Consider the following 56,799-nt stretch of genomic DNA (forward strand, 5'->3'; position numbering starts at 1 on the left):
GCTGCTCGGCACGAACGCCAAAAGCGCCGCTTACGCGGCCGAATACGGGACAGGCTACGTATTCGGCCGGTTCATGAGCGACAACGACGGCGCCGCCGTGCTCGGAGAGTACCGCAGCGCTTTCCGGCCTTCCCGCCTGCTGGCGGAGCCGAAGGCCATCGTCGCCGTCGGCGCGGTCTGCGCCGAGACGGAGGAGCGGGCCCGCGAGCTGGCTGCCGAGGGAGCGGGCTGGCTTCGCTCCGGGCTTCCGGCCGCGGAGGAGGCTGCCGGGAGCGAAGCCGCGCAGACGCAGGGCCGGCATCGGCCGCAGGGCGCGCCTTCGGCGGCGGACGAGGCGGCCGAAGGCAGGCAGCCGGAGAAAGCGGACGCGCCCGACAGGCGCACGCTGATCGGCACGGCCGGCCAGATCAAGGAGCAGCTGCACGAGCTGCAGAACCTATACGGCGCGGACGAGTTCCTCCTCGTGACCCAGGTGGCGGATTACGCGCAGCGTCTGAAATCTTACGAGCTGCTCGCATCCTGCATCATCGGTCCAGGGCGTCAGTAACGATGGGACACCGCTCCCGGCTAAATTTCGAACCCGGCGCGGGAGACATTTTTCACGCTATAATCGCAGGAAACCTCCGCTCTATCCCGCGGACGATTCTTCCTGTACAATATAAACCAGCGCATGCCGACAAGCCATTTTAAAACGAAATCTAATTAAAGCAGGTGACATAATGGGTGAAATGGACGGACAAACGATTCAGGTACTGAACGCGAGCATGATTCACGATGCGGAGAACGGATATATCGGCAAGGTGGAATTTAAACTGGCGGAAGGCAAGACCGCTTACGAGGTGGCCCTTTTCAGCAAAAAGGGGAAAGAATGGATGTACAGCTTAAATTTCACCGCCGAATCCGGCACGGAAGAAGAGATTGTCGCCATTGAGCAGCAGTTGGAGGAAGATGACGATCTGTTTGATTTTCTCGTGAACACGGCGCTCAGCCGTATGGAACAGGATTCTTCCGGGGGCGTGGAGGGGGAGTAGTCTCCTTCATGCAGGCCGAGTTTCCGCCGCATTTCCAAGCGATGCCCGCAATTTCGGTTGCGGGTATTTATGCTGGGCGAATCCGTCGCGAAACTTGCCATGGCGGCGGGAGCCGTGCTATTTTAAGGCCATGCGGCACGCGTTTTTAACCTGGACGTTTAGACGGGGAGGATGACATATATGACAGAGACCGAAAAACAGGCGGCCGTTGAAGAGCTGGCTACCTTTGCGGGAGGCTGCTTCTGGTGCATGGTGACTCCGTTTGAGGAATTGCCGGGCATTCACGGCATCGTATCGGGGTATACGGGCGGCAGCGAGGTGAATCCGACCTACGAGCAGGTGAAAGCGGGAGAGACCGGACATGCGGAAGCGGTGCAAATCCGGTTCGACCCTGACGTTTTTCCTTATGAAAAGCTGCTGGAGCTGTTCTGGCAGCAGGTCGACCCGACAGATGCTTTCGGGCAGTTTCAGGACCGGGGGCTTTCGTACCGGGCGGCTATTTTTACTCACACGGAAAAGCAGAGGGAGCTTGCGGAGCAGTCCAAGCGGGAATTGGCGCAAAGCGGCCGTTTCGACAAGCCGATCGTGACGGAGATTGTTCCGGCGGGGCCGTTTTACGAGGCGGAGGAGTATCATCAGAATTACCACCGCAAAAATCCGAAGCATTATAAAGAAGACCGCGCCCAATCCGGGCGGGACGAATTTATCGGCAGCCACTGGAAATAAAATCGGCGGCATGCCGTGAAAACGAGGCCGGAAGCCGGCGGACATGCCCGGTTCCGGCCGGATAATAAACAAATGCGGAAATTTTGAGAGGAGCTTATTAATCATGAGTGTACATATCGGAGCGAAGGAAAACGAAATCGCGGAACGTATTTTGCTGCCGGGAGATCCGCTGCGGGCGAAGTTTATCGCCGAGAATTTCCTGGAAGATGCCGTCTGCTATAACGAAGTGCGCGGGATGTACGGATTTACCGGAACCTATAAAGGCGAGCGCGTCTCGGTTCAAGGGACGGGCATGGGCGTGCCGACCATTTCGATCTACGTGCACGAGCTGCTGGAAAGCTACGGCGTGAAGACGCTGGTGCGCGTCGGTACGTGCGGAGCCTTCCATGAAGACGTGAAGGTGCGCGATCTTGTGCTCGCGATGACTTCCCACACGGACTCCGCGGTTAACCGCATCCGCTTCAACGGGCTGGATTTCGCCCCGGCCGCCGATTTCGGGCTGCTGAAGAGCGCTTACGAAGCCGCCGAATCCGCAGGAATGCCCGTACACGTGGGCAGCGTCTTCACAAGCGACACGTTCTACCGCGACGACGAGGGGGCGACAGCGGCCCTGTTGACGAAGTACGGCACTTTGGCGGTAGAAATGGAGACCGCCGCGCTGTATACGCTGGCCGCCAAGCGCAAAGCCCGCGCCCTGTCCATTCTGACCGTCAGCGATCACCTCGTGACCGGTGAGGAAACGACGGCGGAAGAGCGCCAGACGACGTTCCGCCAAATGATCGAGGTCGCGCTCGATACGGTGATCCAGTATTAAGGTTATGAGCGGGGGCCGGGTACAAAAGGACCTGCCTCATTCGATGCTTGTGCGCAAAGTCTTTGTGAAAGCTAAGATCCCTGACCTAAGATGGTCAGGGATCTTTTTCTCGAGGCAAGAGCAGGAAAGCAGCCTGTATGCTGCCGCATGTCTGAGCAAGGCATGTCTTCTAGATAGGAGCACTTGTGCTTAAAGATGCTTAACGAGATAGAAATATCTTTTATAAAGGCTTCTCGTTCAACCGAGTAAGATCGTCCAGAAACCTTACGATGACGGAAAGCTCTTCACCCGAATAAGTGCTGTACAGCTTGAAATGCTTCTCTTCCAGCAGTCCGTGAAGTTTATCGTGCACACGTGCGATTTGGGTAACGTTCGCGTTCTCCCCGCTTGCTATCTCGTGGGGCATGTGCATCTGCGTCAAGGTGAGCTGACTAAGATCCGCATTCCGCCCCGCCCCGTCTTTTTGCAGGCCTCCGATCATGTCATACGCTTTCTGTTTTTTAAGTTCCGCCGCTTTGTCTCTGGAATGCAGGTATTGGCCGCTTGTAGACGCAGACCCGGGTATCCGCTAGAATACGGGGATACGAGTCAAACCGCAGCAAGGAAGGGATTTCGATGAATTCATCCGCAAACGGCCGTCCTGTGCCGTCTTATGTATACAGTTTTGCCTGCCACGAGGACGAAAAGGAGCTCTGCATGCTGGAGCTGCGCACCCTGCTGGGCGTCCGGCCGCAGGACGGCTGGGCCGAGAGCCCGCTGGAGCTGGACCCGAGCCGGAGCCCGTTTATCCGGCACCGGCTGGAGGTTCGGCTCCAGGCAGCCAGCTTGGACGAGCTGGCCGAAAGGGCCGAAACGCTCGATTTGAACGGGGACACGTTCAAGCTGCTCTACGTGGAGGCCGAAGGGAAGGCCTCCTACGACGAGCGGCGCGCCATCGAGCGCCGGATCGGCCAACATGTCCGGGGCAAAGCGGACATGAAGCAGCCCCGGCACTTGCTCGGAGCGGCTTACGCCGGCGGCCGCTGGGTGCTGGGCCCGTGCCGCCGGAGCGAAGCCGTCTGGCTGGCGCACAACAGCAAGCCGCGGCAGTACTCCACGGCGCTGAGCACGCGCGTGGCCCGCGCCGCGGTCAACATCGCGGTGCCGGACCCGGCCGGCATCCGCGCGGTCGACCCGTGCTGCGGCATCGGCACGGTGCTGGTGGAGGCCTTGTCGATGGGCATCGACATCGTCGGCCGCGACCTCAACCCGCTTGCCGTTCGCGGCGCGCGGGAAAATCTCGCCCACTTCGGGTATCCCGATGTGGTGAAGATCAGCGACATCCGTGATCTGGATGGCGCTTATGATGCGCTGCTTCTCGACATGCCGTACAATCTGTGCTCGGTCATCAGCACAGAGGAGCAGCTCGAGATGCTGCGCAGCGCCCGCAGGCTGTCTCCGCGGGCGGTCGTCATCTCGGCGGAGCCGGTCGACGCCGCTCTGGAGCGGGCGGGCTTCGCCGTGAAGGACCGCTGCGTCGTCCGCAAAGGGAGCTTCGAGCGGCAGATTATCGTGTGCGAGCGGCGGGAGGATGGGGCGGAATAGGACGGTCTGGTTCGTACGAATTTCAACCTAAACAAAAGACCCCAAAAGAAGGGGTCTTTTAGTATCCAGGAGCACGGAACTACTCCAGCTTAAACCCCTGTTTCTCCAGAAACGGCTTCAAATGAGCGCGTACCGGCTGGCGGTACTTGTCCGCCATACTCCGGGACCAGGTGATGCTCTGCTTGCCTCCGGTCCGTTCCTCGTAATATTTCCGCGTCGTCTCATCGTACTGGCGGACGCCTTCGTCCGAGCGTTCGCTCTGATAGCCGTTCTCGTGCAGAACGGCCGTTTGGGGGAGCCGGGGACGGAGGGAAGGCTCCTGGTCCGGCACGCCTACGCACATTCCGAACACCGGGTAGACGAGCTCCGGAAGCTTCAGCGCTTCGGCGACGCCGTCCGGGTTGTTGCGGATGCCTCCGATGTAGCAGATGCCCAGGCCGAGGGATTCGGCCGCAATTGCGGCATTCTGCGCGGCCAGCGCTGCGTCCATCGAGGCGACGAGGAAGCTTTCGGTGTTCTGGTGGAACACTTCGCCGGACTGCTCGGTTGCTTTGCGGAGCCGGTTCAGGTCGGCGCAGAACACGAGAAAGAGTCCGCACTGCTCGACGTAGGCTTGATTGCCGGCGAGCCGGGCCAGTTCTTTTTTCAGCGCGGGATCGGTGGCGGCAATGATGGTGTAGGCCTGTACGCTGCTTGAAGTCGAGGCCATTTGTGCGGAAGCGATAATCGCTTGAAGCTGGTCGCCGGGAATCGGGTCGGGTTTGAACTTGCGGATAGAGCGGTGCCGGGTCAGCAGATCGATAACGGAATTCATGGGCGCAATCTCCTTTTTTTTCAGAGCATAAGATAAATGTTGATCGGGTTGTTACAGTTAGTTCTATTATAGGCGAAAACTTGGTAAGATCGTACTTATAGCAGGAAATATAAGGAATCTTCAAGAACCGGGAAGGACGGGCCGCAAAGCAGCGGTGAGTGCCGGAGCGCCAAGTGTGGCGGAACCTTAAGTTAAAAGACGCAGGAGGCCGAATATGGACGAACGGATAGAACGGACCGAACGGGATGTTGTCCCGCCGATTCCCGGGAAAAATTCGCTGAAAAAGCGGGCTTTTATAAAACGGAGCGTTTTTGTGCTGCCGCTTGTCGCGGCGCTGTCCGCATGCAGTGTGACCCACAGCGTGGAAACGGATACCATCCGGGCTGCCGCCAAGTCCATGAAGAAGAACCTGAAAGGGTATAAAGGGCTCTACTGTACGTTTACCCGGCCTGATGTAACCTGCAGAGTGGACTGGAAAGGGGAGCCGGACCCGGAAACGCATGCTGCCGTGATGGCCGCCGTGAAGGCGTTCGTCACGCCCGGGCATATGCGGGAAATTGCCCGCAGTGTGAACTGGAAACTGGAAATTTCCACATTCCATTTACTTCTCAATACGGATGACAATAAGGCGGACGCGGAGCATGCCTATTCAGCCCGTTATTACAAAACGTCGGATGCGAGCGACGATTCCGAAGCCAACATAGACGCTTACAGAACCTGGACGGAAGACGGAACGCAGGCCGTTCCTCTTGAAAACGGATCTGACTGAAAGGGGTGCCTTCCGGCGGCTTTTTTTGCGGTTCGGCGGATAGGGACGGTCAAGCTGTATAGGGGTGACCATCGTTACGCAACGTCACACCGGGCACTATAAAGCTGCGCGGGTCCGAACGATCAGGTCTTTTTCAAAAAAACTTTCCGGAGCGGGAACGGTTCCGCCGTTTCTGTTGTCTAATGGGTGGGGGTGAAGGCGTTGGGGGCTCAGCAGGGAAATGAAGAGGGAAAACCGGCAAAAGAACACTTTCGAACGTTGATGCTGGATTACGGACAGGACGTGTGGAACTACGCCTTCTTTCTGACCGGACGCAGGGAAATGGCGGATGATATTTCGCAGGATGTTTTTTTGAGTGTCTTCCGCCACCTGAATACGTTCGAAGGGAAAGCTTCCGTCAAAACGTGGTTGTTCGCGATAACCCGGAATACGGCGCGCAATCATATGCGGACGGCTTTCATGCGCAGGGTGATTCTGGTCGGCCGCGCGCGGCCCGGGAGCAGCCATCCATCGGCGGAGAGCGAAGTGATGGAGGCGGCTTTCACGGACGAGATCTGGGAAATAGTGATGAAGCTTCCCGCCAAATTCAGGGAAGTGCTCGTGCTGGATGCCAAATACGAGATGACGATGGGGGAAATCGCCCTGGTGCTTGGCGTGTCGGAGGGAACCGTGAAATCACGGCTGTCGCGGGCCCGCAAAAAAATGTCGGAAGCATGGAAGGAGGAGTCTGCTTATGAACGGGCCTAAGCCGGAATGGTACGACAAGCTGAAATCGGGACCTTTTACAAGAAAAACCTTCACAATGGACGATATCTACAGCATCGAGCAAAAGACGGCGGAATCCGCACCGGGCGGCCGTGTGAGGAAGCTGGCTATCCGCAAAAGAAGGAGAACGCTGCCCGTACTGGCGGCTGTGCTCTTGTGCCTGGCGGCAGCCGCGTTCCTGTTCCGCGGAGAGTTGGTCCCCGCCGTAACCAAGGCATGGCCCGGAATCGTGAAGCCGACGGAGCCGCCGCAGGCGACAATTCCTCCTTTGCAGCAGGAAACGGGGCCGTTCTATCTCAAAGGAGACGCGACAGCCGTGTCCGAGCCGGAGGCTTTCGGCGATGAGGAAACGGATACGACGGTAAATTCCGAGAACCCCATTACGGTTCTGGAGAAGCGGAACGGGTTCGTAAAAATCGGCGAGAAGCGCTGGATTCCGGAATGGTATTTGAACAAAGACGCGGACAAGCGGCTTAAGGAAGTGCGGCTGAGCCAATTTTTGAGGGAAAGGCCCGTCGTGACGATGACGGCGCCCTATTACGGCGTTATTGTGCAGGGTGTCAACTTTTCGCTGTATCCCGGAGAACCGAAGCCTTCCGGTGGCGTTTTGAAGTACGGCAGAGTGGTTCAAGTCATAAGAGACTACAGGGATTGGGTTTGCGTAAATGTGTTCTCCTATGACGGGCGCAAATATGCGGGGGATAAGTGGGTGCCCAAAGAGAACGTGGGAGTCTATGATTCTTCCGTTGCACAAGAAGGATTACTCAAAAAAAGGGTTGAGGTTTTGTCCCCCTCCGGTACGCCGGCCTACCTGCACCCGGGCGCAAGAATTGTGATCGAAGAGGAAGCGGACGGACTTTACATGATCCGTTCTCAAAGCACTTATACGGCAAAAATCAATAAATCGGATTTTCTCCCGAATCCGTTCCTGGGGCTGGACCGCAAGGAAGACACAGACCCTCAGTGGTACTTCACCCAGGAAGAAATGGTGGACCGCTACGGAAACTTCACCAAAACCCGAACCGACGACCAGCTCAAAGGTCTGGAGCCGATTGATATTTTCCGCTATTACGTGATGGCTTCGGAAAAAGGGGATTGGGAAACGGTCTATGCCCTTCTGATAAAGGGCAGCGATTATGCGACGCCGAGCCGGGAAGAATACATGACCGATATCGGTAGGCAACCGGATGCGGATAAACAGGCGAAACAGAAATGGGACGCCTTGCGGAAGGACTATACGCTGTACCAGGAAATCAGCGGAGATTCTGCCAATATTGTCATGACGAAGCGGGGCTCCGGTTCACCGGAGGACAAACAAGCGTTCAGCTTGACCCGCAACAAAGCAGGCATTTGGAAAGTGAGCTGGCTGCCCATGCAGTAAAGCCGGATATAAAGGAAAGAGCCAACTTTGCGTGGTCGGGGCAAAGTTGGCTTTTTAGCGTGCGGGGACCTGTGTAGGTGATGCCCTGTATGATGAAAGCTCGATCAGTTCGTGAAGACGTGGTTCCCGATCACGGCCGTTTTCGGACGCGACTTGCTCCAGGACGAAGTGGCGACGTCCGGATTGTAGTAAAACAGCGCGCCTCCGGTCGGATCGGAGCCGTTCAGGGCGGCGCGTGCCGCTTTGTAAGCCGTTTCGTTAGGCTTCAGCCCGTACTGGCCGTCCCGGACGGCGGAAAACTGTCCCGGCTGGTGAATGACGCCCGGAATGGAATCCGGGAACTGGTTGGACTGCACGCGGTTGATGACGACGGCGCCGATCGCAACCTGTCCCTGGTAGGACTCGCCGCGGGCCTCGGAATAAATGATGCGCGCCATCTGCTCCAGAGCGTTCTGCTTAGGCACGGCCGCTTTTTCCAGCTTGCCGAGGGTCTTCGAGTCGGCTTCGCCGTCGACTGGAAGGCCGTAAGCGCGCTGGAATTTTTTCACGGACTCCGCGGTTTTCATTCCGTAGTAGCCGGTGACGCCCGCGTCAAAGTAACCGAGCGCGTCAAGCCGCTCTTGCAGGTCCAGAACGTGCTCGCTCTGGGTTCCCTTGCTCAGGGACATGGCCGAGGCCGAAGGGGCCGCGCTGACAAGGCCGATGGCGCATGCGGCGGCAGATAATAATATAGGCATTTTTTTCATGGTTGAAGGAATACCTCCTCTTGTTTTTATGACCACGTTTTGTGTACGTGCGATAGGGACTTAAGGGCCTACGATGGTCATCAAAAGCTTCCGCCCACGCTTATCGGCGGCTGCAGGGGAGTGACAGGGGCCGGCTCGATTCCGGCTTGTCCTTTATACTGTTCGGGGAGTATGACCGAATTGTTTCCGTAGGAACGAAAAAAATGGATAGGCGATCCAGTTTTAAAAAGAAAGAGACCCACAGCAACGGGCTGCGGGTCTTAAGATTTATTTATTAAAAGGGGGTCGAGTTTTAGTATAGGGCTTTTATATTAAAGGAAGATGAAAACTGGATTGCAGTTCTGTTACAAATTGTTATCGGAGTGTATTCTCATCGCCCGCGGAATGGTATAGTTCTAGAAGAGCTTTACAACAACGCTTGCACAGAGCAGCTTAGAGGACAAAAAAGACAGAATTTGAAGGTGAACGGTTTTGAGTCAGGCCCCTTTTTACACCGTGCCTCCGGGTACGAGTCACACGAACATTCCGCAAGCCGTCATGGCTTCCGCACATACAAGCAGGGAACTGGTCCCCGACGGAGACCGGGACGCTTTTTACTTCCGCCGCCTGGAGGCGCAGGGCATAGCCCTGAACGAGCCGCAGATCCGGGCGGTGAGACATTTCGAAGGACCGCTTCTGACGCTGGCGGGCGCCGGCTCGGGTAAAACGTCCGTGCTCGTCTGCCGGACGGGGTATTTGCTCGCGGTGCGCCAAATCCGGGCGGCGAGCATTCTACTGGTCACCTTTTCCAGCAAAGCCGCCGCCGAAATGAGAGAACGCATCGCCGCACTGCCAGGAATAACGTCCCATGAAGCTTCACGGCTTCAAGCCCGGACGTTTCACTCTTTTTTTCTGCGGGTCATAAGGAGCCAGGGCGTCCAAGAAGAGATTTTTAACGAAACGCGCAGACAGCACATCTTGCTCAAGCAGATTATGCGGGAGCTGGGCATCCCCGATACGTATCAGCCCGAAACGCTTCTGACGCTGCTTTCCTCCTATAAAATGAACCGGACGGAGCTTCAGGATCTGCCGCAGCAAACGAAGGAAGAAAAAGAAATCCGGAGCATTCTGATCCGCTATGAAGAGTGGAAGCGGGCCAACGCCAAAATCGACTTCGACGACGTGCTTCTCCGGGCGTACCGGATGCTGAAGGAGAACGAGAGCCTGCTGCGCTCGCTGCAAAATCGTTTCCAGTACGTCATGGTGGACGAGTTTCAGGACACGAACGGCATCCAGTACGAGCTTATCCGCATGATTGCGTCGCCGCAGAATCATTTGATGGTGGTGGGGGATGACGATCAGACGATTTATTCGTTTAACGGGGCGCGGAGCGAATTTATTCTTCATTTTGAAAAAGAGTTCCCGTCCGCCAAGGTGATCACGCTCGCGATTAATTACCGCTCGGGGGCATCCATCGTCGGGCTCGGGAACGAAATCATCCGGCACAACAAGATGCGGCGGGTGAAGACGCTGAAAGCCGCGAACGCAGGCAGTGCCCGGCCCCAGTACATCCGCCCGCTGACGACCGACGAGGAGGCGGAAATCGTCCTCTCCCGTATCCGGCAGGATGTGGAGCAGGGAAGACGGAGTTACGGGGATTTCGCCGTGCTCTACCGCTCCGCAAGCAACAACCGCGCTCTGCTGGAGCAGCTCGTTCTGCGGGAAATCCCCTATATCGATTACGGGGACGGGCAGCTGCTGTACGAGCATTGGCTGATCAAGCCCGTCCTGGATCATATGCGCCTGTCTCTGAACCGCCGCGACTTCGAGGCGATGGAGGGGGTACTGCCATCCCTGTACATCAACCGCGAGCACGGGATGGCGTATATCCGCCGGCAGGAGGCCCGGCAGCCGAAGAAAGGGCCGCTGGTCCATTTGCTGTCGATGCCGGACAAAAAGGACTTCCAAATAGAGAAGATCCAGACAAGGCTGGAACTGATCCGGGAGCTGAAAAAGCTGAAGCCTTTGGATGCGATCCGCAAAATGCGCGTGCATTTCTACGACGCTTACGTCGAGACGGACGGGCGGAAGCAGCCGACCCAGCACAAGGAGATGCTCAAAGAGATGCTGGACGAGCTGGAAACGTCGGCGGAACGGTTCCGCACCACGGCCGAGTTCGTCCTGTTCGTGGACGATGTGCTGTCCCGGAGCAGGCAGAGCGGCCGCCATCTCTCCGAGGAGCAGGGCAACCGGGTTGCGTTGATGACCATTCACCGTTCCAAAGGATTGGAGTTTCCGGTGGTCGTCCTGATCGGAGCGTGCGAGGGCAGTCTGCCTCACAGCTCCGTACTGGACCCGAAAGCGGCGGACAGCACCGCCGATCTCGAAGAGGAACGGCGCCTCGCCTACGTGGCCGTGACCCGGGCCCGCGAGGAGCTCATCGTAAGCTCGCCTTCCCTGTACAGGGGAAGAAAGGCGGGCGTCTCGCGGTTCGTCGTGTCCGCTTTTACGGGGCGGAGCGGCGATTCGCCGGCTTCCGGCCGCCGCGCGCTGCCGTCCTCCGGCAAGCGGACGGTGACGGCGGTGAGCCGCACCGCACCGGCGTCCGGCAGGGCACCGGAGCGAAGCGCACCGGCCGGGCCGGTGCGCACGGAGACGGTGCCCGCGTGGCTCTGCACCGGGCCCGGCTGCAACGCCTGGGTACGGATCGCCGCCGGCGAACCCGCCGCGGGCAAGGCATCCGGTGCGCCGGCCAAGGCCTGCCCGCTGTGCGGGGCGCCGATGACGGCGGGCCGCCGGGAAGCGGCCGTGCGCACGGCCGGCCGTTGAGGGCGCTGGCGCGTGGCCCGCTGCCTGGCCGAGCGGTCGGCGAAGGCTTGCCCGCTGACTGGCGGGGCCGCCGGTGGGCTGGCCCCGATGCGCGTGCCGAGCCTACCCGCTCTGCGGTCACCGTCCAGGCCGCTCGTGCTCCGGCGTGAATAGCTGCCGGAGTACCGTCGGCGCGTCGCTAACGGCGTCTGCGACACTCCCGCAATCCAGCCGGAACCGCACATGCGCATACAGCCCCAAAAAAGAACGGACCGGGCATCTCCATGCCCGGTCCGTTCTTTTTATGTCCACAAGCGGAGGAGCGGCCCCTCCTCACCGAAAACCGGATCGGTGTTCGGCACGGGAACGCTGCCGATCTTTTCCCGGATGGCGGCGGTTACGCTCTCGCTCTCTTTGTGAAGGTCGGGCTCCATGCCGCCCGGATAAGCCCCTACGATCTTGAAGTCGGGGCTGCCGGACAGTTTTTTGTGCCCGGTGCCGGCAGGCAGCACGACCACATCGCCGGTCCTCAGCTCTACCAGCTCTCCATGCTCGCCGCCGAGCCGGACTACCGCGCTTCCGCTAATGACGCCGAGCACCTCGTGCGCGTTGCTGTGGTAATGATGGTAATCGAACACGCCGTTGGTCCAGCTGTTCAGCCAGTCATGCCGGTTAAACAGCCTCTCCGTCTGCTCCGCATTTTCCGAGAAAACCCCACTGTACAGAAGCACGGGCAACCGGGGATGGTTCGGAATCGCGCCGTCTTCTTTGAAAAAGAATGTTTTCACGTCTACGTCCGCTGCACTCATTTAAAGCTCCCTCCCTAAATCGACCGTCAAAATAAACTCTTGAAATTTTTTGGGCTAAATTGTTGACCCTATATATAGTTAACCTTCCCGCTATTTTTTTAATACGAGAAAATAAACCAAAAAACCTCCTCCGTTTTGGAACGGAAGAGGTTTTGTTACGGATTCCGCTTTTGGGGACTGCCCGGTCGAACTTCCGGAAAAGCCTTAAAACCGGCCGTTACTGAGGATTGGTTGTCCAGATTCCGGCAGTCTTGATGAATACGCGCGGAGGAAGCTTAAGCGTGGCGATAATCAGCTCCGCTACGTCTTCCGGCTGCATCATCCGGTCTTCGTCGCCGATTTTAAGGCCTGCATTGCTCGCCAAATCGGTATTGACGGTACTTGGCGTAAGCGCCGTTACGCGGATGTTGGATTTGCGGACTTCCTGCATAAGCGCCTCGGTCAGACCGAGAACCCCGAATTTGGAGGCACAGTAAGCCGATCCGGTTGCAAAACCGCGTTCTCCGGCCGTAGAGGCCACATTAATGATCGTTCCGCTGTTTTGCTGGATCATGCCCGGCAGGACGGCACGCGTCACATAGTAGGTTCCCATGAGGTTGACCTGGATAATGCGCTCCCACTGCTCGGGGTCCATATCTGCCACCGTGCCGAATTGGGCGATTCCCGCATTGTTGATCAAAATATCGACATGACCGAGCTCTCCGGCTAGAGAGGAGATAGCCTGCTGCACTTCGGACGGTTTCGAAATATCGGCGGAAGCATAGAAAACGTTGACTCCGTAAGTACCGGAAAGCTCTTTCTGAAGGGCTGCCAGGTCCGCTGTGCTTCTGGCCAGAAGACCGAGGTTAACGCCTTCTTTGGCAAGCGCGGCCGCGGCCGCTTTGCCGATTCCTTTGCCGGCCCCGGTAATGATGGCCGTTTTGTTCTTAAGCTCCATGAGTGTCTCTCCTTTATTCCCTTGAGGGATCTTTGGTCTCTTAGCTAAGTTACCATAGTAGTTACAGTTTATCAAAACCGGACGAAACTATTTTCGGGTTAAAAGAGGGCTTCTTTTCGGAAGCTTTTTTTGTACGGATGTTTGTTTTTTTCAAGACCCAAACTGTCTCTTATCCACGCACATATTCTAGCAGGAATCCGAAAAAGGAGTGAGAGAATGGGAGCTTTAACTTCGATTATTATATTGACCCGGAACGGGCTGAAGCATACCCGGGCTTGTGTGGAAAGCGTGCAAAAGTACACGTCTTTGCCGTACGAATTTATTTTTGTGGACAACGGATCGACCGACGGGACTTTGGCTTATTTATCAACGGTCCGGAATGCTACCGTGCTTGCCAACTCTGTGAATAAAGGCTTTGCCGGGGGCTGCAACCAGGGAATCCGGGCGGCCAAGGGAGACTACCTGCTGCTCCTGAACAACGACGTCGTCGTTACGGAAAATTGGCTGAAAGGGCTGCGTGGCTGGCTCGATTGGGACCGGACCATCGGCATCGTCGGACCTGTTTCCTGCAATGTGGCGCCGATTCAGCGGATTCAGCCGGACCCTTATCAGACCATGGACGAGATGCAGCAGTTTGCGCGCAAGTGGAGAGAGCAAAACATAGGCATGGGATTTTATCCTCACCGGCTGATCGGTTTTTGCATGCTTTTTCATAAAAAACTGATTGAAACCATTGGAGGATTCGATGAGCGATTTTACCCCGGCGGTTATGAAGATGACGATTTTTGCCTTCGTGCCCGGCTTAGCGGAAAAATTTTGTGGGCTGCCTGCGACGTTTACGTGCATCATCACGGTCACGCGACTTTTACGGCTAACGGAATCGCCTGGAACGAACAAGGCCTCTACAATGCGGAAATATTCAGGAATAAATGGAATTTGGAAGTTTCTGCGATCAAACTGGAAAAAACGGGCTACAATCCGAGCCTCATCGTCGAGAAGGTTAAAACCTTTTGTCCCGAAAAGCATTTCGTGCCGTTAGGTGAAGAAGACGGCTTGGCGTGAGCCCGAATTTTTTTACACAGGATAACTCTACAAACCAACTACGTTCGCAGTTCATAGATTAATAGAGGAGGTGAGGTTATGACCGTTTTATTTAACAATTTGATTCAAAACGGCGGCTTCGAGCTGGGAAACATGGATGCCTGGGGAGTCTATAATGCCGTTGCGGTGAGTACAAATCCCAAGGTCGGCGCAAATGCTTGCCTATTGACCGGTGGAAATGTCGGAGCAGGGATCGTTCAGGCGGTCTTTGCTTTGCCGGGAGAAAGCTATGCGGTGTCCGCTTCTTTTGCCAAAACCGGCACCGGTACGAGTCCGCAAGTTAACGTAACGCTGGCTTACTACGATTCCTCGTATTTGTTCATTTCGAACGGAGTAGCCGCCACGATCCAGCAGGGAACCCTTCCCGATGTGGCAACCGGATCCTGGAAAATGCTATATGAGGTAACCGGTGCGGTGCCTGCGAATGCGGCCTATGCCTCTTTTTTGGCGACTCTTTCGCCTTTGCAAAATTCATCGAACGTGCTGCTGGACGAAGTGGTTGTCATGAATGCAAGCGCATTGGGCGTCACGGGTGCGACAGGGGCAACAGGCCCCGCAGGTCCGACCGGCCCGATTGGCCCGGCTGGAAGTACGGGCGCCACGGGAGCTGTAGGGGCGACAGGAGCAACCGGAGCTGATGGAGCCACGGGTGCTACCGGAGTTGATGGAGCCACGGGTGCAACCGGAGCTGATGGAGCCACGGGTGCTACCGGAGCTGATGGAGTGACAGGTGCTACCGGAGCTGATGGAGCGACTGGTGTTACAGGAGCTGATGGAGCGACAGGTGCGACGGGTGCTGATGGAGTGACAGGTGCAACCGGAGCTGATGGAGCGACTGGTGCGACCGGAGCCGATGGAGCAACAGGTGCCACGGGGGCCGATGGAGCCACGGGTGCGACGGGAGCTGATGGAGCGACAGGTGCGACCGGAGCTGATGGAGCGACAGGTGCCACGGGAGCTGATGGAGCCACAGGTGCGACCGGAGCTGATGGAGCGACAGGTGCCACGGGTGCTGATGGAGCGACAGGTGCTACGGGGGCAGATGGAGCAATAGGAGCAACGGGGGCTGATGGAGCAACCGGAGCTGATGGAGCGACAGGTGCGACAGGAGCAGACGGAGTGACAGGTGCGACCGGAGCAGGCGGAGTGACAGGTGCGACCGGAGCTGATGGAGCGACAGGTGCTACGGGGGCAGATGGAGCCACGGGTGCGACCGGAGCTGATGGAACGACAGGAGCAACGGGAGCTGATGGAGCAACAGGAGCCACGGGGGCTGATGGAGCCACAGGAGCAACCGGGGCTGACGGAGCAACAGGTGCAACCGGAGCTGATGGAGTGACAGGAGTAACGGGGGCGGATGGAGCGACTGGTGCCACGGGGGCCGACGGAGCAACCGGAGCAACGGGAGCTGATGGAGCTACAGGTGCAACCGGAGCTGATGGAGTGACAGGTGCGACCGGAGCTGATGGAGCGACAGGTGCCACGGGGGCCGACGGAGCGACAGGTGCGACGGGAGCTGATGGAGCAACAGGTGCTACCGGAGCCGATGGAGCGACAGGTGCCACGGGAGCTGATGGAGCGACTGGTGCGACCGGAGCCGATGGAGCAACAGGTGCAACGGGGGACGATGGAGCCACAGGAGCAACCGGAGCTGATGGAGCGACAGGGGCAACCGGAGCTGACGGAGCGACAGGTGCCACGGGGGTCGATGGAGCGACAGGCGCGACCGGAGCTGATGGAGCGACTGGTGCGACTGGAGCTGATGGAGCAACCGGAGCTGATGGAGCCACAGGTGCGACCGGAGCTGATGGGGCGATAGGAGCAACGGGAGCTGATGGGGCGACGGGTGCGACCGGAGCCGACGGAGCGACAGGTGCCACAGGAGCCGATGGAGCAACAGGTGCCACGGGAGCTGATGGAGCCACAGGAGCAACTGGGGCTGACGGAGCAATAGGAGCAACGGGGGCCGATGGAGTCACAGGTGCGACCGGGACGGATGGAGCGACGGGTGCCACAGGAGCCGATGGAGTCACGGGTGCAACTGGGGCTGATGGAGCCATAGGTGCGATCGGGCCGACTGGAGCTACAGGTGCAACCGGAGCCGACGGAGCGACAGGTGCGACCGGGGCCGATGGAGCTACAGGTGCGACCGGAGCTGATGGGGCGACAGGCGCGACGGGATCCGACGGAGCTACAGGTGCAACGGGAGCCGATGGAGCGACAGGAGCAACGGGAGCCGATGGAGTGACAGGTGCCACCGGAGCTGATGGAGCCACGGGTGCAACCGGAGCTGATGGGGCGATAGGAGCAACGGGAGCTGATGGGGCGACGGGTGCGACCGGAGCTGATGGAGCGACTGGTGCTACTGGAGCTGATGGAGCGACTGGTGCCACGGGAGCCGACGGAGCCACGGGTGCAACCGGAGCTGATGGAGCCACAGGAGCAACGGGAGCTGACGGAGCGGTAGGTGCGACGGGAGCTGATGGAGCCACAGGTGCGACCGGCGCTGACGGAGTGACAGGTGCGACCGGAGCTGATGGAGCGACAGGTGCAACGGGGGCTGATGGAGCGACAGGCGCGACCGGAGCCGACGGAGCGACAGGTACGACGGGTGCTGATGGAGCCACAGGTGCCACAGGAGCCGACGGAGTGACAGGTGCAACGGGAGCCGATGGAGCGACAGGTGCAACCGGAGCTGATGGAGCGACAGGTGCAACCGGAGCTGATGGAGCGACAGGTGCTACCGGGGCAGATGGAGCCACGGGTGCGACCGGAGCTGATGGAGCGACTGGTGCAACGGGAGCCGATGGAGTGACAGGAGCAACCGGAGCCGATGGAGTGACAGGTGCAACGGGAGCTGATGGAGCTACTGGTGCGATCGGAGCCGATGGAGCAACAGGAGCCACGGGAGCTGACGGAGTGACAGGTGCGACCGGGCTGACTGGAACGACAGGTGCAACCGGAGCTGATGGAGTCACAGGAGCAACCGGGGCTGACGGAGCTACAGGAGCGACGGGGGTCGATGGAGCGACAGGTGCCACAGGAGCCGATGGAGCGACGGGTGCCACAGGAGCTGATGGAGCAACAGGTGCGACCGGAGCCGATGGGGCGACAGGTGCAACCGGGGCGGATGGAGCTACAGGAGCAACAGGCGCGACCGGAGCTGACGGAGCGACTGGTGCGACCGGAGCCGACGGAGCTACAGGAGCGACGGGGGTCGATGGAGCGACAGGTGCCACAGGAGCTGATGGAACAACAGGTGCGACAGGAGCCGATGGAGTCACCGGAGCAACCGGAGCTGATGGAGCAACCGGAGCTGATGGAGCGACAGGAGCAACGGGAGCCGATGGAGCGACAGGAGCAACAGGTGCGACCGGGCCGACTGGAGCTACTGGTGCTACCGGAACAGACGGAGCGGCAGGAGCAACGGGAGCCGATGGAGCAACAGGTGCCACGGGAGCTGATGGAGCGACAGGTGCAACGGGGGCTGATGGAGCGACAGGCGCGACTGGAGCCGACGGAGCGACAGGTACGACGGGTGCTGATGGAGCCACAGGTGCCACAGGAGCCGACGGAGTGACAGGTGCAACGGGAGCCGATGGAGCGACAGGTGCAACCGGAGCTGATGGAGCGACAGGTGCTACGGGGGCAGATGGAGCCACGGGTGCGATCGGAGCTGATGGAGCGACTGGTGCAACGGGAGCCGACGGAGCCACAGGCGCAACCGGGGCGGATGGAGCGACGGGTGCCACAGGAGCTGATGGAGCAACAGGTGCAACCGGGGCCGATGGGGCGACAGGTGCAACCGGAGCCGATGGAGCGACAGGTGCGACCGGAGCCGATGGAGCAACAGGAGCCACGGGAGCTGACGGAGCGACAGGTGCGACGGGAACTGATGGAGCAACCGGAGCTGATGGAGCGACAGGAGCAACGGGAGCTGATGGAGCAACAGGTGCCACCGGAGCTGATGGAGCGACAGGAGCAACCGGGGCTGACGGAGCGACAGGCGCCACGGGAGCTGACGGAGCGACAGGCGCCACGGGAGCTGACGGAGTGACAGGAGCAACCGGAGCCGACGGAGCAACGGGAGCTACCGGACCGACTGGAGCCACAGGCGCCGACGGCGCAGCGGGAACCGGCCTCACCTCGTTTGCCAGCCGGAGTAATACGGGAGGGACATCGGTCACCGCAGGGGGACTGGTTCCGTTCAACACGGCCGGCGTCCAATACGGCACGGCTATTACGTTCAGTCCGGCTGCCCCGACGACGACTTTTCTGATCAACGAACCGGGCTATTACCGGGTAAGTTTGCTCATCTATACGGGAACGCTCAGCCTGTTGTCTTCGGTGGCTGCAAGTTTCAGCGGGACGGCAGTGCCGCAGCCGAGTGACTCGGTATTTTCACTGGCATTGGCGGGAGGCGTATTGACAGGCGATCTGCTCTTCCAGGCGGAAACGACGGGAAGCCTTACGGTTTCCGTGTCCGGTTTGACGTTAACGCTCAGCGGTACGGGAACGAACGCCCAGATCACGGTAGAAAAACTGGATTAACCCGCGTTCGTGATTTTTTCCGGGCTCTCTGTCTTGCGGCAGAGAGTTTTTTTCGCACAAAAAACCCTCAGGAGGAGAATTGGCTCGCCGCCTTTTCTCTTTCTGAGGGTTCTGTTTTCACAGATAGACTTAGGGGTGTATACGGATATCTTTTTACTTATATTCCCCGATCAAATAGTTGTAAAAAGGCTCGTCGACCCAGAACCGGTAAGACTCAACTTTGGTAGCCGGGCTGATTTTGCGGATGCCCTCTGCAATGGCTTCAGGCTTGTCGGCCAGGGAAAAGGTTTGGGCATAGTAGTGGCCCTTAGTGATTTTATTGTTGGCAATGACTTTGTAATCCGGCAGCTCAGTCCGGGAATAATACAGCGGCTGCCACCAAGAATGAGCAATAAGGCCGCTCTGGTCTTCACTGTTCTTCTTGGCGTATTTCAGGACGATTTCCTGGAACCGGTCTTTTTGCCCGGCTGTCGCGAACTCGAATGAAAGGTCATACTCCTTGGCATAGGCTATGTAGTTCCCGTTGTCGATCTGCACAACTTTGTAATCGTCGGTTTGAACGGGCTCGCCCCATTCTTTCAAGTAAATAAAAGCGGAGGTTTTCGGCTCCAGCTGGACGCGCGCATCAACATTCTCACTGCGCAGGAGTCCGATTAGCTGAAGGGCGTGGTCAATTTCGCTGTGTCCGTATGTAAGGGAACGCGCGCTGTCAAAGTGAGGCGTATACCGGTCGTCTTTTACGTTATAGCCGGTAATCAGATCGGCTTGCAGCGCTTGGTCCACGATGGTTTGCAGATCGGGCTGCTGGATCAGGTTCTGGACATTCCATGCGTCGCGTACCTTGCGGAGTATGTCGGGATCGGAAACCCGGCCCAGCTCATGCTTGTACAGGCCCTGCAGTTCCAGCACGCGTCCGAGCAAAATTTCCGCGTAAGAGGCGGAGGCAGGCTCGTTACGCTGAAAAGCGCCATGCAGTCCGGCGGGCAGAAGCTCCGTATCCGCGGCTGCGGCGAGTTCCTGGGCGGCCTGCGGCGTCAGCTGCGGGATTTCATCGTCCGCATGAAGCTTGGCGAGCGAACGTGCCGCTTTCTCGGCGGGATAGGTGTAGGCGAGCTCTTTTAAGCCGGCTGCTTTCACGGCCATGTACACGGCAGTGCTCTGTGTGAGGGGCTGATCGCCATCGAGCCGGTCTTGGGTGAGGATTCCTTTTTCGTACAACGCCAGAGCGGATTTGTAATAAGGACTGCTTTCCTTAATGTCCTGAAAAGGATTCGGTTTGTCTGACGGCTCCAGGTTAAGAACAGCGGCCAGAGCCTTAACAAAGTCGCCCTTTGTCGGTTCGGACGGCAGCGTATAGCCGAACTGGTCTTTCAAGAACTGCCGGTATTCCTCGGATAAAAGAGTGGTTTGCTCCGCCGTCCGGAGAGCGGCAGCTGCCGGAACACTCGCTCCTTGCCCGTAAGCCGGGCCTGACCACACCGTTAGAAGCAGAGCGCCTGCGGCAAGGAGAGAGCCGAACCGGGTCGCGTTAAGCCGTATAGATACGTTCATGAAATGAACCCCTTTCTTAAATTAATTTATTCCAATCTGAAAAGTAGGAATTTATCAGGATGGTATCACCCTTTAAATAAGCTGTCAATACAACGAAAGAACTTTGCCCGTCCGCGGCTTGACTTCGCCGTTTTCATTCGGGTAAGCTAAATTTATTAACGGCAGTCAAAAGTGAGGCGGTAATAACGTGAGCGAAGTAAAATCCGGATTGTTATACTCCAAAGAACACGAATGGGTCGAAGTGCTTTCCGATACGAAAATCCGTGTAGGTATGACCCCTTTTGCACAAGAGCAGCTTGGCGACATTGTATTCGTCGAACTGCCGAAAACGGGCGCTTCCGTCAAAGCCGACGACATGCTGGGCAGTGTGGAATCGGTCAAAACGGTCTCCGACCTGATTAGTCCCGTTATCGGAACGGTTGCCCGAATCAACGACACTCTGGAAGAATCTCCGGAGCTGGTGAATACGGACCCTTACGGCGCAGGCTGGGTGGCCGAAATCGACATTTCCGGCAAAGAAGCCTTGGACGGGCTTATGACCGCCGATCAGTATCAGGCTTATATCGTTTCGGAGCAGTAATCGTTTGCCGCTCCGAGCTGCGGCACCCTGCCGGAATTTTTCGGGAGGGTGCTTTTTTGCAAGACGAGTGAATTCACCTCTCAAAAAAAACGTTCTCGGTTCGCTTCCGACCCGGGAACGTCTTTTTGCTGTTGCACCAGGCGATTGTTGCCTGAGCACGCCTGATGCCTTATATCCGCACCGCGCGCAGCTCCCGGCGCGCGGTGCTTGGCGTCACATGACGGTGGCTCCTACACGCGCCCTCCGCTTCCACGCGCCGTCCCGGCCTCAACGCCGCCGTCCGGAGGCGATCGTCTTCTCGATGGTTCTTTTCATCGCGTGTCCGGCACGCGTCCATGTCCACCGGCTCATATTCCTGCGCCCCCGGAGCCCCTTCCGCCTGCATAGCCCGGGATGTTCGTAAGCGAGTCTCATTTGTTTTTTCAGAGAGCCGAGATCCGGCATAGAGGAGTTCCGCTTCGCTGTCACACCTGAAAAACATTCCTTTAGTTCACGGAGGCCGTTCAGGCTTTGAAACGGTAGGAAACTATTTCGCCCTATCACTTGAAGGCTCTTTCCCGATCTTTGAAAAATAGGGTCGGCTGCACAGCGGCGGCTAGAACAGACGCCTTTTCCATCCGGTACCCGCTCTCATATATATAAAGGAGCGGTCTATGAAAGAAAGTCTATCGGATCGGAAAGGTGGCCGAGAGCATGGCGTTTCCCGCGAGGTTTAACAAGTGGTCCAAATACAAGTTTATGAGAAATGCCGCCGGGCTTGTCCCTCATCTGCCGGCAACGAGTCCGATGTCGGAACGTTCCTTCGGGGAAATGTCGGAGCGGTACGGCCGGGTCGTTGTCAAACCCGTTGGCGGGATGCAGGGGCAGGGCATTTTCCATGTGTCCTGCCTGTCGGACGGCTGGTACGAAGTGCAGCATGAAAACCGCAAAATCAAGCTGGCGGGCAGGAGGAAGACTTACGCTTTTTTGAGTAAGCAAATCGGCTCTCAAAGCTATATCGTCCAGCAGAGTATCGATCGGGCGACGGTCGGGGAGAGGGCTTTCGATCTGCGTGTTATCGTTCAGCGGAAAAAAAATTCGCGCCGCTGGATTGTTACCGGGCACGTGGCGAAAGTCGTGGGCAGCGGCTATTTCGTTTCGAACACATCCAGAAAAGGCAAGCTCCTGCTTCTGGACGAAGCGCTCGGCCGCTCTTCGCTTCACAGGCTGTCCCGGAAAGCGCTGCAGGAACGGATCGATCAGGTTGCTCTTGCATGCGCGAAGACGCTGACGGAACATTTTCCGAGGCAGGTCATTTACGGTATTGATATCGGGCTGGACAAGCGCGGAAATGTATGGATTTTCGAAGGGAATTTGTATCCGGCCATGTCTCATTTCGTGAAGCTCAAAGACAAAACGATGTACCGCCGCATCAAGGCTTATGGCGAAGGCCAGTAAAGAACGAGGAAAGGGGACGCGCGGCATGTTCAGAACGATGATGAAATCCAAGCTCCACCGGGCCACCGTTACGGAGGCCAATCTGAACTATGTAGGAAGCATCACGATCGACGAAGATCTGATGGAGCTTGCGGACCTTCTGCCCAATGAAAAGGTTCAGATCGTGAACCTTAACAACGGATCTCGGATGGAGACGTATACGATAACGGGTCCCAGAGGATCGGGATGCGTCTGTCTGAACGGGGCGGCGGCAAGGCTTGTGCAGCCGGGCGATCTCGTCATCATTATTTCCTACGCGTTAATGAGTGAGGAAACGGCGGCAGATTACGCGCCCAAAGTGGTTATTTTGGAAGAAGGCAACAAAGTTGCGCGCGATCGTTACGTGGAAAAACACTCCACCGTGCCGGATCCTTCCTGACAGGTCCTCCTGGCGGTGCAGTTGAAAAAGATCCCGAAGACCCCTCCGAAGAAGCCTGCCGGAAGGGTTTCGGGGTGGCCGTTATAACCCTGCGGAGCGCTGGAGGCACTGGGCGATTTTCATGAAATCTTCCATGGAGATGCCGGACGCGAATTCCTCGGGAACTTCCTCTAGATCCGGAACGGGACCCGTATGCTCCGGTATTCCCTCGATGACTTCAAGAGGCTGGCCGTCTTTGGGATGCTCGCCTTGCCATATGCAGCGGATGACCGGTAGTCCGGAGTTTCTTTTTATTGCGGAAGTTAAAAGAGTGGTACATATAATTGTTCAGCGTGGATATTTCGCCGAAACGTCCCCCGAGGAGTTCCTGAACGGCGGCAGCGGCATTGGCGTCGGGTTTATCCGGCTTTGGCAGCTCGATGGCCAGACGGTTAACGCGTTTAATCAAGACAGCCTCCTCCAAACAGCGTGATACGCGTGATATAGGTAACGTTACGGTTAGACATATGTGGAACGGCACGGCTTGGCTGATATGCTCCGTTCTTGGCTGCGCATTGACACCTTCTCAAGCGGGGTGCTAACGTCAAGATAATGAAGAGCGAGGAAGGAGTTACCGCCATGCGCACCCGTTACGACGTGATCATTATCGGAGCCGGCTCGATGGGCCTGAGTGCCGGTTATCAGCTTGCATCAAGCGGCGTGCAGACGCTGCTCCTCGATGCGGGCAATCCCCCGCACGAGGAAGGCAGTCATCACGGGGAAACGAGGCTCATCCGCCATGCCTACGGCGGAGCCCCCGCGTACGTGCCCCTTGCGCTGCGCGCCCAGAAGCTGTGGGAAGAGCTGGAGCGCCTATCCGGCGAGACGCTGCTGCGGCCTACGGGCGTGCTGAACGTGAGCCGCGAAGAGACGGCCAACCACCGGAGCAAAATCGCCAACGCGCAGCGGTACGGCGTTCCGCTGGAGGAGCTCGATGCCGCCGAAATCCACCGCCGGTGGCCGGGCTTCTCTCTGCCGGAGGGCTGGAGCGGCCTCTACGAGCCGGACGGCGGGGTGCTGCTCAGCGAAGCCTGCCTGCGCGTCTACCGGAGACTGGCGCTGGAAGCGGGCGCGGAGCTGCTGACGGATACGCCCGTCCGGTCCGTGCGGCTGGACGGCGGCGAAGCGGCCGTGACGACACCGGCCGGAACCTTCACGTCCGGCCGTCTGATCGTCACGGCTGGAGCCGCGGCCGCAGGCATCCTGCCGGGCCGGCTGCTTCCCGTGACGGCGGTCCGCAAAACAGTGGCTTGGTTCCGGGCCGGCGGCGGGCTGTACCGGTCCCCCGGCTTTCCGGGCTTTACGGTCCATACGGGGCTGGGGGAATACTACGGGTTCCCCGACTTCGACGGTTCGGGAGTCAAGGTAGGCCGGCACGATGAGGGGATTCCCCTGAGTCCCGGAGAGCCGAAGCATCCGTTCGGGAGAACGGCCGCGGACGAGGAGGAGCTTCGCGCCTTTATGGAAGCGTACCTCCCGGGCGCCTCGGGTGCGCTGCTGAAGGGCAAGGTCTGCCTGTACGAACGTACGCCGGACGAGGATTTTATCATCGGACGGCTGCCCGGGCATCCGCATGTGAGCGTTGCGGCGGGCTTTTCCGGACACGGGTTCAAATTCGCGAGTGTCGTGGGCGAAATTTTGCGGGATCTGACCGTCGATGGAAGGACTTCTCTGGATCTGACTCCTTTTTCACCGGAGCGGTTCAATTGATTTTAACCAGTGAATTACCAGTTTTCCGTTTCGGAATCTCTCATCCGGGTAAGTAATAGACGTAGGCGGCAGTTAAACAAGACTTCCTAAGAAGCCTGCAAATTTACCGTTTGAGGAGTGGATCATCATGGCTGACAAAATGTCTCGAGAAGAAGCAGGACGCAAAGGCGGAGAAGAAACCGCACGCACGCACGACAAAGATTTCTACCAGGAAATCGGACGTAAAGGCGGCGAATCCCGCGGAAACGACAGCGGCAGAAGCGATGGCAAGATGAGCCGTGAAGAAGCGGGAAGAAAAGGCGGACGCAGTTAAGACGATGAACGTGATCTCGACATATAAAAGGACTTGCAGCCCCCGGTTGTAAGTCCTTTTGCTGTGCGGATTAAGCCGGCTCGCGCCGGATTGTTCACGGAATTGTTACAAATAGGGCCCAGGTGAGCTATCCCTCTTTTGCAGGCATCCCGGTATAATAGGTTTGATTGATGGGAAAAGATGAAAGCAGCCGTAAAGGCATCAGGCCATGCAGTTTAGGGGGATTGAACATAAATGAATGCACATAAACAGGAAAGTTACGCCGGTCGTTCCGGTTTGAAATTAACATTCAGGCGCAGGAGTGTCGGCACGGCCGTTCTTCTGCTGGTGCTGACAGCGGCGCTTGCCGGCTGCGGTTCGGGAGGCGGCGGACATGAAGGGCACGGAGGTCAAGGCGCGGGCCAAGGGACGCTGGATACGCTGAATCCGATCGAAGCCAAAGTGAAATTGCCGGCGGAACCGGTCAAAAAAGGGACGGAAGCGGCGGTTGAAGTCACCGTCACCCAGGATGGCAAGCCGGTGGACGATGCGGACGAGGTTCTTTTCGAAGTATGGAAAGAAGGCGCCCCGGACGACAATCATGAGAAGATTAAAGGAACCCACGGCAAGGACGGCTTGTATACCTTAAAAAAGAAATTTGACGAACCGGGAACGTATCTGATTATTTCCCACGTCACGGCCAGAACGATGCACACGATGCCGCAGGTGAAGCTCCAGGTGGAATAGCCCGGCATCGGATATCCTTATGATTCCCGATGCAAGCGGTGGGCCCGGATGGAAATCATCCGGGCTTTTTTGCCGATAAGAAGCCCGGCGTTGCCGTGCTAACCGGGCCGCGCTATACTCAAGTCAGACAAGCCGCAGAGACTGAGGAGGATAAGTACGCCATGACATTCAAATGGGACGGTCATACGCACACGAAGTTTTGCTATCACGGAAACCCCGCCGAGGAACCGGCATACTTGGACCGGGCGATAGAGCTCGGCTTCGAACGCTACACCATCAGCGAGCACCCGCCGCTGCCGGATAAGTGGATCGACAATCCCCGGCTCATGGCGGAATTGGCCATGCCGATGGAGGAGCTGCCGGACTATTTGGCCTATGCCGAAGAGATGAAAGCGAGATATGCCGGCAGGATCGAAGTGACCGTGGGCCTCGAGATGGATTACCTGTACGGCAGGGAAGACTTCTCCGACGCGCTGCTGGATCAGTACGGAAGCCGGCTCGAGGACGTCGTCGTATCCGTCCATTATCTTCCCGGAGCGGGCGGCATGCGCTGCATCGACTTCTCCGCGGACGACTTCCGGGAGGGGTTGCTTGCCCATTACGGGAGTATGGACGCGGTAGCCGAAGAGTACTACAACCACGTCGAGAAAGCGATCGAGTGGGCGGCCGGTCTGCCTATGCGCAAGCGCCTCGGTCACGTGCAACTGATCGAGAAGTTCCGCGAAGCGCTTCCGCCGATCAGCCCGGAACTGATCGAGCGCAGGCTGACCGGGCTGCTGCCCAAGCTCCAGGAGGCGGGCGTCGGCATCGACGTGAACGTCGCCGGTCTGCGGGTGCCGACCTGCGGGCAGACCTATGTGCCGCGGTGGTTTCTTGCCGCCTGCGCGAACCGGGGCATTCCGCTGATTTACGGCTCCGATACGCATAAACCGGAGCACGTGGGAGCGAACTGGGCCTGGTTTGAGACCGCTTTCGGCGCGAGCCGCGCGGAAAGCTGAGAGAAGCGGCCCTGTGAAGCGGCGCACGGAGCGGCCGCTCGAAAGCCGCGTGAAGCACCTGAGGCCGAAAGGGAAGTTCGCCCTTACGGCCTTAAATCCGCGGGGGGAAGCCGCCAGAGCCGGAAAGCACCGCCAAGGGGGGACGCGTCAAGCGGGCCGTTTCCGGAGGCGGTGCTTTTTGCGCAGCGGGCGGCTTCTTCGCGCTGTAAGGACGCGGGGAGGAGCACCCGCGTCCGCCGCTGACTCTTGTTCTACATCAATAGAACAAGAGTCAGCAGATCGAACAGGGCCAGCGTGAGGATCGTCTCGTTGCTCGGACCGGGATATCCCGGAAAGCCCGGAAAGCCGGGAGCGGGGGGGAAGAATCCCCTTTCCTCGAATTCATCAGGCGGCTGCCCGTATGGACCTGTTCTTTCATATCCGTTAACATGGCCGGAAATATACCCCTGCCCGTATCCCATGTCAGGGCTGTAACCATGCCCCTGGCCCTGCCCGCCGGATACTTTCAGCCGGACATAATTCGGGTCCACTCCGATAATCATCCCGTCATAAGTGCGGCCTGATTTGGTCTGTATCCGGACGTGACGGTTCATATACGATTTGCACAAACAATAAAAATCCTCTTTGTACATGGCTGGCATCCCTCCGTTTTCCGTTCTCTTCCCTCCAGCTTATGTGCGGACGCCCTGCCGGGCGTGGGCATCCGGCTGTTTTGGGCGCTCCGCTCGCGGTGGGTGAGACATCCGGAAGGCGAAAGCTCTATACTATGGAGCAGGAAGCCAAAGAGAGGAGGCGAAGAGCGGTTATGGCCGTGATCAAAACCAATTCCGAACAGACCAGGGCTGCTTGCCCGGCTTTTATAAAAGGCAGGAATCGCCCTCGGGGGACTCCGGTCTTTTTTCTTGACAAGAAGAGGCACAGCCCCTAAAGTAGATGGAAATTTACAGGAGGGACGCCGAGATGAGAATATGTCAGGTCGACGAAGAAATCAGTCTGGAATTATTGGAGCTTAAGCATGCGGAAGCCTTGTTCCGCCTGACGGACGACAACCGGGAGCAGCTGGGACAGTGGCTGTTCTGGGCAAACGACACGAAAGAAGTCGGCGATTCCGCCGCTTTTATCCAGTCTACATTGCACGCGTTCGCGGAAGGCAAATCGCTGGCCGCCGCCATCATGGTCCGGGGAGAACTGGCCGGGGTCATTGATTATCACGCGCTGGTTCCCGCTCACGGAAGGGCCGAAATCGGGTACTGGCTCGGTAAGGCTCATCAGGGCCGGGGAATTATGACCCGCGCGTGCCGGGCGTTCATCGGATACGGGTGGTCCGAAAAGAACCTCAACCGCATAGTCATTATGGCGGATATCGAGAACGCGGCAAGCCGGGCTGTTCCGCAGCGGCTCGGTTTTACGCTCGAAGGCGTGATGAGAGAATGGGAGGTTAAGGAGAGCGGCAAGCGCGACATGGCTCTCTATTCCATCCTTCGCAGAGAATGGACGGAAAATTGAATTTTTTGGATAAAAAGAAGAATCCGGGCCGTTCCCGTGATAAAATAAGAGACGACCGGCGCTTTTGTGCCCGATGACTAGAACGGATCAGGAGGAGATTTTTATGTTATTGGAAGTGATCGCAACAACAGTCGGCGACGCAATCGCGGCCGAACAGGCCGGGGCGGACAGGCTGGAACTGGTGACCGGCATGAAAGAGGGCGGATTGACTCCGAGCGCGGGCCTTATCGAGGGCACGGTGCGGAGCGTGAAAATTCCTTCCGCCGTCATGGTGCGGCCTCACAGCAAATCGTTTGTTTACGACGCGGACGATGTGCGCGCTATGCGGAGAGATATCCGGCTTATCCGCGAAACCGGCGCCGCCGGTATCGTGATCGGTACGCTTACCCCGCAGAACGAGATCGACGTTCCGGTGCTGGAAGCGCTGCTGGAGGAAGCCGGCGGGCTGGAAGTGGTGTTTCACCGGGCGTTCGACGCCGTGCCGGATCAGATTGCGGCTTTCCGGCAGCTCTCCGGCTACAAGCAGATCACTCGCATTCTGACATCGGGCGGCAAGCCGAGCGCGCTGGATGCCGTAGACCGGATGAAGGAACTGGTGGAGCTCAGCCGCGATTCTCATATCACGATATTGGCCGGCAGCGGACTGAATGCGGAATCGCTTGAATCTTTCGTAAAAGACACCGGCGTGACGGAAGTCCACTTCGGCGGCGCCGTCCGCGGTCCTAAAGGCGTGGAAGACGATATTGCCGCCGAGAAAATCCGGGAGATCCGCGACATACTGGCGCGTTGTTAGCGGACAGGCCCTCCGATACTCGGATAGGGCGCCAGGCTGACGGGGCGGCTTCCCGGAGATGACACCGAACGACGACCTGGACGGCCTGACAGCAGGAGCTGCTGCGCATTATTCCGCGGCTCTTGAAGCGGCCCATACAAACAGGCCGGTTTTTCCTTCGCGGGAGAAACCGGCCTGTTTGCCGGGCGCGGCCGCCGGACTGCCCTTGAGTGTCAAACGCCGGGGACATGGGTTTGGCTTTCCGTCATGGGGCGCCGCCAAGCGGGCTTGGGATTTGCACGCCAGTTGGCCGAACTTTCTTCCGCCACCCGTAATACGGGTAGGCAAAAAAGGCTGTCCCACTGAGAGTGAGGCAGCCTTTTTTGCATATTCGATCATGGGGGTACGAACTGGGGTAAGCCGGGCAGCTGTTGCAGGAAGACCGAATCGTCGTCTTTATCCTGCTTTCCTATTTACGGCTGGATGTTTGTGTAAGCCGTAAGCAGACTGACCGTAAGGAGCAGCGCGCCAAAGGCGTACTTGTATATTCTTGTCGGCACAGTGGACATGGAAGACTCTCCTCCTCTTTTTTATTCCTCTTCATTATACAATAAACAAGATGCTTCAGTTGTAAACATTCTGTAATGGTTTCTTTCACAATTGATCATTATTTCATTTTTTTAAGGTCGGTCAAGGAATAAAACGTCCCGCGCCAGTAGACGCCGCCTTGTTTGAGCGCCAGTCCCACGGACCGGACAAGCACGTAGACAAGCACGGTTGCGCTCGCCGGAATGGCGAGGGTATCGAGGCCCGGTGAACCTGCCATCATCCGGATCTGCTTCCGGTAAAGGGCCGTCATGATAAGCACGCTGGCCAGATGGATGAGACTGCGCCAATCGCCGTAGAGCAGCATGCCGAGCCAGGGAAACGTAAACAGGAGGAGCTGACCCGCTCCGGCCGCCGCCGCCAAAGAAACTTTGTAGCCGAAGCCGGAGAACAGATTTTTCTCCAGTCCCCGGACGGCCGCTCTCATGCTCGGATACCACTCGACCTGCAGCCTGCTCCGCCCCGATGCAAGGCGCTGGCGGAGACCGGCCAGCTTCACCCGCGCGCCGAGCTGGAGGTCGTCGTCCGGCCGAAGGGCGATCGCTTCGTGCGTCCCGATCGCTTCATAGGCCCGCCGGTGAATGTGATTGAACGCGCCGATGCCCATGCCGCCTTTCCGCTCCCCGTCCAGATTCGCGCGCCAAGGGCGCGTGAACAGGCTTAGCGAGAAGAGGAAGTGGCGGATGAAGCTGCGCAGCCAGAACGTGGGCGCCGTCATGTGGGGCGTGAGTGTCAGATGGTCCGCATGCTCGCTTAGCGCAAAGCCGACCGCTTCCCGGACCGTGTCCGGGTGAAAGCGGATATCGGCGTCGGTAAAGAGCAGCCACTGACCGCGGGCCTGCCGGTAGCCCTGGTAGAGGGCGTGGTTTTTGCCCAGCCATCCGCCCGGCAGGCGCGTCACGTGGATCACCCGCATGGGGATATGGATATCCCCGCGCTCCTCGGACCACCGTTTGAGCTCGTCCAGCGTGCGTCCGGTGCCGTCCTGCGAGCGGTCGTTTACGACAATCAGCTCCAGCCGGGGATAGGTTTGCGCGAGCAGATGCCCCACCGTATCTCGAATTGTCGTTTCTTCCTCTTTGGCGGCGATAATAACCGAGACGAGAGGCGGGGGATCGGGCAGCGGACCTGAAGGGGGCAGTTCGCGAAACAGCTTTGCGCCCCGCAGATGATCTGCCAGCATGGCCAGCCAGTAGAGCAGGATAAGCAGAGCCAATATTCCGGCTATGGACATGAGCGGCCTCCTTGTGGAACAATAATAGGGAACTAGGGGGGAAGAGAGCTGTCCGTGATTTTATAAACAGGCCTCTTCCTTGAAACGTGGAAAATAACCGGTTGTACGCGGAAAGCACGACAGGAAAACCGGCTTTTTCTTGCCGGTTGTCTGGCCGTTTTTGTCCGCGTGAGCACAGCACCGTGTATTTGCAGGTCCATCAGATCAGTACGTCTTGGAACCGGGACATAGCAGCTAGTCTTAACGATTTGTCAGAACAGCGTATCAAAGAAAGGAGGCCTTCGCATGGACCATTCCCGGAACGACGCGGAAGCCGCAAGCCTTGCCAAACCATCGGCTTCCAAAGCCTCCAAAGACGGCTACTGGAAAAAAGTATCCGGAAGACAGCTTCCCGCCTTCTTTTCGGAAATCCGGGAAGAAGCGGGCGCCGCGCTTCCGTGTGTGTTCGTGTGCATCGGCACCGACCGCTCGACCGGAGACGCGCTCGGCCCGCTTGTCGGCTCCATGCTGGCCGAAGCCGGCTACAGCGTCATCGGCACCCTGGAGCATCCCTGCGATGCGAGCAATCTTGTGCAGCGCCTGGCGGAAATCCCGGCGGGAGCCTCGGTCGTCGGCATCGACGCGTGTCTGGGACAGCCATCTTCCGTCGGGCTGTACCAGGTGTCGAACCGGCCGATCTTCCCGGGCAAGTCGCTCGGCAAGAACCTTCCGCTCGTCGGCGATTACACCGTCGCCGCGATCGTGAACGCCGACGGCCCCCGGCAGTACGCGGTCTTGCAGACGACCTCGCTGAACCGGGTGATCGGCATGGCGAGGGAAATCGCCGCTGCCGTTCAAGCGGCGTTCCCGCCCGTCCGCGCTTAGGCCGTCTGTTCGGCGGCGGATCGTTGCGCGAACTCCCGCACCCGTGAGACGCCGTACACCGGGGCCCTGCCTAAGTGGCGGCTGTGCGGCGCTTTGCGCGCCCTCGTCCGCCCGGTGTGCCCGGCGGAACGACAGCCGCTTCCCAGGAGCCCGCAGTGTATAGTCTCCGGCGGGAGACCGCTTAAGTATGCTTTTATTATACAGTTGCTTCCGCTATGTTGCGAAGCCTGCGTCCCTGAGTCCGCCCGATGAAACACGCGGACAACCAGCCGCAGGCTTGTATGCTTTTGTAAACTTTTTAACCCGCACACACGAATAAAACAGGGAGATGAACCATACACATGAGAAACGGATTTGGCGGAGGACTGGGCGAACGAAACGGGGGAAGAATGCCCAAAGCGACCCTCAAAGAAGTATCCCTGCGCCGCATTTTGGGACTGTTCCGGCCTTACCGGGGTCAATTGACCGTAATCGTCCTGCTGGCTCTCGGAGGAGCCGTACTCGGCCTCGTTCCTCCGCTCGTTATGAAAGAGATCATTGACACCGCCATCCCGCAGCAGAGCTTCCGGCTCCTTGCCGTCTTCGCCGTTCTGCTTGTCGCTCTGCCGCTGCTCAGCGGCATGCTCGGAGTGGCGCAGAATCACTTGAACACCAAAGTCGCCCAGGGCGTCATGCGGGACCTGCGGATGACCCTTTTCCGCAATCTCCAGCGGCAGTCCATGTCCTTCTTTACCGCAGCCCGGGCCGGCGAAGTGGTCCAGAGGCTGACGGAAGACATCCAGGCGGTCCAGACTGTCGTCACCAGCCTCGTCGTGTCGTCGATTACCCAGATCGTCATCGTCATCACGACCGTCGGCATCCTCTTCGCCCTCGACTGGCGCCTGGCCATCGTGGCGCTCATCATCCTGCCCGCCTTCATTCTGCCGGTACGTAAAGTTTCCGGCATCCGCAAGCGCCTGCGCGGAGAAACGCAAAAAGTCCGCGCCGATATGTCGGCGCAGCTCGGTGAGATTTTCGGCGTCTCCGGCGCTATGCTCACCCGGATTTTCACGCGCGAGAAAGAGCAGGAAGAACGGTTCGGCGGAATGAACCAGCAGGTTATGGATCTGGAGCTCCGTCTCAATCTGATCGGCCGCTGGTATATGATGTTTCTCGGGGTGCTGGGCCCGCTCGGCACCGCGGTCATTTATATGTACGGAGGATACTCCGTCATTCAGGGAAGTATGAGCATAGGCGGGATCGTAGCCTTCGCGGCCTATCTCGGACGGCTGTACAGTCCTGTCGGGACCCTGCTTAACCTGCATGTGGAGGTGGCGACCGCGCTAGGCGTCTTCCAGCGTATTTTCGATTATCAGGATATGAAGGCCGAAGTGGAGGAGGCGGAAGGGGCAGCCAAGCTCCCTCCGGTGCGCGGAAGCATAGCGGTGCGCGATGTTTCATTTGCCTACTCACCGGGTAATACGGTTCTATCCGATATTTCCTTCCAAGCGGAAGCGGGTGAAGTTGTCGCACTGGTCGGTCCCAGCGGAGCGGGCAAATCGACCCTTATCAGTCTGATGGCAAGACTCCATGATCCGACGGAGGGCACCGTAGAGATAGACGGATTCGATGTGAAAAAGGTTAGTCTGTCGTCGCTCCGCCGTCAGATTGCTTACGTTACGCAGGAATCGTTCCTCTTTCATGCCACCGTGCGGGAAAACCTGCTCTTCGCCAAAGAAGACGCTACGGAAGAAGAACTTGTCCATGCTTGCCGCCAAGCGTATATTTACGACTTTGTGCAGTCTCTGCCGCAGGGATTCGACACCATGGTCGGAGAACGCGGACACCGGCTTTCGGGCGGTGAAAGGCAGCGTCTGGCAATCGCCAGAGCCCTGCTCAAAAATCCGCGCATCCTGATTCTGGACGAAGCGACTTCCCACCTGGATTCGGAATCCGAAGCGTTCGTTCAGGCTGCCTTGGAGCAGCTGATGAAAGACCGGACGACGCTGGTCATTGCGCACCGCCTCTCGACGATTCTTCATGCGGACCGCATCCTGGTTCTGCAGAAAGGAAGGATCGTGGAGTCCGGCATCCACAAGGAAATGATGGAAATTGACGGTCTCTACGCACGTCTGTACCGGACGCAGTTTCGCGGACAGACAAATGACACGACGGCCCCTTGAATCTAAACAAAGAACACCGATGGTTCCAATCGGATATTTCGGAGTACGGCGGGAGATGCGCACTGTAACGAATTCAAAGGAGGAATTTCCAATGAAGGAGTTCAGTAAGACGCTGGCAACGATGACGAGGCCCTTTTCATTTGTTCACAAGACGTTAAGCGAATTTGGTTTCGTGTGTCCCCAGACCCATGAGAACCAACTATATGTTACCACCTTTGCGGATTCCATTACGCAGCGTGTCTATATGCTGGCCATACCCACCCGGCTTCTGGAGAACGGGCATACGGAAGTGTATCTCGGCCACACCCGTTTCGAAACGGAGGAGCTGCCGCCTTCCCGTGTCGTCGAAGCGGCCATTTGCCGGATGAAAGAGCTTGCCGATTATTTGAACCAGCCGAACAAACGCCCTCATACCGTCGAGACGGCAAGCAACGGGTATATGGCGACGGATTCTTACGATATCCGCAGGCTGGGCAACGAAATGAAAAAAATGAAAACCAACAGCGAGTTGAAGCAAACCGGACTGATTCCCGATCCCATTCAGTAGCTCTCATAGATAGGGTCAGGAGGCCCCGCTGCGGCGCGGGTCTTTTCTGATTCCGCTTTTTCCGGTGGCTTCGGCTCCGCTGTTTTCATATACGAACAAAAGGAGTGTTGACGATGACACCGATTCATCATATAAACTACCGGAACGAACATAATGAGGTGTACTGCTGCCTGAGAAATAAAGTCGTGGAGCTGGATGACCGGCAGAAGAGCGCTTTCTGCAGCGGCTGCCAGATGTTTGCGGGCTTTGCGGGAGGCAAAGGCGTGGAATGCGAGTGGGAGGACATGAGGGACGTGCCGAACCCGATGCAGGTGCTCGACCCCATGAAGGAGTTTATCAGCAACCAGATCCGCAAGATAGAGCTGGACGATCCGACCGTTATGGCGCATGGAAATTAAGCCCTATAAAGTGTGTATGCCGACAAGGTATATACACTTTTTTTATTTTTTTCGCCTTAAATATCCAGTACATTCCTTATAAATTTGTGTGTTTATGCAACAATTATGCATGATTTACGTCTGAAAAGAAGTAAGTCACTTTCATCACATACAGAAGGGAAAGAACAGCATGAACAATGGAATGAAAAAAGGACTGGCCGTTCTGGCCGTATCCATGGCTATGACCACGGGGGCAGCATACGCTTCGCCGGCTGCCGTAACGAAAGCGGACAACATCGTCCCGATCAGCGCGGAAGTGTCGCAGTCCGTACAAGTGACCGTTAACAATCAGGCTCTGGATGCCGAAGGATATGTGAAAGCGGGAGCCAAGGAAGCGATGATTCCTCTTCGCGCCGTGGCCGAAGCGATCGGCATGGAACTGAAATGGAACCAGGAGGATTACTCCGTCGAACTGTCCAAAGACCGCATCTGGACGCTCGTAAAAACCGGTGAAGACCGTTATGTGCTGAACAAAATGTACAAGCCGCTCGGCACCGCTCCAGAACTGGTAGACAGCAAGCTGTACGTGCCGGCTTCGTTTGCCAGCGAAATTCTTCATGGAACGGTAACGGCGCAGGGCAAGTCCGTTTCCATTTCTTTTGACGAGAAGAAGGAGAACGTGATGACAAAAGGCGTTGTAACGTCCATCCGCAATGCGGACGGCCATAAAGCCGTTCAAATTCAGGGCTTCGGTACGGCCGGACTCGTTCTCAACGTGGGCGACGACACTATATTTGCCACTGACAAGGGAGACAAGCTTACGTTCGATCAGCTTGCGCTCGGTCAAATCGTCGAAGCGGAGCACTCCATGGCCATGACAATGAGTCTGCCGCCTCAAACGCCTACATACAAGATTAGCGTGTCCGGTTACTCGGCGGATGCCGAGAAGCTGCTCGGAACCTCCGGCACCGTGGAAGAAGTGCGCACGGGTGATGACGGCAGCCAAAGCTTGACCATCAAAGGTCAAGGGCTCACCGAGCAGTCCCAGAGCGAAATTGTGCTGCGTCTTTCCGATGCGACGGAAGTCATCAATAAAGAAGGCGCCAAAGCAGACAAAAAAGCGCTCGTTAAAGGCGCGAAAGTCATCGGCTTCTACAACGGCGTCATGACGAAAAGCCAGCCTCCTATCGGCGGAGCGGTGAAGATCGTCGTAGACGTCGAGCCGGAAGCGGCTGCAGCCCAAGCGGAGTAAGAGAAGTTAGGCGGACTCCGGCTGCGCAAAGGCCGTTGAAACGGCCGGCCCTGCATCGGCAGTAAGAAAGGCAGTTCCCGTTCCAAAACGGGGGCTGCCTTTTTTATATTTAGGTATAATATTTCTTTTATTATTTATGAAAAGGAATTATTTTTTAAATATAATTGAAAATATTTACTGATTCTGGTATCTATAGGATAAGACTATCCTTCCAAGTTTACTGGGTTAACCGCTAACGCCGTTGAAAACTTAGCTTGTTTCATAAACTACGCAAGGGGGAGGCTCCGCTGATGACAATCGCGATCTATACAGATGACCCGGATATGGCCCACGTGCTTTCTTATTTTTTTAACGAAACGGTTTGTTCCGTTCACGCGAGATCTGAACTCGGCGGCCTCCCGGGACCGGGCAGCGGGCAGGCGATATTGGCTGTGGGCAGCCCGGATGAGAATGACTGGTTCCGGCTTAAACGTTCCGTCAAACAGGGAACAACGACCTACTTGATGATCCGTGAACCTATGACCCCGCTGGAAACGGTCTATGCCAAAGAAATCGGTGTGAGAGAAATATTGATGGACCCCGTTGCCCGTCTTAAAAGCAAGGCCGCCGAAACGCCGGATAAGCTGATCTCTGTCCTGGTCTGCCCGGGACTGTACGAAGCGGCGGCCGGTTCCGAGCTGGTCTACATCGGGGAAGGGACCTACTTTCATCCGAAACAGTTCTGTATCAAATACGGCAGTACAAGGACCGAGCTTTCGGAGAAAGAAGCGGCGCTGCTTTCGTTCTTTGTGGAGAACGAAGGGATTGTCGTGACCAAGCACACCATTGCGGAAAAGCTCTGGGGCGGGTACATTCAGCCGGATGGAATCTCCAAGGTGATCGCCAGAATGAAGAACAAACTGGGGCCCGCCCGTGAATTGATTTCTTCCCGGCAACTGGGCGGATTTATGTATGTCAAAGAGCGGGAGACAGCGGAGTACGCCGTTACCCGGCTCCTAAAATAAACCCCCTGTCCCGCTTGTGTACGGGATAGGGGGTGGTGTCGGCCGCCGCCGGCTGTTTGCCTCGGGTGCGGCTATTATTTTAAATACGCGGATTTAATATAGTAGAACTCATATTCCGAAGCGGAGAAGTTGGCAAAGGATGCTTTAAGTCTGTCATTGGTGTGAGCGCTGAACTGCATCGTGACCGTATCGTTGGCTACCACGAACATAACGTGCGAGTAGTTTAAGGCGCTGATGAAGCCGCCTGCGGGAGTCGTCGCTTTGGTGGTCTTGTAGAAATAGCCTTTCGTGTCCACCATATACTGCTTCAAACCGTTGGAGATGTTACGGCCCGTGTTCACCCAGGCGAGGCTCTCCGGTTTCCATGTGCTGTCCGTCGGGATGCCGCCGGCATAGATCGATTGAGAAACGTAGTTGGCGCAGTCGACACCGCCGTTTTCGGTATGTTTGGCATAGTTCGGGTTCCATTTGCTCGTGTCGTAGCCGGACGCGTTCGTTGTGTTCGAGGTCCATTTGTTGGCATAATCCCTGGCGGCAATCCTGTCGTAGGTGACGGCGGCAAGCGGCTGGACCAGCGAAGCTTCTGCCGGGCTCTTGAGGAGGAAGCTTTTGTTGGTCGTTACGGCTTCCGTAACAAACTCTTCTCCGTTTTCGATCATGCTGGACTCATTGGAAGGAATAAAGTAATCCGCGGGAATCCAGTCGACCAGTCCGTTAAGAAATTCCAGATTGGCGTTCTTGAGGTCAGGGCTGCCGTTCACGATAGGAGCCGTAATCCGGAACGAATCGTTCTGGTCCGTGGAAGTCCCGATATATTCCTGCAGATCTTTCATCCGGTCGTTGACGACCTGCTCCGCATCCGTGGAGCTTGCGTCTTTGCGCAGCTTCAAGACGTTAAGCTTGCTTTTCAATCCTTTCACGTAGGGCAGCTCATCGACCGATTTCGCTTTGAGCGTTTTATTCAAGGAAATGTTCACGCGGGCCGTCAACCGGTTGTCTTTAACCGAGTAATCCGAAGTGGATAATTGAATGGAGTTAATTGTGTAGTAGGGCGTATAAGCTTTCTTGACAAAATTTTCGACTTCCTTTTGAACGGCCTTCTGATAAAGGTCGTCTTTGACGCCTCCGGGGGACGTCTGGGCAAATGCCGAAGTCGTCGTAAAAGCGGAAATCAACAGCAGAGAAGTGACCATTTTTTTAAGCTTCATAAATAAATTCCCTCCTAAATTAGTGGATTTAATGGCGGCATGTTCCGTCAGAAAAATAAAGCGCTTCCGGTTTTGTGCGTTTTGTTTGTTCTGTACGTTCACCTCCGCTTGAATCGGAAACCTCGGTAAATCCTTTACACTATAAAAGATATACCGGGCGGAGTATCCGGGCTATAGCCAGAACGGGGATACCGGAGCGGCATTACGGGGACAAACCGGGGGCATACCGCGGACATGGCTCCGGTTTCCGGATAGAAAAAAGGCAGCTCCCGTCCTCGAACGGGAACTGCCTTTGGATGAATCTGCGCCGCGCGGTGAACACAGCCGCAGGCTACTTGCTCTTGTCCGGATCTTCCGGCCGGTCGGGCTTACGGAGGGAATCCTCCTCCGTAAGAGGTGTGCGGCCGGTTCCGGACTCGGAAGCGGGAGCCGCCTCGGAGCGGGAATGCTCCGGCTCCAGCGCCGGGTCAGCCCCGGAGCCGCCGTGAGTCCGGGCGTCTGCGGGGGCACCCGGGTCCGCCGAAGGCCCGGGAGCGGGGGCCGCATCCTGCGCGGGCGCATCGGCCGCGGGTCCGTCGCTTCCGGCTGCCGTCAGCTCAGCCGCTCTCGCTTCGGCGGCTCGCGCCTCTGCGGCCTGCTCTGCGGCCGCCGCTTTCTTTTTCTTGCCGCGGAGGATCCGCCACAAGGCCGCGAGGCCGGCGACAAGAATGACGCCGAACTTTTTCAGGAAGACGAGCAGCAGGCCAATCAGTCCGACCTTTTTGGCGACCGCAAGACCCGCGCCCCCGAGGATCAGGCCCGACAAACCGTACTCGGCCAGCTTGTCCGTTTTGGAATTGTACTCTTCGTACCGTTCTCCGGCCTTAACCTGCAGCTTCGGCAGGATAGAGGAGGTCAGCACCTTACGGTCCGCAGCGAGATTTTTCGGGTCGGTCACGAGAACGACGGAAATCACGCCCTTCCGGGTAAGTACGTTGACGTTGTAGTTGACGAATTTTTCGTTATTGGAGTTGTGTCCCAGCAGGGACCAGGAAAGGCTGTGTATGTCGTTGTCGTAAAAGGGTTTCACATCCCAGCCGTCGACGAACAGGCGGTTGGATACATCCCCTCTTTTATTCGCTTCTTCCGTTCCGGTCTTGTAACTTTTAAGGAGCTCGTCCGCATCGATTTTGTCCTTCTCGTCGTCCTTGACGTGGCCGGTGTCCTCATATTCGAAAATAACCGCCCAGTTCTGATTTTCGTCTTTCGGGAAAACGGAACCGATTTCACGGTTGTTTACGTGGGAACCGTTTTGTTGCTCAAATTTTTTGGTATCGGTATCATTCAGAAACACAAAATTTTTGTCCAGATCCAGCTCGGCGATTTGACCGAGTCCCACTTTTTTCGGACCTTCCACCCAGTTCAAGGTTTCTTCAGCCGAGGCCGGAGCCGTCCATAAAGAGACGCAGAGGGCTGCGCCGGTTACCAGGGTAATTAACTTCGGAAGCTTCAAGTTTTTCTCTCCTTTGTTTTAAATAGCCTATTTATTAAATATTGATCATTATATATCGTATTAATTATTTTACAAGACAAATAATGGTTATAATCTCTGTTTATTTGTTTCTCCGCTCTCAATGGTCTACACTATACATAAGGTTTCGTACTCTAATTAAGAAATGAGGATGTTCAAGATGTACATTGCCGTAAATACCATTGAAGTTCCCAATCCTCCGCAAATGGTCGAAATGTTCCGCAAGCAGGCGCCTAACATGAAAGAACTCCAAGGCTTTCTCGGATTGGAAGTCTGGACCGACGAACAGGCGATTAAAGTGATCACGAAGTGGGAAAATAAAGAAGCGTTCGAGGCGTATACCCAAAGCGAGGTTTTCAAACGTTCACACGGCGGCCATGGAGGCCAGGAGATGAAACCGAAAGCGCGTCTTTCGTATTTCGAAGGCGAGACGCTCATCTAGGGAAAGCTTCCGAAACTTTAACGTACATCCATTCGTTTATAGGATATCGGCCCCGCTTCGGGGCTGTTTATATTTGTAGAGGCGCCGTTTGCTTAATTCCGCGTTTAAAGGGATGAGAACTCGCCAAATGGTAAAATCTACATGTGTTTAACCCGTTTTTACGTTTTTAAACCAGGAGTGCTGCTTAATGAAAAAAACTGCCATAATAGCCGGCGCGTCGGGACTGGTAGGCAGAGAGTTGATCTCTGTCCTTATCGCCGATCCCGGTTACGAGAAAATTATCGTCTTGGTCCGCACGCGAATCGAGGGACGGGACAGTGAAAGCAAGTTTCATCAAATCGTGACGGATTGGAACCCGGAGCAGCTGGAGCAAGATTTACGCGGAGAATTGAAGCAGGCGGATGTGTTTTGCGCGCTGGGCACCACGATTAAGAAAGCCGGGACCCAGGAACAGTTCCGCGAGGTCGATTATGAATACCCGATGATTCTGGGCAACCTGGCGAAGAAGTACGGGGCCCGCCAATTTCTTGTCGTTTCCGCCATGGGAGCGAAGCGGGATTCGAAATTTTTTTACAGCCGGGTCAAAGGAGATCTGGAACACGGTTTATCCAAATTGGGACTTCGTACACTGCGAATATTCAGACCTTCCCTCCTGCTGGGAGACAGAGAGGAATTCCGTTTCGGCGAGAAAGCGGGAGCCGTAGCCGCGAAAGCCTTCTCTTTCCTGATGGCGGGGGGTCTTCGTAAATATAGGCCGATACCGGCTCAGCGGGTCGCTGCGGGAATGGCGGAGGCCGCCAAGCAGAAACCGGAAAGTATCCGCATCTACGAATCGCATCAGATTTAACGCGAAAGAGCCTGACCGTTCACGATTGAACGGTCAGGCTCTTTTTGTTCGGTTGGATGCTGCACGGAAGGCCGTCGTCAGGACATGATCAGCGTCCATAACTGTTTGCCGATCAGCACCGTGGTCATGATCAGAAAAAGCGGTTTGACGAAGGAAGCTCCTTTACGGATGGCAAAACGGGTTCCCACAAGCGCGCCTCCGATCATGGCGATCCCCATTGGAATTCCGTATGCGAGACTTACGGAATCTACCAGGAAGAAGGTGACCAGCGCACCGATATTGCTGGCGAAATTAAGCACTTTCGAATTGGCGGATGCTCCCACGAAATCAAAACCGAGCAGCAGAAACAGAAAAATAAGGAACGAGCCCGTTCCGGGGCCGAAGAAGCCGTCGTAAAAGCCGATAACGAAGGCTCCGGCCGCCAGCCAGAACCTGCTCCGGGACGTAAGGCCGCTGAAGGTGGACGCCGCTCCCCAATTTTTTTTGAGCAAAGTGTAGACCGTCACGGCAATGAGCAGCACCACGACCAGCGGTTTAAGAAACTCGGACGGTATCCGGTGTACCAGCAGCGCGCCGAGCATCGAACCGACCAGGGACAGCGGAAAAAGCGCCGCGGCCAGCCGAAAATGGATTTTTCCGGAAAGCAGGAACGAAGTCATGCTAGTCAGCGAGCACATCGTTCCCGCCAGCTTGTTGGTTCCGAGAACGAGCGCCGGCGGAAGGCCCGTAAACAGCAGGGCCGGAACCGTAATAAGACCGCCCCCGCCGACAACCGAATCCACGAAAGCGGCCAAAAACCCGGTCACAATCAGAAAAAGCAGCATTTCCCAGCTTAAAGCTTCCATTACGTAAAGCCACCGTCCTCCAACCCGTGATCCCTTTTCCCAATTGTACATTGGAAGAAGGAAGGAGGACAGATGAAATTGCGGGACCGCTTATTTCGTTTTGGAACCGGAAGGTTTGCTTACTCCGCTGGTGGATCCGCGCAGTTTCAGAAGCTCCGATACCGTGACGAAATGATAACCCCGCTTCGACAGCTCCGGCAAAATTTTACGGATCGCATCGACCGTATTCATAGAGCCCAGGACATGATCGTGGAACAGGACAATGTCACCCTCGCGGGCGTTGTTCAGCACCTTGTTCACGACCCGGTTCACACCGGGAGCTTTCCAGTCCTCGGTGTCCTGGTGCCAGGACCATAGAATAGGCAGACACCCTTCAGCCAGAGAGACATGAACAAGCCTTTCATGGTAATAGCCGCCCGGCGGGCGGAACAGGACGGGTGCCGTTCCGTTGATGGATTTGATCACCTTCTGCGTCGCCGCGATCTCGCTGCGGATGCTTTCCGTGGACCGGTTGTTGGTCAGAAAAGGGTGGCTGTACGTATGATTGCCGATCTCATGCCCCTCGGCCGCCTCTCGTTTGATCAGTTCGGGAAACCTCTCGGCTCTTTTTCCGACTACGAAAAACGTGGCTTTCGCCCCGTACTTTTTCAGCTCGTCCAAAATTTGCACCGTCTGTACCGGGTCCGGGCCGTCGTCGAACGTCAGTGCAATCACTTTGCCTGCGGACGGGACCTCCCAGACGATTTCTCCGCGCTGTTCATAATAATCCCGATCCCGGGGTTTGGCGGCAGCGGCCTGCGGATCTTTCTCCGCCGGTATCGAAGCCGGTAAAGCGGTTGAACGGAGCTGCAGCCCGTTCACGGCTTCCGCTCGGGGTGCGGAAATGGTTAAACCGCTTGAGACGTGAAACCCGTCGGATGCGAGCGCGGGAGCGGGGGCCAGGGTGAAGAAGACGCAAATGGCACAGGCCGCAGCCGTCCGCCGTAAGGGGAGGGCCTTGCCAGGCCCGGAAATCTTGATCATGCTGACTGATCCTCCTGTCGGTTTGCATATCGGATAAGGGTTAGCCTGCCCTTACATCTCCATTTCATCCGGCTTCCCGTAGGCTGTTCAGCAAAAAAAGCCGGTTCCGCAAGCGCGGTCCGGCGTTCATTCTTATCCCCCGTAAGCGCTGCGGAACGCTTTGGACAGCGTATCGGCGTTGACGTTCCACAGGACGGCTATCTCGGGAGCGACATGTTCCTCCCACCAGTCCGCCTGGACTTTGCGGTTATCCGAATGCTCCACGATGAACGCGATGTGCTGGGCTACTTTCCGAGTATATATCTTCTCCGCTTCTTCGATTTTTTCCGGAGAGATATACATTTTCAGCCGTTTGACGGTTCGGTAAAGCTCGCGGCTGCACGAACGGCGTATTCCCCTGGCGCTCGGAATTTGCGGCTTGTGCTTCTCGTTGGTTTTATTCTTCAACCGGATCGCCTCCTTACTCTGTTTCAGTGTATGCGGCTGACCTGCCGGAAGTGAGGAGGCAAGGGAGGGGAAAGAAGCCGGAAGAGCGAAGGTTAGACTGAATAAACGGAAAAAAGTTGGTGGTGACGAGGCCGGGCAGCGATGCAAGAAACAATAAAAAAAGGGAAGCCTGAGGCTTCCTGTCAGTCGATGACATTGATATAGGCGATCATCGGGCCGCTGTGGGCGATATCCGTGTGAGTCATGCAGATGAGCCGGTAGGTTCCCGTTTTTTCCGCTTTGAAGTTGACGACCGTTTCTTTGCCTTTTTTTACTTCGCCTTTGATGTTCAGACCTTCGATAATAAAAGGATGGCTCGCTCCGTTGACTCCGTAAATGCTGAGCCGGATATTCTCGCCTTTGCGCACGACAATCGTGCCGGGGTCCCAGCGGTAAGCTTCGATTTCTTTGCCGTTATCCAGCTTCGTGGAAAATTCTCCGGTAACGAGCTGGATCGTCCGTTCCGAAGCCGTGGCCGGCTCCGCCGCCGTAGACAAGATTTGCGGATTCCGGAAAAACAGGACTGCCGCGAACGCTACGCAAAGAAACCCGAGAAACATGGCGAAGTGATATTTTTTGAGTACAAAAGATTTGAACATGAACTTTCCCCCCAGACCAGTTTGTACACTATATGCACGGGCTTGTCAGCTCATGATGAAAATAACCGGACAAGTAAAAGTTGTCCGCGGGGTCCGTCAGTTTCATCCGTTTGGTTCGGTTTTTACGCTTCCTTCCGGATGAGCAGGGTTCTTTGCCGACCCGAGCGGATAGGAGATATTTCTTTATCGGCTCCCCGCGAAAGGGCTTCATCGTCTCCTTTGCACGGCCCGGCCGCATTGTTAAGTGGTTGACGGCCTTTCTCTATGGTAGAATAGGGGAGATTCTATTAGAAGAAAGCGCGGGAAGACCCGCGAATCGACAATCATGCTGGGGAAAGTAGGTTGGAGATGGGAGAGTTTATTCATTCGCTTTTGGTATTTTTTGAAGGCCTCGGGTACTGGGGGGTCATGCTCGGGCTGATGATCGAGGTTATTCCGAGTGAAATCGTACTTTCGTATGCGGGCTATCTGGTAGCCAAAGGCGAGATCGGTTTTGCAGGCGCCGTCTTTTTCGGCACCGTGGGTGGCGTCATCGCCCAGATTTTCGTCTACTGGGTCGGCCGTTACGGCGGACGTCCTATTTTGGAAAGGTACGGCAAATACATATTCATCAATAAGCATCACATCGACGTTGCGGAGACCTGGTTCAACAAATACGGAACAGGCGTTATTTTTACGGCCCGTTTCATACCGGTTGTCCGGCATGCGATCTCGGTACCGGCGGGGCTTGCCAAAATGCCTCTGGGACTGTTTACGTTCTATACGACGTTGGCGGTTATTCCGTGGTCCATGCTGTTCGTCTATCTCGGGATGACCCTGAAAGACAATTGGGAGAGCATCGACGACATTGCAGGCAAATACACAGTTCCGATTCTAATCGCAGCTATCGGTCTTATGATCATTTATCTGGTAGCCAAAAAAATGCGGGCAAAGCGTAAATAACGCGGTTTGCCGCCAAAGAAGGGATGGATTTTATGAGCACCAACTTATCCGCCGTCATCGGCAAAGGCTTAACGCCGCAGCAGTTCATCGACAGCATGCAGCGCAACCAGGAAGCGTTTCTTGACTGGTACGGGAAGTTTCAGTGGGAGACAGAGGACGACCGGGAATTTTTCGAATCCCTGAACAACCGTGACGACCTGCGCTGCGTCATCATCGCGGCCGAGTGGTGCGGCGACGTCGTGCGCAACATCCCGGTCGTATTCAAGGCGCTGGAAAACAGCGGGATACCGGTAGAAGTCCTCATTATGGAAGAACATACCGATGTTATGGACCAGTTCCTGACTTTCGGCGGACGCTCCATTCCGGTCGTTATTATCACGGATACGGGCGGCCACGTGCTTGGCAAATGGGGTCCCCGTCCTGAACGGGTACAGGCTGTCATGAAAGCCTTCAAAGAAGGAAATCCGGACCGCGAAGCGCCCGATTACAACGATAAAATCCAGGCGGTACGCGCGGAAATGCTCCGCCAGTACGGCGAAGGTGTCGGCTATCAGTCCGTCATCGTAAGCGAGCTCCGCGAGCTGCTTTCCACGTTCTGACAGGAGGGGTACGCATGATCCGCATCGAAACTTTTAAGCTCGGCCCCATGGAGACGAACGCTTACCTGCTGACCGACGAAAGCGGGCAGAAGGGCGTTGTCATCGACCCCGGCATGAAGCCGGGACCGCTGCTCAAGCGCATTAAGGACATGGAGATCGAAGCCATTCTGCTCACGCATGCGCATCTCGATCATATCGGAGGCGTGCAGGAGCTCCGGGAGCTGAAGAAGTGCCCGGTCTATCTCCACGATGCCGAGAGCGACTGGCTGGGCAGCCCTAAGCTGAACGGCTCCGCGCGCTGGCCGGACGTTACGGACCCGATTGTGGTCGAGCCGGCGGAGTACGCGCTTGACGAAGGACAGGTGCTCGAATTTTTCGGCACCAAGATCAAAGTGCTTCACACCCCGGGCCACTCGCCGGGCAGCGTCAGCCTCCTGTTCGACAACCACCTGATCGGCGGAGATGTGCTGTTCCGTCTGTCCGTGGGCCGTACGGACCTTCCCGGCGGCGATTGGAACACGCTGCTCGATTCCATTCACGGCAAGCTTTTTGAGCTTGGCGACGACGTGACGGTTTACCCGGGCCACGGTCCGAAGACGACGATCGGCTACGAAAAACAGAACAATCCTTATATTTAAGGGCAGTAAACCTTTACCGCCCCCCAAAAGCCTCCGGAATGCAAGCCGGGCGAACTCCTTTTTGCTGACAGCGGATCCTTCGGGACATCGGCGCCAGCGGACGGGCATTCGCCGGAGCACGGCATCCGGAGGCTTTTTTCATGCGAAAGCCTAATTTCAAGGGGCTGGGTATATACCGTGTTCCGCATGGGAAAGGACCCATAGACTGTTGGTGTAAGGTTGTAAGCCTACTTTCCGAATTCCGCACAAGGTAATTTAAAATACGGAACGGTAACATACAGGAGGGAATAACCCATGGAACATGTTAAAAAAACGTACACCGGTCCCGTCTACACGCCCAAACAGACGGGTCCCATGCCGCAAGCTGTAATACCTCAGCCCATGCCGATGCCGGCACCGATGCCCATACAACCGACTCCGCTGCCTTATCCCGGTCCCTTGCCGTCGCCGGTCATTCAAATGCCGTCTATACCTATCGTAAATCAGGTGTATGTAGCGAACTATAAGCCGCATCATCCGCATCATCCGCATCATCCCGTCTGTCATCCGATCAAACCGATCGCGAAGAAGTGCCGGTCCGACAATTCCGCCTATATCCTCGTCCTTTTTATTCTTCTCGTTATCATTTCAAGCGGTTTCGGTTACGCCAAAAAATGTTAGTTCGGAGGTTTTCCGCAAGGAACGCCTGATTAAGAGCAATCCTTCAGAATCCGAATGCGATAGCGTCCGGGTTCTTTTTTTGGGCGGAATATCACCGGCCCGAAGCGCCGGCTGAGAAATACCGGACTGACTTGCGATAAAAAGCTTGCCTATACGGAATAAATGTGATATTTTGGAAAAAGAAGACACGAAACGAATAGATTTGTTTGCGAAGAACGCAAACTTTCGGCAGAAGCCGCGAGTTTGCGTTTTTTAGTTTCGTTTTGTGAATTTCATAAACCTCATGCTTCAAAATGCCTGCTTGAAGCGGTGCTTCGGGCAGTTCCCCGTTTTAACCTCGCCATTCGCTTCATTCCCTCGCTGCATAATGCGTTTCATCGGTTCGGTTTAAAGGCTGCATGAATTCATTTCTGCAGCCCCGGACCAGCCTCGCGTCATTCGTTTTGACGCTCGAAATCTGTTTGCGCCTCCTCGCCGGAGCGGGGTATGATGACGGTATAAGAACCGTAAGAAGGGATGGATATTAATGAACAAAACGGATCATCCGTACGCGGAAAGGCAGCAGCGGCTGCAGAAGGCGATGCAGGCCGGCGGTATCGACGGCTTCCTGGTAAACCATCATGTGGACTTGTACTATTTTAACGGCTCCATGCAAAACGGGTATTTGTTCGTTCCCGCTGAGGGCAATCCGCTGTTCGTTGTGCGCCGCAGCATCACGAGAGCGCAGCAGGAGTCGCTCGCGGAGGTGGAGGAACTCGGCTCCCTCCGTACGCTTAAAGACCGGCTCGCCCAGCGCTACCCGGGCGTGTTCGGTTCGGGCAAAGAGCCCGTCATCGCCACGGAGTTCGACGTGCTCCCCGTTCAGCAGTTCCAGCGGCTGGAGGGGGCTTTTCCCGGCGTGAAGTGGAAAGACGGCTCGCTGCTCGTCAAAGAGCTGCGGATGATCAAGTCCGCCGATGAAATTGCGCTCATCCGCAAGGCCGCGGCCGTTATCGACCGGACGCTGGAGAAGGCGCTCGCCGGTATCCGCGAAGGAATGCCCGAGTTCGAGCTGATGAGCCTCATCGAGCGGGAGAACCGTCTCCAAGGGCACCTCGGGCTCATGCGCATGCGCGCGTATAACTCCGAGCTCATTACGGGCTGCGTGGCGGCAGGGGCGGCTGCGGCCGAGCCGACTTATTTTGACGGCCCTGCAGGCGGCAGGGGGCTCAGCCCGGCAAGTCCGCAAAGTGCGGGCAGCCGGCCCATCGGCCGTAACGAGCCTATTCTTATCGATATCGGCTGCAACATCGAAGGCTATGTGATCGACCAGACGCGTACCGCGGTGATCGGCGCTTTGCCGGATGAGCTTCGGCACGCTTACGAAATTTCGGAGAAAATTTTGAAGGAAGCCGAAGCGATGATGAAGCCGGGGACCGTTGCGGAACATCTCTACCTGCAATCGCTGGACACGGCGTCTGCCGAAGGACTGGGCGGCCATTTTATGGGGTACGGCATTGATCAGGTTAAGTTTCTCGGACACGGAATTGGTCTGGAAATCGACGAGTTTCCGGTGTTGGCCAAAGGGTTTAAATACAAGCTCGAGCCCGGCATGGTCATCGCCGTGGAGCCGAAATTCACATTCCCCGGACAGGGTGTTGTCGGGATCGAGAATACATATGCCATTACGGAAACCGGGTTCGAGAAGCTTACCGTATCCCGGGAGGGCGTTCTGGTTCTCTGACAATAGCTCGCGCCCGCAGCGGCGGTTCAACCGGAGGTCAATAAAAACTCCCCCAAACCGTCCGGAAAACAGGGAGACGTTTATGGACAGCGTACTCTTTTTTTAGTACGATGTTACTAATCCATGCTAGATTCGAAAGTAGAGTTTATGCTTTCCGCATCGCTTTAGGAGAATCGGAACAGGGCATCTCAGCCCGCTCTGCATGGGAAAGGGGGAATCCGGATGCTGTCTTTGGGAGCGCGCGTGATCATTGTGGAGGACCGGCTCGAGCAGAACCTGCCGATCGGCGATTACGCCTACATCATCGCTTATGACCGCAACAACGACAACTTGTTCGACTACGTCATCCGAGTGCCGAAGCTGAATAAACATTTTTTCGTGCCCGCCTCAGATATCGAACTGGAAGAAGTCCTGCTTCGTCAGGAAGTCGACCGTTTGGAGAAGGAAGCCTTGATCGATTTCGCGCTGGCGACGCGCAACGAAGAACTGTTTAACCGAGTGATGAACGGCGAACCGGTTGAAATCGTTGCAGAGAAGAGCAAAGAAGTTCAAAGCGCCGAGGATTTCATCAAACAGGTGAACCTTCGCGCTTGGATATAGATGATCGTTTGAAGAGCTTCGGGGCTTGTTTCCCGTACAAAAGATTGCAAACAGAGCCTTTCCGTCTTAGTTGACCCGGGAGAGGCTCTTTTTGCGATCTATACTTTTTCATTCCCGCGATTACCGAAAAACCGCAAAATTCCGCTTATTTCTGCGTTTTCGGCCGGGAATCAATTGAGATCAAAAAATAACTAGGCTATAATAGGTAGAATGAATTTGGCGTGTACATACAAAGAGAGGTGCGAATCGTCTGTGAGCATTACTATTAAGGATGTCGAACACGTGGCCAAGCTGGCCCGCCTTGATCTTTCTGCCGAAGAGAAGGAACAGTTTACGGAACAGCTTAACGCTATTTTGAAATACGCCGAACAGCTTGGAAAGCTGGATACGGAACATGTGGAGCCGACGAGTCATGCGATGTCCGTCAAGAACGTGACGCGGGAGGACGAAGTCCGTCCGTCCCTGCCTTTGGACAAAGTGATGCTGAACGCTCCGGAAGAAGAAGACGGGCAGTTCAAAGTGCCCGCCGTTATGGAGTAATACGAACGTTTAACCAGACCTTGGAGTTTGCACGGTTGTCTGTTATTTGAAGGGAGGCACCTTACGTTGTCGCTATTTGAGTTAAGATTACAAGAATTACATACACAGCTGTTGGATAAAAAAGTATCCGTCACGGAGCTGGTCGATCAGTCTTACCGGCGGATCGCCGAAGTGGACGGCAAAGTAAAAGCGTTCCTCAAGCTCGATGAAGAAAATGCCCGCCGCTCTGCGAAAGCGCTGGACGAGCAGATTGCCGCGGGCGAATCCCGGGGAATCCTGTTCGGTCTGCCTGCAGGCATCAAGGATAACATCGTGACCGAAGGCGTCACGACCACGTGCGCGAGCAAGTTCCTGTCGAACTACACGCCCGTGTACGACGCGACTGTGATGCGCAAGCTGAAGGAAGCCCAGGCGCTTCCCGTCGGCAAGCTGAACATGGACGAGTTCGCCATGGGCGGCTCCAACGAGAACTCCGCGTTCCACGCGACACGCAATCCGTGGGATCTGGATCGCGTGCCCGGCGGTTCCAGCGGCGGCTCTGCGGCTTCCGTGGCTGCCGGCGAGGTGTATTTCTCGCTGGGCTCCGACACCGGCGGCTCGATCCGCCAGCCGGCCGCTTATTGCGGCGTGGTCGGCCTGAAGCCGACCTATGGGCTCGTGTCCCGGTTCGGACTTGTCGCGTTCGCCTCTTCGCTGGACCAGATCGGTCCGCTCACGAAGAACGTCGAAGACTCCGCTTACGTCCTGCAGTCGATTGCGGGCCACGATCCGCAGGACTCCACGTCGGCGAACGTGGAGATTCCCGATTACGTCTCCGCATTGACCGGCGACGTCAAAGGGCTCCGCATCGCGGTGCCGAAGGAATACCTGGGTGCCGGCGTCGATCCTCAGGTGAAGGAGAAGATCCAGGAAGCCCTCCGCGTGCTGGAAGGTCTGGGAGCGGTGGTCGAGGAAGTTTCCCTGCCGCATTCCGAGTATGCCGTTGCGGCGTACTATCTGCTCGCTTCATCGGAAGCGTCCTCCAACCTCGCGCGTTACGACGGCGTCCGCTACGGCATACGTACGGACAACGCGAACAACCTGCTGGAAATGTACCATATGTCCAGAAGCGAAGGCTTCGGTCCGGAAGTGAAACGCCGGATCATGCTCGGGACTTACGCGCTCAGCTCCGGCTATTATGACGCCTATTATCTGAAGGCGCAGAAAGTCCGCACGCTGATCAAGCAGGATTTTGATCAAGTTTTCGCAAACTACGATGTCGTGATCGGCCCTACGGCTCCTACGACGGCGTTTCGTCTGGGAGAGCAGGTAGGCGACCCGCTTACGATGTATTTGAACGATATTTTGACCATCCCGGTCAACCTGGCAGGTATTCCGGCCATCAGCGTACCGTGTGGTCTGGCCTCTGGCCTGCCTGTAGGACTGCAGATTATCGGGAAGGCGCTGGACGAGTCCACCGTGCTGCGCGTAGCTCACGCTTTCGAGCAGAACACCGATCATCACAAGCAGCGTCCGCAGCTATAACGCGTAACAGGAGGGATCTTTTTGTCAGCGACTGAAACGAAATACGAAACCGTGATCGGGCTTGAAGTTCACGTTGAACTGCATACAAATTCCAAAATCTTCTGCGGCTGCTCCACCTCGTTCGGCGCGCCTCCGAACACGCATACGTGCCCGGTCTGTCTCGGGCACCCGGGCGTTCTGCCGGTACTTAACCGGCAGGCTGTCGAATATGCGATGAAAGCAGCCATGGCTTTGAACTGCGAGATCGCGGACGTGACGAAATTCGACCGCAAAAACTATTTCTATCCGGATTCGCCCAAGGCGTACCAGATCTCCCAGTTCGACAAGCCGATCGGCGAGAACGGCTGGATCGACATTGAAGTGGGCGGGGAGACGAAACGTATCGGCATCACCCGGCTGCATCTGGAAGAAGATGCGGGCAAGCTGACTCACGTCGACGGCGGTTACGCTTCGCTGGTTGACTTCAACCGGGTCGGAACGCCTCTGGTCGAGATCGTCTCCGAGCCGGATCTCCGCTCCCCGGAAGAGGCGCGCGCGTATCTGGAGAAGCTTCGCGCCATCATGCTTTACTGCGACGTTTCCGACGTCAAGATGGAAGAAGGTTCTCTGCGCTGCGATGCCAACATCTCTATCCGTCCGGCAGGCCAGGAGAAATTCGGCACACGCGCGGAGCTTAAGAACATGAACTCCTTCCGCGGCGTACAGCGCGGTCTCGAATATGAAGAAATCCGTCAGGCGGAAGTCCTGAACGGCGGGGGCGAGGTCGTCCAGGAAACGCGCCGCTGGGACGAAGGCCAAGGCAAAACCATTTCCATGAGGGGCAAGGAAGAATCGCATGATTACCGCTATTTCCCGGATCCGGATCTCGTGAACCTGCATATCGATGCCGCCTGGAAAGAGCGCGTAAAATCGTCGATTCCGGAGCTTCCGGATGCCCGTAAAGCACGCTACGTAAGCGAGTACGGACTTCCGAGCTACGATGCCGAGGTGATTACCGCTTCCATGAAGATGGCCGATTTCTTCGAGGAAAGCCTGAAATATACGTCCGACGCGAAGGCCGTTTCCAACTGGATCATGGGTGACCTTCTCGGGTATCTCAATGCCGGCGGACTGGATTTCGGCGAGATCCGAATAACCGGTCAAGGACTCGGTGAAATGATCGGTCTGATCGAAAAAGGCACCATTTCCAACAAAATCGCCAAAACCGTTTTTAAAGAAATGATCGAAAGCGGCAAAGCGCCGCAGCAGATTGTCGAAGAGAAGGGCCTCGTTCAGATCAGTGACGAAGGCGCCATCAAATCCGTTGTCGAGCAGGTTGTGGCAGGCAATCCGCAATCCGTAGCCGATTATAAAGCGGGCAAAGAGAAGGCGGTCGGCTTCCTCGTCGGCCAGGTTATGAAGGAAACGAAGGGCAAAGCCAATCCCGGCTTGGTCAACAAGCTCATCGTGGAGACTTTGCAGGCGCAATAAGCCGAACAGCGAAACCATTTTAAGCACATCGAACGGCATGTCCATCAGGATATGCCGTTTTTTTACAACAGGAAGGACGTAAACGGGCATGAGGAGATGAAAACGATGATGAGACAAATCCCCCTGGACGATGTTCAAGCCGTGCTGGAGCTGCTTGCTTTGCAGACAGCCGCTTATCTTGTAGAGGCCGGACTAATCGGGTACAAAGACATTCCGCCCCTGAGGGACAGCCCGTTAACCCTGCGATGTTCCAAAGAGACGTTTACGGGGTATTATGTCAGTGACCGGGAGGAGGGGCGGGAAGAACTCGCGGGCGCAATCGCTTTGGAAGAAAATGGAACAAAGCTGACGATTACGCGGATGATGGTTGACCCCCGTCATTTTCGCCAGGGAATCGCCTCCGCACTGATTCGTCATGCAATCGCGTCAAACCCGCAGGCGGGCCGATTTGTCGTGTCTACGGGAGAAGCCAACCTGCCCGCTGTCCGTCTTTACGAGAAATTCGGCTTTCACCGTACCGGCAAACGCACGATTGCCCCTTCCGTCGCTTTGGTGACATTTGAGAAGATCCAAGGCATATAATGAGGGGAAGCTGGGACACATCAGCACGAAAAGAAGAGGAGCGCCGGAACGATCATACGCAACGGCTTTTCCGTTTATGATCTATCTGAATGTCATCATACCGGATTACCGCCTGGTTCCTCTCTTGCTGGATAATATCCGTCATCTGGACGGCGTGGTGGGGGTAACCATGGAATAAGTAGAAGCGTTAAGCGGGGCGAATTGGCCCTGCTTTTTCTTTTTTTTATCCGGTTTGAAGGGGGAATCTTTTTAGTATCGTCAAAAGATATGTAAATCGGATGTTAAGCGCGTTATAGTAAAGAGGGCACAAGAGAAAGGGCGGTGAAGCAATGGAGCACCTGACAGACGAACAGCTGGTGGAGCAGATCAACCGGGGGGAGGCGGAAGCTTACCGCGTATTGGTCGATCGGCACAAAAGCTACGTATATACACTGATTTACCGCATGGTGAACCATCGCGAAACCGCCGAAGACTTGTCCCAGGAAGTGTTTCTGAAGCTGTACCGCTCTTTATCCCATTTCAGAGGGGAGAGCAAATTCACGACTTGGTTGTACCGGATGACCGTTAACCTCGTTACGGATTACCGCCGTGCCCAGCGCAGGCGTCCTGTAGTTCCCTTGCTCGACAAGCTCAAGACCTGGTTGGCCGACCGCAGGACCGAGCCCGAACAGCAGGCGATCCGTCATGAAGAGAGCGACTCCGTCCACCGGTTGATCGCCGAAATGCCAGAGAAATACAAACTGGTGATGTATCTCTATCACTTCAAACAGTTGTCGTACCAGGAAATATCGGATGTGACCGATCTTCCCCTGAAGACGATCGAGACGCGCTTATACCGCGGCAAAGCCATGCTTAAAGAAAAATGGTTGGAGGTGTATCCAGATGCCCGAACGAACGCCCAGACGTCCCAGTCAGCCCCGGCTTCACGCGCTTCACAATAGCCCGGAACTTCCGCCCGCACTCCAAGCCGAACTAAACGGCATGAAGCTGCTCCAACCTTCCGCCAATTTCACCGACCGGGTGATGAAGGATGTTGCCGCGGGGAATACCGTGCCTGGATTTCGACCCTTAGCGCCGAAGAAACGAAGGCATTCGGAACTCGTCAATCTTTTTGTCGCCACAGCGGCTACTTATATATTTATCAACTCCGGTCTTTTGAAACTTTTGAATTCGCATGTGGCCGAATGGTCCGAATTCGTCCAACATTTGTCCAACAGAATAGGATAACGTGCATGACGATCATGCAGCAAGGAGGTACGGAATGTCTCAACAATTTTCTTACACCCCAGGAGGCTCGCCCGAGATGGATGACTTGAAAGATCCGCACTTTTATGAGGAGCAGCAGCGGAATTATCCGCCCGGCCCCCCTTACGGCGTGCCGCCATATCCCCCGTATTTTCAACAGCCGCCCAAGAAGAAATGGCTGGCTATGCTCCTTTCCCTGATGATGCCGGGAACCGGCCAATTTTATGTGGGGATGATGCAGCGCGGATTGTTTATCATGATGCTCGTCATTATGGATATTTTCGCGATTGTGCTTTTCGCAACCCGGGATGAAGGAACGAACGTGGCCATGATCACGCTGTTTTCGCTCATTCTGCCGGTCATTTACTTCTACAACATATTTGAAGCCTTGCAGCTTACGGATATCGTAAACCGGCGCCGTTTTTACGGAGAATCCGAGGAATTGACCGATCCTCTGCAAAAGCTGGCTAAAGGCGGAAACTTGGGTATCCTGCTGATTGCGGCAGGCGGATTCCTTTTTCTGGCCAGCAGCAAACCGGTTTGGCTGGAATCTTTCTTTAAGCTGTTCGGTTCTTATTTCGGAGCCATCGTGCTGATTGTCGGCGGAATTGCTCTTTTTGTCTGGGAAACGAAAAGAAAACAATAGATCGGGTGATCGGATTGATTAAAGCGGGCAGATTTACGGCGGCGGTGCTGTTTGTCACAGTTGGCGTATCCATGCTTCTGGACCGAGCCGCAGGCACCCATATGTTGGGGCAACTGATAAACTGGTGGCCCCTTTTGTTTGTGGCCGCAGGGCTGGAACTGATTTTGCTGCAATTCCTGTCTAATTCCCGGGAAACGGCTGTCAAACTGGACCCGGTGGCTATTTTCTTCTCGGTGGTTATCTGTGCCGTTGTCGCCGGTTCCCAGGGATTCAGCCAGGGGCTGCTTTCCGGGCTTAACTTCAAGGTCGGTGCGTTGCAGAGCCGGAGCTTTGACAAGGAACCGACGGAGTTCATCCTGACTCCCGCGATAACCCAAGTTCACGCAATCAACACGAACGGCCGCATTGAACTGGCTGCTGGAGACGGGGATGCCGTCCGGATACAGGCAACGGTCTGGGTGAATGACGACGATGAGCAAGAAGCCCGCCAAATCGCGGATGCTTCACATGTCGAGCAGAGCATTCAAGGGACTGAATTAACGCTTAAAGCGGTCGGGGAAGAATATACGAAGGCCTGGTTTGTCAAAAATAAAGCGAGAATAGACATTACCGTTACGCTGCCGCGTACAGCGTCTCTGGATTATCTGGCCGAAACGGAGAATGGCGCCGTTCACGCGGCGGGCCTCCGGACCCTGAACCTGTTATCCGCTCATACGAGCAACGGTTCGGTGGAATTAACCGATATCCAGGGTCATGTAGAAGCGGTTACGGCAAACGGCAAAATCAGCGTCAGCTCCATCTCGGGAGCCGTCAAGGCGCAAACCGTCAACGGCGAGGTCGTTATCCGGGAAGCCGGAGCCGGGGTTCATGCGGCCGCCTCCAATGGCAAAGTCACCCTTTCCTCGGTGAAGGGAGACGCGGTGGCGCGTACCGATAACGGCAGCGTTAAAATCAAAGATGTCTCCGGACGCGTTCAAGCGGAGACCGAGAACGGATCGGTACGGCTCGAATCCGCCGAAATGGCCGGAGACTGGCAGGCCAGCACCAATAACGGCCGGATTACGATCCGCCTCCCCGGGGAAGCGGGCTTTAAGGTTCAAGGCTCCGCGAGGGTGCTTCATACGGGGCTCCCGGTCCGGCTGGAGGAGGAGAAACTGAGCGGTACCGTGGGAAGCGGTGAACATATCCTTGCGATCCGGACGGATGGCGAGATTTCCCTGGAAACCGTAAATTAAACGCATCACGCCTTCATCAGGCGTTGACAAGTGCAATTTCTCACACGTACAATAGAAGAAAGGTTGTATCTGTGTCCACCGAGTACACAGTACTTCCCCTTACTAACAGGTGGTGAGAATCATGTCCGAACATTTGGAAGAAGCGCTTGCCAAACTTAAAACGACAGGTGTTCGCATGACTCCGCAGCGGTACGCGATTTTGACGTACTTGTTCGATTCCTTCAACCACCCTACGGCTGATGAGATTTACAAGGCGTTGGAATCCAAATTTCCGAATATGAGCGTGGCCACGGTTTACAACAACCTGAAAGTGTTCATAGACGCGGGGTTAGTACGGGAATTGACCTACGGGGACGATTCCAGCCGTTTCGATGCCGATCTGTCCGATCATTATCATGCCCGCTGCCAAGTCTGCGGCAAGATATCCGATTTTGATTACTCGCCCATCGTTGATGTTGAGCACGTTGCCGCTCAGCAAACCGGCTTTAGGGTAGGCGGACACCGGCTTGAAGTCGTCGGGCTTT

General features: G+C 56.4%; 56 protein-coding genes and 1 pseudogene (2 of these 57 running past the window's edge). 42 read left to right on the forward strand and 15 right to left on the reverse strand.

Annotation, left to right across the window (positions count from 1 at the left end):
- From AC2TF6_RS05325 to deoD, 4 genes are all read left to right on the forward strand, one after another.
- A protein-coding gene (locus tag AC2TF6_RS05325) for an LLM class flavin-dependent oxidoreductase (RefSeq protein ID WP_491310226.1) crosses the window boundary here: on the forward strand, positions 1-547 show its 3' portion. 509 nt of this gene lie to the left of the window's left edge; the window shows 547 of its 1,056 coding nt (coding positions 510-1,056); its start codon lies off the left edge, out of view; its stop codon occupies positions 545-547.
- A gap of 172 nt (positions 548-719) precedes the next feature.
- Positions 720-1,031 (forward strand): hypothetical protein, encoded by a 312-nt coding sequence (locus AC2TF6_RS05330; RefSeq protein ID WP_370001371.1) that lies wholly within the window; start codon positions 720-722, stop codon positions 1,029-1,031.
- 180 nt (positions 1,032-1,211) lie between these two features.
- Positions 1,212-1,757 carry a peptide-methionine (S)-S-oxide reductase MsrA gene (msrA, locus tag AC2TF6_RS05335; RefSeq protein ID WP_491310227.1) on the forward strand — a complete coding sequence of 182 codons (546 nt, stop codon included), beginning with the start codon at positions 1,212-1,214 and terminating at the stop codon, positions 1,755-1,757.
- 103 nt (positions 1,758-1,860) lie between these two features.
- Entirely contained in the window at positions 1,861-2,571 is a 711-nt protein-coding gene (gene deoD, locus AC2TF6_RS05340) for a purine-nucleoside phosphorylase (RefSeq protein ID WP_491310228.1), read from the forward strand.
- A gap of 220 nt (positions 2,572-2,791) precedes the next feature.
- On the opposite strand, the gene AC2TF6_RS05345 is transcribed toward deoD, so the two are convergent.
- Entirely contained in the window at positions 2,792-3,052 is a 261-nt protein-coding gene (locus AC2TF6_RS05345; RefSeq protein ID WP_491310229.1) for a hypothetical protein, read from the reverse strand.
- A 134-nt stretch (positions 3,053-3,186) separates the two neighbouring features.
- Between AC2TF6_RS05345 and AC2TF6_RS05350 the strand changes: the two genes are divergently transcribed.
- On the forward strand, positions 3,187-4,155 hold the full coding sequence (locus AC2TF6_RS05350; RefSeq protein ID WP_491310230.1) for a TRM11 family SAM-dependent methyltransferase: 969 nt from the start codon (positions 3,187-3,189) through the stop codon (positions 4,153-4,155).
- A gap of 79 nt (positions 4,156-4,234) precedes the next feature.
- On the opposite strand, the gene nfsA is transcribed toward AC2TF6_RS05350, so the two are convergent.
- A complete protein-coding gene (gene nfsA, locus AC2TF6_RS05355) occupies positions 4,235-4,969 on the reverse strand; it encodes an oxygen-insensitive NADPH nitroreductase (RefSeq protein WP_491310231.1) in 735 nt (244 codons plus the stop codon).
- A 214-nt stretch (positions 4,970-5,183) separates the two neighbouring features.
- Here nfsA and AC2TF6_RS05360 point away from each other — a divergent pair, with 214 nt between their 5' ends.
- From AC2TF6_RS05360 to AC2TF6_RS05370, 3 genes are all read left to right on the forward strand, one after another.
- Entirely contained in the window at positions 5,184-5,738 is a 555-nt protein-coding gene (locus AC2TF6_RS05360; protein WP_491310232.1) for a hypothetical protein, read from the forward strand.
- A gap of 261 nt (positions 5,739-5,999) precedes the next feature.
- Positions 6,000-6,485, forward strand: a complete 486-nt coding sequence (locus AC2TF6_RS05365; RefSeq protein ID WP_491311596.1) for an RNA polymerase sigma factor — start codon at positions 6,000-6,002, stop codon at positions 6,483-6,485.
- The gene (locus tag AC2TF6_RS05370; protein ID WP_491310233.1) at positions 6,472-7,884 is read left to right on the forward strand and encodes an SH3 domain-containing protein; all 1,413 of its coding nucleotides are present in this window, start codon (positions 6,472-6,474) and stop codon (positions 7,882-7,884) included. The genes AC2TF6_RS05365 and AC2TF6_RS05370 overlap by 14 nt, the downstream gene beginning before the upstream one ends.
- 104 nt (positions 7,885-7,988) lie before the next feature.
- Here AC2TF6_RS05370 and AC2TF6_RS05375 read toward each other — a convergent pair whose 3' ends face one another.
- The gene (locus AC2TF6_RS05375) at positions 7,989-8,630 is read right to left on the reverse strand and encodes a cell wall hydrolase (protein ID WP_491310234.1); all 642 of its coding nucleotides are present in this window, start codon (positions 8,628-8,630) and stop codon (positions 7,989-7,991) included.
- A gap of 471 nt (positions 8,631-9,101) precedes the next feature.
- Here AC2TF6_RS05375 and AC2TF6_RS05380 point away from each other — a divergent pair, with 471 nt between their 5' ends.
- Positions 9,102-11,438: an ATP-dependent helicase gene (locus tag AC2TF6_RS05380; RefSeq protein ID WP_491310235.1), complete on the forward strand. Its 2,337-nt coding sequence runs from the start codon at positions 9,102-9,104 to the stop codon at positions 11,436-11,438.
- A gap of 281 nt (positions 11,439-11,719) precedes the next feature.
- Here AC2TF6_RS05380 and AC2TF6_RS05385 read toward each other — a convergent pair whose 3' ends face one another.
- Together AC2TF6_RS05385 and AC2TF6_RS05390 are read right to left on the reverse strand one after the other, a co-directional pair.
- Positions 11,720-12,226 (reverse strand): cupin domain-containing protein, encoded by a 507-nt coding sequence (locus AC2TF6_RS05385; protein ID WP_491310236.1) that lies wholly within the window; start codon positions 12,224-12,226, stop codon positions 11,720-11,722.
- A 217-nt stretch (positions 12,227-12,443) separates the two neighbouring features.
- The gene (locus AC2TF6_RS05390) at positions 12,444-13,163 is read right to left on the reverse strand and encodes a 3-ketoacyl-ACP reductase (RefSeq protein WP_491310237.1); all 720 of its coding nucleotides are present in this window, start codon (positions 13,161-13,163) and stop codon (positions 12,444-12,446) included.
- Between the two features lie 216 nt (positions 13,164-13,379).
- On the opposite strand from AC2TF6_RS05390, the gene AC2TF6_RS05395 reads away from it, so the two are divergent.
- Positions 13,380-14,225: a glycosyltransferase family 2 protein gene (locus AC2TF6_RS05395; RefSeq protein ID WP_491310238.1), complete on the forward strand. Its 846-nt coding sequence runs from the start codon at positions 13,380-13,382 to the stop codon at positions 14,223-14,225.
- Positions 14,226-14,303: 78 nt separating this feature from the next.
- Complete coding sequence (locus AC2TF6_RS05400) at positions 14,304-18,815, forward strand: beta strand repeat-containing protein (RefSeq protein WP_491310239.1); 4,512 nt, start codon at positions 14,304-14,306, stop codon at positions 18,813-18,815.
- A gap of 153 nt (positions 18,816-18,968) precedes the next feature.
- On the opposite strand, the gene AC2TF6_RS05405 is transcribed toward AC2TF6_RS05400, so the two are convergent.
- Positions 18,969-20,366: a hypothetical protein gene (locus AC2TF6_RS05405; RefSeq protein WP_491310240.1), complete on the reverse strand. Its 1,398-nt coding sequence runs from the start codon at positions 20,364-20,366 to the stop codon at positions 18,969-18,971.
- A 187-nt stretch (positions 20,367-20,553) separates the two neighbouring features.
- Between AC2TF6_RS05405 and gcvH the strand changes: the two genes are divergently transcribed.
- The 3 genes from gcvH (at position 20,554) to panD (ending at position 22,801) form a co-directional block, all read left to right on the forward strand.
- Entirely contained in the window at positions 20,554-20,946 is a 393-nt protein-coding gene (gene gcvH / locus AC2TF6_RS05410) for a glycine cleavage system protein GcvH (protein ID WP_009673270.1), read from the forward strand.
- A 693-nt stretch (positions 20,947-21,639) separates the two neighbouring features.
- Positions 21,640-22,383 (forward strand): YheC/YheD family protein, encoded by a 744-nt coding sequence (locus tag AC2TF6_RS05415; protein ID WP_491310241.1) that lies wholly within the window; start codon positions 21,640-21,642, stop codon positions 22,381-22,383.
- A gap of 25 nt (positions 22,384-22,408) precedes the next feature.
- Positions 22,409-22,801: an aspartate 1-decarboxylase gene (gene panD / locus AC2TF6_RS05420; RefSeq protein ID WP_491310242.1), complete on the forward strand. Its 393-nt coding sequence runs from the start codon at positions 22,409-22,411 to the stop codon at positions 22,799-22,801.
- Positions 22,802-23,078: 277 nt separating this feature from the next.
- Here panD and AC2TF6_RS05425 read toward each other — a convergent pair.
- Positions 23,079-23,249, reverse strand: a pseudogene (locus AC2TF6_RS05425) (manganese catalase family protein); the annotation flags it as partial.
- Between the two features lie 170 nt (positions 23,250-23,419).
- Between AC2TF6_RS05425 and solA the strand changes: the two are divergent.
- The 4 genes from solA to hisJ all read left to right on the forward strand — a co-directional run bounded on the left by solA (position 23,420) and on the right by hisJ (position 26,587).
- A complete protein-coding gene (gene solA, locus AC2TF6_RS05430) occupies positions 23,420-24,550 on the forward strand; it encodes an N-methyl-L-tryptophan oxidase (RefSeq protein WP_491310243.1) in 1,131 nt (376 codons plus the stop codon).
- Positions 24,551-24,677: 127 nt separating this feature from the next.
- Positions 24,678-24,863 (forward strand): KGG domain-containing protein, encoded by a 186-nt coding sequence (locus tag AC2TF6_RS05435; RefSeq protein WP_009673287.1) that lies wholly within the window; start codon positions 24,678-24,680, stop codon positions 24,861-24,863.
- Between the two features lie 234 nt (positions 24,864-25,097).
- Positions 25,098-25,589, forward strand: a complete 492-nt coding sequence (locus AC2TF6_RS05440; protein WP_491310244.1) for a FixH family protein — start codon at positions 25,098-25,100, stop codon at positions 25,587-25,589.
- Between the two features lie 161 nt (positions 25,590-25,750).
- On the forward strand, positions 25,751-26,587 hold the full coding sequence (hisJ, locus tag AC2TF6_RS05445) for a histidinol-phosphatase HisJ (RefSeq protein WP_491310245.1): 837 nt from the start codon (positions 25,751-25,753) through the stop codon (positions 26,585-26,587).
- Between the two features lie 251 nt (positions 26,588-26,838).
- Here the strand turns inward: hisJ and AC2TF6_RS05450 are convergent, their stop codons facing one another.
- Positions 26,839-27,219, reverse strand: a complete 381-nt coding sequence (locus AC2TF6_RS05450) for an LSm family protein (protein WP_491310246.1) — start codon at positions 27,217-27,219, stop codon at positions 26,839-26,841.
- A 328-nt stretch (positions 27,220-27,547) separates the two neighbouring features.
- Here AC2TF6_RS05450 and AC2TF6_RS05455 point away from each other — a divergent pair, with 328 nt between their 5' ends.
- Together AC2TF6_RS05455 and AC2TF6_RS05460 are read left to right on the forward strand one after the other, a co-directional pair.
- A complete protein-coding gene (locus tag AC2TF6_RS05455) occupies positions 27,548-28,093 on the forward strand; it encodes a GNAT family N-acetyltransferase (protein ID WP_491310247.1) in 546 nt (181 codons plus the stop codon).
- 103 nt (positions 28,094-28,196) lie between these two features.
- A complete protein-coding gene (locus AC2TF6_RS05460) occupies positions 28,197-28,886 on the forward strand; it encodes a copper homeostasis protein CutC (RefSeq protein ID WP_009673288.1) in 690 nt (229 codons plus the stop codon).
- Positions 28,887-29,532: 646 nt separating this feature from the next.
- Here AC2TF6_RS05460 and AC2TF6_RS05465 read toward each other — a convergent pair.
- Positions 29,533-30,705: a glycosyltransferase family 2 protein gene (locus tag AC2TF6_RS05465; RefSeq protein WP_491310248.1), complete on the reverse strand. Its 1,173-nt coding sequence runs from the start codon at positions 30,703-30,705 to the stop codon at positions 29,533-29,535.
- A 285-nt stretch (positions 30,706-30,990) separates the two neighbouring features.
- Between AC2TF6_RS05465 and yyaC the strand changes: the two genes are divergently transcribed.
- The 6 genes from yyaC (at position 30,991) to AC2TF6_RS05495 (ending at position 36,911) form a co-directional block, all read left to right on the forward strand.
- The gene (gene yyaC, locus AC2TF6_RS05470) at positions 30,991-31,569 is read left to right on the forward strand and encodes a spore protease YyaC (RefSeq protein ID WP_491310249.1); all 579 of its coding nucleotides are present in this window, start codon (positions 30,991-30,993) and stop codon (positions 31,567-31,569) included.
- Positions 31,570-31,910: 341 nt separating this feature from the next.
- Positions 31,911-33,731, forward strand: coding sequence for an ABC transporter ATP-binding protein (locus AC2TF6_RS05475; protein WP_491310250.1), 1,821 nt, complete (start codon positions 31,911-31,913; stop codon positions 33,729-33,731).
- A gap of 91 nt (positions 33,732-33,822) precedes the next feature.
- Positions 33,823-34,278, forward strand: a complete 456-nt coding sequence (locus AC2TF6_RS05480) for a hypothetical protein (RefSeq protein WP_491310251.1) — start codon at positions 33,823-33,825, stop codon at positions 34,276-34,278.
- 113 nt (positions 34,279-34,391) lie between these two features.
- The gene (locus tag AC2TF6_RS05485; RefSeq protein WP_491310252.1) at positions 34,392-34,676 is read left to right on the forward strand and encodes a hypothetical protein; all 285 of its coding nucleotides are present in this window, start codon (positions 34,392-34,394) and stop codon (positions 34,674-34,676) included.
- A gap of 169 nt (positions 34,677-34,845) precedes the next feature.
- On the forward strand, positions 34,846-35,907 hold the full coding sequence (locus AC2TF6_RS05490) for a copper amine oxidase N-terminal domain-containing protein (RefSeq protein WP_491310253.1): 1,062 nt from the start codon (positions 34,846-34,848) through the stop codon (positions 35,905-35,907).
- 290 nt (positions 35,908-36,197) lie between these two features.
- Positions 36,198-36,911, forward strand: coding sequence for a winged helix-turn-helix domain-containing protein (locus AC2TF6_RS05495; protein WP_491310254.1), 714 nt, complete (start codon positions 36,198-36,200; stop codon positions 36,909-36,911).
- Between the two features lie 74 nt (positions 36,912-36,985).
- On the opposite strand, the gene AC2TF6_RS05500 is transcribed toward AC2TF6_RS05495, so the two are convergent.
- Both AC2TF6_RS05500 and AC2TF6_RS05505 read right to left on the reverse strand, forming a co-directional pair.
- Positions 36,986-38,119 carry an amidase domain-containing protein gene (locus AC2TF6_RS05500; protein ID WP_491310255.1) on the reverse strand — a complete coding sequence of 378 codons (1,134 nt, stop codon included), beginning with the start codon at positions 38,117-38,119 and terminating at the stop codon, positions 36,986-36,988.
- A gap of 331 nt (positions 38,120-38,450) precedes the next feature.
- The gene (locus AC2TF6_RS05505; protein ID WP_491310256.1) at positions 38,451-39,611 is read right to left on the reverse strand and encodes a DUF2167 domain-containing protein; all 1,161 of its coding nucleotides are present in this window, start codon (positions 39,609-39,611) and stop codon (positions 38,451-38,453) included.
- Positions 39,612-39,789: 178 nt separating this feature from the next.
- Between AC2TF6_RS05505 and AC2TF6_RS05510 the strand changes: the two genes are divergently transcribed.
- Both AC2TF6_RS05510 and AC2TF6_RS05515 read left to right on the forward strand, forming a co-directional pair.
- Positions 39,790-40,071 (forward strand): antibiotic biosynthesis monooxygenase family protein, encoded by a 282-nt coding sequence (locus tag AC2TF6_RS05510; RefSeq protein ID WP_009673274.1) that lies wholly within the window; start codon positions 39,790-39,792, stop codon positions 40,069-40,071.
- A 187-nt stretch (positions 40,072-40,258) separates the two neighbouring features.
- Positions 40,259-40,918: an NAD(P)H-binding protein gene (locus AC2TF6_RS05515; protein ID WP_009673262.1), complete on the forward strand. Its 660-nt coding sequence runs from the start codon at positions 40,259-40,261 to the stop codon at positions 40,916-40,918.
- 77 nt (positions 40,919-40,995) lie between these two features.
- On the opposite strand, the gene AC2TF6_RS05520 is transcribed toward AC2TF6_RS05515, so the two are convergent.
- The 4 genes from AC2TF6_RS05520 to AC2TF6_RS05535 form a co-directional block, all read right to left on the reverse strand.
- A complete protein-coding gene (locus AC2TF6_RS05520) occupies positions 40,996-41,763 on the reverse strand; it encodes a TSUP family transporter (protein ID WP_009673261.1) in 768 nt (255 codons plus the stop codon).
- A gap of 90 nt (positions 41,764-41,853) precedes the next feature.
- Positions 41,854-42,786 carry a polysaccharide deacetylase family protein gene (locus AC2TF6_RS05525; protein ID WP_491310257.1) on the reverse strand — a complete coding sequence of 311 codons (933 nt, stop codon included), beginning with the start codon at positions 42,784-42,786 and terminating at the stop codon, positions 41,854-41,856.
- Between the two features lie 132 nt (positions 42,787-42,918).
- Positions 42,919-43,233 (reverse strand): dehydrogenase, encoded by a 315-nt coding sequence (locus tag AC2TF6_RS05530; protein ID WP_491310258.1) that lies wholly within the window; start codon positions 43,231-43,233, stop codon positions 42,919-42,921.
- A gap of 182 nt (positions 43,234-43,415) precedes the next feature.
- Entirely contained in the window at positions 43,416-43,871 is a 456-nt protein-coding gene (locus AC2TF6_RS05535) for a cupredoxin domain-containing protein (protein WP_491310259.1), read from the reverse strand.
- Positions 43,872-44,219: 348 nt separating this feature from the next.
- Between AC2TF6_RS05535 and uptA the strand changes: the two genes are divergently transcribed.
- The 14 genes from uptA to AC2TF6_RS05605 form a co-directional block, all read left to right on the forward strand.
- Positions 44,220-44,813, forward strand: coding sequence for an undecaprenyl phosphate transporter UptA (gene uptA / locus AC2TF6_RS05540; RefSeq protein WP_016423572.1), 594 nt, complete (start codon positions 44,220-44,222; stop codon positions 44,811-44,813).
- Positions 44,814-44,845: 32 nt separating this feature from the next.
- On the forward strand, positions 44,846-45,412 hold the full coding sequence (locus AC2TF6_RS05545) for a thioredoxin family protein (protein WP_009671385.1): 567 nt from the start codon (positions 44,846-44,848) through the stop codon (positions 45,410-45,412).
- Positions 45,413-45,426: 14 nt separating this feature from the next.
- A complete protein-coding gene (locus AC2TF6_RS05550; RefSeq protein WP_009671390.1) occupies positions 45,427-46,050 on the forward strand; it encodes an MBL fold metallo-hydrolase in 624 nt (207 codons plus the stop codon).
- Between the two features lie 294 nt (positions 46,051-46,344).
- Complete coding sequence (locus AC2TF6_RS05555; RefSeq protein WP_491310260.1) at positions 46,345-46,710, forward strand: hypothetical protein; 366 nt, start codon at positions 46,345-46,347, stop codon at positions 46,708-46,710.
- 526 nt (positions 46,711-47,236) lie between these two features.
- Positions 47,237-48,433: a M24 family metallopeptidase gene (locus AC2TF6_RS05560; protein ID WP_491310261.1), complete on the forward strand. Its 1,197-nt coding sequence runs from the start codon at positions 47,237-47,239 to the stop codon at positions 48,431-48,433.
- A gap of 222 nt (positions 48,434-48,655) precedes the next feature.
- Positions 48,656-49,033, forward strand: a complete 378-nt coding sequence (locus AC2TF6_RS05565; protein WP_009671386.1) for a hypothetical protein — start codon at positions 48,656-48,658, stop codon at positions 49,031-49,033.
- Positions 49,034-49,285: 252 nt separating this feature from the next.
- Positions 49,286-49,573 (forward strand): Asp-tRNA(Asn)/Glu-tRNA(Gln) amidotransferase subunit GatC, encoded by a 288-nt coding sequence (gene gatC / locus AC2TF6_RS05570; protein WP_042234499.1) that lies wholly within the window; start codon positions 49,286-49,288, stop codon positions 49,571-49,573.
- A 66-nt stretch (positions 49,574-49,639) separates the two neighbouring features.
- Positions 49,640-51,097, forward strand: a complete 1,458-nt coding sequence (gatA, locus tag AC2TF6_RS05575; RefSeq protein WP_009671389.1) for an Asp-tRNA(Asn)/Glu-tRNA(Gln) amidotransferase subunit GatA — start codon at positions 49,640-49,642, stop codon at positions 51,095-51,097.
- Between the two features lie 21 nt (positions 51,098-51,118).
- Positions 51,119-52,567: an Asp-tRNA(Asn)/Glu-tRNA(Gln) amidotransferase subunit GatB gene (gene gatB, locus AC2TF6_RS05580; RefSeq protein WP_491310262.1), complete on the forward strand. Its 1,449-nt coding sequence runs from the start codon at positions 51,119-51,121 to the stop codon at positions 52,565-52,567.
- A gap of 105 nt (positions 52,568-52,672) precedes the next feature.
- Positions 52,673-53,149 (forward strand): GNAT family N-acetyltransferase, encoded by a 477-nt coding sequence (locus AC2TF6_RS05585; RefSeq protein ID WP_491310263.1) that lies wholly within the window; start codon positions 52,673-52,675, stop codon positions 53,147-53,149.
- A gap of 329 nt (positions 53,150-53,478) precedes the next feature.
- Complete coding sequence (locus AC2TF6_RS05590) at positions 53,479-54,090, forward strand: RNA polymerase sigma factor (protein ID WP_009671396.1); 612 nt, start codon at positions 53,479-53,481, stop codon at positions 54,088-54,090.
- Positions 54,091-54,410: 320 nt separating this feature from the next.
- Positions 54,411-55,040: a hypothetical protein gene (locus AC2TF6_RS05595; RefSeq protein WP_016423569.1), complete on the forward strand. Its 630-nt coding sequence runs from the start codon at positions 54,411-54,413 to the stop codon at positions 55,038-55,040.
- Positions 55,041-55,045: 5 nt separating this feature from the next.
- Positions 55,046-56,275 carry a DUF4097 family beta strand repeat-containing protein gene (locus AC2TF6_RS05600; RefSeq protein ID WP_491310264.1) on the forward strand — a complete coding sequence of 410 codons (1,230 nt, stop codon included), beginning with the start codon at positions 55,046-55,048 and terminating at the stop codon, positions 56,273-56,275.
- A gap of 121 nt (positions 56,276-56,396) precedes the next feature.
- Positions 56,397-56,799 carry the 5' portion of a Fur family transcriptional regulator gene (locus AC2TF6_RS05605; protein WP_370001321.1) on the forward strand. The gene runs 32 nt beyond the window's last position, so 403 of the gene's 435 nt are visible here — the first part of the coding sequence; its start codon is at positions 56,397-56,399; its stop codon lies beyond the right edge, outside the window.

It is taken from the genome of Paenibacillus sp. JNUCC 35, from assembly GCF_058269095.1.

Coding starts and splice junctions, on each gene's coding strand:
- AC2TF6_RS05450 (WP_491310246.1), bottom strand. CDS start 27,219: ATGTACAAAGAGGATTTTTATTGTTTGTGCAAATCGTATATGAACCGT.
- AC2TF6_RS05460 (WP_009673288.1), top strand. CDS start 28,197: ATGTTATTGGAAGTGATCGCAACAACAGTCGGCGACGCAATCGCGGCC.
- AC2TF6_RS05490 (WP_491310253.1), top strand. CDS start 34,846: ATGAACAATGGAATGAAAAAAGGACTGGCCGTTCTGGCCGTATCCATG.
- AC2TF6_RS05440 (WP_491310244.1), top strand. CDS start 25,098: ATGAATGCACATAAACAGGAAAGTTACGCCGGTCGTTCCGGTTTGAAA.
- AC2TF6_RS05595 (WP_016423569.1), top strand. CDS start 54,411: ATGTCTCAACAATTTTCTTACACCCCAGGAGGCTCGCCCGAGATGGAT.
- AC2TF6_RS05350 (WP_491310230.1), top strand. CDS start 3,187: ATGAATTCATCCGCAAACGGCCGTCCTGTGCCGTCTTATGTATACAGT.
- AC2TF6_RS05485 (WP_491310252.1), top strand. CDS start 34,392: ATGACACCGATTCATCATATAAACTACCGGAACGAACATAATGAGGTG.
- AC2TF6_RS05585 (WP_491310263.1), top strand. CDS start 52,673: ATGATGAGACAAATCCCCCTGGACGATGTTCAAGCCGTGCTGGAGCTG.
- AC2TF6_RS05375 (WP_491310234.1), bottom strand. CDS start 8,630: ATGAAAAAAATGCCTATATTATTATCTGCCGCCGCATGCGCCATCGGC.
- AC2TF6_RS05405 (WP_491310240.1), bottom strand. CDS start 20,366: ATGAACGTATCTATACGGCTTAACGCGACCCGGTTCGGCTCTCTCCTT.
- deoD (WP_491310228.1), top strand. CDS start 1,861: ATGAGTGTACATATCGGAGCGAAGGAAAACGAAATCGCGGAACGTATT.
- nfsA (WP_491310231.1), bottom strand. CDS start 4,969: ATGAATTCCGTTATCGATCTGCTGACCCGGCACCGCTCTATCCGCAAG.
- AC2TF6_RS05415 (WP_491310241.1), top strand. CDS start 21,640: ATGGCGTTTCCCGCGAGGTTTAACAAGTGGTCCAAATACAAGTTTATG.
- AC2TF6_RS05390 (WP_491310237.1), bottom strand. CDS start 13,163: ATGGAGCTTAAGAACAAAACGGCCATCATTACCGGGGCCGGCAAAGGA.
- AC2TF6_RS05365 (WP_491311596.1), top strand. CDS start 6,000: ATGCTGGATTACGGACAGGACGTGTGGAACTACGCCTTCTTTCTGACC.
- AC2TF6_RS05510 (WP_009673274.1), top strand. CDS start 39,790: ATGTACATTGCCGTAAATACCATTGAAGTTCCCAATCCTCCGCAAATG.
- solA (WP_491310243.1), top strand. CDS start 23,420: ATGCGCACCCGTTACGACGTGATCATTATCGGAGCCGGCTCGATGGGC.
- AC2TF6_RS05535 (WP_491310259.1), bottom strand. CDS start 43,871: ATGTTCAAATCTTTTGTACTCAAAAAATATCACTTCGCCATGTTTCTC.
- msrA (WP_491310227.1), top strand. CDS start 1,212: ATGACAGAGACCGAAAAACAGGCGGCCGTTGAAGAGCTGGCTACCTTT.
- AC2TF6_RS05495 (WP_491310254.1), top strand. CDS start 36,198: ATGACAATCGCGATCTATACAGATGACCCGGATATGGCCCACGTGCTT.
- AC2TF6_RS05550 (WP_009671390.1), top strand. CDS start 45,427: ATGATCCGCATCGAAACTTTTAAGCTCGGCCCCATGGAGACGAACGCT.
- AC2TF6_RS05330 (WP_370001371.1), top strand. CDS start 720: ATGGGTGAAATGGACGGACAAACGATTCAGGTACTGAACGCGAGCATG.
- AC2TF6_RS05475 (WP_491310250.1), top strand. CDS start 31,911: ATGAGAAACGGATTTGGCGGAGGACTGGGCGAACGAAACGGGGGAAGA.
- AC2TF6_RS05520 (WP_009673261.1), bottom strand. CDS start 41,763: ATGGAAGCTTTAAGCTGGGAAATGCTGCTTTTTCTGATTGTGACCGGG.
- hisJ (WP_491310245.1), top strand. CDS start 25,751: ATGACATTCAAATGGGACGGTCATACGCACACGAAGTTTTGCTATCAC.
- AC2TF6_RS05395 (WP_491310238.1), top strand. CDS start 13,380: ATGGGAGCTTTAACTTCGATTATTATATTGACCCGGAACGGGCTGAAG.
- yyaC (WP_491310249.1), top strand. CDS start 30,991: ATGGACCATTCCCGGAACGACGCGGAAGCCGCAAGCCTTGCCAAACCA.
- AC2TF6_RS05465 (WP_491310248.1), bottom strand. CDS start 30,705: ATGTCCATAGCCGGAATATTGGCTCTGCTTATCCTGCTCTACTGGCTG.
- AC2TF6_RS05565 (WP_009671386.1), top strand. CDS start 48,656: ATGCTGTCTTTGGGAGCGCGCGTGATCATTGTGGAGGACCGGCTCGAG.
- AC2TF6_RS05385 (WP_491310236.1), bottom strand. CDS start 12,226: ATGAGTGCAGCGGACGTAGACGTGAAAACATTCTTTTTCAAAGAAGAC.
- AC2TF6_RS05400 (WP_491310239.1), top strand. CDS start 14,304: ATGACCGTTTTATTTAACAATTTGATTCAAAACGGCGGCTTCGAGCTG.
- AC2TF6_RS05345 (WP_491310229.1), bottom strand. CDS start 3,052: ATGATCGGAGGCCTGCAAAAAGACGGGGCGGGGCGGAATGCGGATCTT.
- AC2TF6_RS05590 (WP_009671396.1), top strand. CDS start 53,479: ATGGAGCACCTGACAGACGAACAGCTGGTGGAGCAGATCAACCGGGGG.
- AC2TF6_RS05560 (WP_491310261.1), top strand. CDS start 47,237: ATGAACAAAACGGATCATCCGTACGCGGAAAGGCAGCAGCGGCTGCAG.
- AC2TF6_RS05545 (WP_009671385.1), top strand. CDS start 44,846: ATGAGCACCAACTTATCCGCCGTCATCGGCAAAGGCTTAACGCCGCAG.
- AC2TF6_RS05360 (WP_491310232.1), top strand. CDS start 5,184: ATGGACGAACGGATAGAACGGACCGAACGGGATGTTGTCCCGCCGATT.
- uptA (WP_016423572.1), top strand. CDS start 44,220: ATGGGAGAGTTTATTCATTCGCTTTTGGTATTTTTTGAAGGCCTCGGG.
- AC2TF6_RS05515 (WP_009673262.1), top strand. CDS start 40,259: ATGAAAAAAACTGCCATAATAGCCGGCGCGTCGGGACTGGTAGGCAGA.
- AC2TF6_RS05525 (WP_491310257.1), bottom strand. CDS start 42,786: ATGATCAAGATTTCCGGGCCTGGCAAGGCCCTCCCCTTACGGCGGACG.
- AC2TF6_RS05555 (WP_491310260.1), top strand. CDS start 46,345: ATGGAACATGTTAAAAAAACGTACACCGGTCCCGTCTACACGCCCAAA.
- AC2TF6_RS05435 (WP_009673287.1), top strand. CDS start 24,678: ATGGCTGACAAAATGTCTCGAGAAGAAGCAGGACGCAAAGGCGGAGAA.
- AC2TF6_RS05370 (WP_491310233.1), top strand. CDS start 6,472: ATGAACGGGCCTAAGCCGGAATGGTACGACAAGCTGAAATCGGGACCT.
- AC2TF6_RS05455 (WP_491310247.1), top strand. CDS start 27,548: ATGAGAATATGTCAGGTCGACGAAGAAATCAGTCTGGAATTATTGGAG.
- panD (WP_491310242.1), top strand. CDS start 22,409: ATGTTCAGAACGATGATGAAATCCAAGCTCCACCGGGCCACCGTTACG.
- AC2TF6_RS05480 (WP_491310251.1), top strand. CDS start 33,823: ATGAAGGAGTTCAGTAAGACGCTGGCAACGATGACGAGGCCCTTTTCA.
- AC2TF6_RS05500 (WP_491310255.1), bottom strand. CDS start 38,119: ATGAAGCTTAAAAAAATGGTCACTTCTCTGCTGTTGATTTCCGCTTTT.